Here is a 57,671-nt window from a genome sequence, read left to right on the forward strand (position 1 = left end):
CCGAGCGGAACGAACGGCTCTTCAATTGTTGATTCAGCGATTGATCGTGGCTGCCGGCGGTATTGAGCAGATCGGCAGTTTCAAAGTGCTGGTGCCTTTTGGGGGTGGTAACGACAGCGCCTACACTCTGGCGTTTCTGCGCGCCGCTCAGTTGAGCATTGCGTGTCGTTCACCCCAGTCTTTCAATCTGAGAATCGCTAACATGCGTCATGCCGGGATGACCCCGGCGGTAATGGACAACATTCATCGCTGCTACTCGGCGCTGTTTCTGCACGATGACCCGCGCGTAGAGCTGCTGGTGGTCGATCACCAATACGTTCAGCTCTTCGAGCGCGACTTACCGTTCTCGCAAGTGGGCCGAGATCAGAACCGTTCCGACATGCTGCTCAGCGGCCACTTGACCGCTGGCGATGGGCAGATGACGTTCTGCAACAGTTGTTACCTGGGCATGGCCGAATTCCTGGGTCGCGCAGCATGCTGGAACGATGGCGTGGACGCAGTGCTCAATGGCGAGTCGCTCAAGGAGCAGACGCACTACGCCAACTGGATCACGCACTTTGCTTTGCGCACCGGTCAGCCCGACGTTGACTGGAAACAACAAACGTTCAGCAGCAGGCTGAAAACCAGTGACAACATCAGTCGCGCCTATTACCGCCAGCTATACGGCGAGGATCTGCAAACCGCCAGTTTCATGGCCCGTCCGCTGGGTTATCCGCAAAAGGCTATCGTGCCTGCCGTGCTGTCAGTCACCGACCTGATCGACTGCCGGGTAGAAGATCACTGGGCCATGCTGACGGAATTTTTGGGCTTCAGGTACGACGACCTGGCGTTCAGCTTCAGTGAGGCCGAATGCGCCAATCCGCTGCTGATGGCCCACATGCGCGGCCTCAGGGCCCAATTTCTGGAGGAGCGCGAATATGCCCATGGCATCAGCGAATACCTGGCGCTTGCCAAGACGCTGATGCGCCGCAAGCGAATGCCGCGCCGCTTGATTGATCAGGCGATAGCAGCTTACGACGATGAGGAAAAACTGGAAGCGCGCCGGGCATTGGCGACGCATTTTGCGCAAGACGCCTATGGTTTGAGCGAGGCCCAGTTGGTGTGTCTGCTGTTCGCGCCTTTTGTCGATGCGGGGGCCGGGCTTGAGGCATTTCTGCGTCGCTGCCACCCCGGCATGCTGGTGGCGCTGGCTGATCTGCATAAGGCGCTCTCCGGAGGGGTTGCCCCTGAGCAGGTGGTGCAATGGCTGGTCGAAATCAGCGGTTTGAGCCTCAAGGGCCTGCAGAACCTGTATGCCAGGCAGCGTGATGTCCTCAGCAACCAGTTCTCGATCCTCTCGGCGCAGGGGGGCGATGATCCGCACTTGCCCGCGAACCTGTCGCTGGATGCCGAGGCCGGGCAGTGCGTCAGCAAAGCCACTTGCGGACGCTGAACATGCCCGGTTGCCGCCGATTCATCGCGCGGCATCGCCACTTATGTTCTCCGATGGACCTTGCGCCGCGCGCATCAAGGGGTAGACCTGCATGAATAACAACAAGACCGATTTTGCCTACCAGGCCGTGTACCGCTACCTGCTGCGACTGATCAATGAAATTCAAGGCAGTGTGGCGGTACGCCTGCCATCGTTGAGGCTGTTGGCCCGACGCCTGCGGGTGTCGATCTCGACCGTGCAAAACGCCTATTCATTACTTGAAAAGGAAGGCCGGATCTGTTCAGTGCCAAAGTCGGGCTATTACGCTTTGCCCAACCCCTGCCACGATGCGGTGTGCGAGGGCAAGGACCTGCTGAGCCGCTACCACGCCAGTGCGCGGCGTCCCGACATGTTCGTCTTTGGCGCCGATGAGCCGACGTTGCTGCAGTCCCTCGATGGGCCACTGCTCAGCCTGGAACGCGAGCTAATGCGCCAATATCCTTGCCAGCCGGACCCACGTTTTCAGCCGTTTGGCGACCTGGAACTGCGGGCCGCGCTGGCCGCGCGCTACACCTCCTCGACCGAGCATTGCTGGCATCCGGACAACGTTTTCGTGGGGCCGGACAAGACCGGCATTCTGAAAACCGTGATTCAAGGCTTGCAGTTGGCTGGCCGCGCCGTGCTGGTGGAATCGCCCTGCGGCTTCAGCATTTTGCGCACGTTGCAGTCGTTCAACATCAAGGTCGTCGAGATCACTGCCAACGAAGCAGGCCAGATTGATCCGGACAGGTTGCAGGAGGTGCTGCAACGGGAGGAGATCGAGCTGGCCATTTTTTCGTCTCAACTGGACCCGGTGCTCGGCCAGGTCCAGCCGTTCGCCCACCGTCAGGCCCTGGCCGAGATACTCAATCGACAGGGCGTCTGGGTGCTGGAAAACGACAGCCACAGCGAGCTGTGTTTTGAGCCGGGGGAGGGACGATTGCGTGATCTGATTGACCCGCAGCGGCTACTGATCATCGGGACCTTCGATCGTCTGATGGGCCTGGAAGCGCCATTCGGGTATTTGCTCAGCCGGCATTCACGAGATATGTGGCATCAGCAGTTCCTCCTGCGCTCTTTCCGTCTGCCGTTGATTCGCCAGAAGGCCATCGCGCGGCTGTGCAGCAGCGGGCAGTTCGACAGCCATTTGCAGCTGCTGCGCAGCGCGCTTGCGCTTCGAATGGACACCTTGAGTGCCAAGGTCGAGCTTTTCCTGGGTGAAGAGGTGCGGTTCAAGAAGCCACAGGGCGGCGCAACGATCTGGCTGCAAAGCGTACAGCGGGTGGACATGGCGCGGGTGTTCGAGCGCTTGCTGGAGCAGCGGATTGTGATCGCGCCGGGTGAGCTGTTCAGCGTACGCGGTTTGCATCAGCAGCATCTGCGCATCAGTGGCACGGCGGACTGGACGCAGGACATCGAGTCGATGCTGGTCATTATCAAGAATGCGTTGGTGCGCGAGCGTCTGCCGCAGGCCTGACCGAGGGCCGCTGATCCTGTTTTGTTTGCAGGAAGGGGCGTGCAGCTGTTATCTGTACGTCCGTCCAGTACCTACAGCTTGCGGCCCATTCGTTTCGTGATTCCCATCGTCCCCATAGAAGAAGAGCCCCCCGTCGCAGACGCAAGTCCTGTGGCGCAGGCTCACGCGTCGGCTGAGCTTCCCAGAACCTATGTGGTCGCGGTGCGGGCGTTGTGCGAGTTCACGGCCAAGGTCGGCGATCTCGACCTGCGCTTCACGCCGTCGCCCACTGCCCAGGAAGGCATTGCCGGGCATCGAACCGTTGCCGCCAGGCGCGGGCCGGACTATCAGGCCGAAGTGCCGCTGTCTGGGGAGTATCACGCGTTGACCGTGCGGGGCAGGGCGGACGGCTACGACGCCACGCTCAATCAGCTCGAAGAAGTGAAAACCTATCGTGGCGACCTCGCGAAGATGCCAGCCAACCATCGGCAGCTGCATTGGGCACAGGCGAAAATCTATGGCTGGCTGATCTGTCAGCAACGTGGGCTGGCCGAAGTGAATGTGGCGCTGGTGTATTTCAACATCATCAACGAGCAGGAAACGCTGGTCCGCGAGCGCTTCAGCGCAGCGGAGCTACAGGGCTTTTTCGAGCAGCAATGCGCGGTCTTTCTCAAGTGGGCGCAACAGGAAATGGCCCACCGTGATGACCGCGACCACGTGCTTAAAAGCCTGAAATTCCCCCACGCCGGTTTCCGCACCGGGCAGCGTACGCTGGCGGAAACGGTGTTCAAGGCGGTCAGCACCGGGCGATGCCTGATGGCTCAGGCGCCGACCGGGATTGGCAAAACCATCGGCACTGTGTTCCCGATGCTCAAAGCGGCGCCGACGCAGAAACTCGATAAAGTGTTCTTTCTCACCGCCAAGACGCCGGGCCGCAAACTGGCGCTGGACGCCCTGAGCGTGATCGGCAAAAGCGCGCCGCAGTTGACCTTGCGCGTGCTGGAATTGGTCGCGCGGGACAAGGCTTGCGAGCATCTGGACAAAGCCTGCAACGGCGATTCATGCCCGTTGGCCAAGGGCTTCTATGATCGGCTGCCCGCTGCGCGCAGTGAGGCACTGGTCAGTCCGTGGCTGGATCAGGCCGGTTTGCGCGAGGTCGCGTTGCGGCATCAGGTGTGTCCGTATTACCTGAGCCAGGAGCTGGCGCGCTGGGTGGACGTGGTCATTGGCGATTACAACTACTACTTCGATCTGAGTGCCTTGTTGTTCGGCCTGAGCCAGTTCAACCAGTGGCGCGTTGCGGTGCTGGTGGACGAGGCGCACAACATGGTTGAGCGCACGCGCTCGATGTACAGCGCGACCCTGGATCAGCACAGCCTCAATACCGTGCGCCAACACGCGCCCGAGCCGCTGAAAAAACCGCTGCAACGGCTCAGCCGCGAATGGAACGCGCTGCACAAGGAACAGGTCGCGCCGTATCAGGCCTATCCCGGTCTGCCAGCCAGATTTCTGTTGGCCCTCAGCCAATGCGTGACGTTATTCGGCGACTATTTCAACGAGCACCCGCACACTGCCAACGGCGAGTTGCAGGGCTTCTATTTCGAGGCGATTCAGTTCGGCAAGATCGCTGAGGTGTTCGACGAGCACTTCATTTTCGACATCAGCAAGCGCGAGTTCGGCAGCAAGCCGGCGCTGTCCCGGCTTTGCCTGCGCAACGTGGTGCCCGCCGGTTTTGTGCGTCCACGCCTGACCGCAGCGCGCAGCACCGTGATGTTTTCGGCAACCCTCAATCCCCGGCGCTATTACACCGATTTGCTTGGGCTGCCGGACAACACTGCCTGGGTCGACGTTGAATCGCCGTTTACCCGTGCGCAGTTGGATGTGCACATCGTCAGCCGGATTTCCACGCGTTTCATCCATCGTCAGGCATCGCTGGCGCCGATTGTCGAGCTGATGGCCGAACAGTTTGCCGCACGGCCGGGCAACTATCTGGCGTTCTTCAGCAGCTTCGATTACTTGCAGCAAGTGGCCGAACTGATGCAGCGCAGTCATCCGGATTTACCCATCTGGCAGCAATCGCGAGGCATGGCCGAAGCCGATCGCCAGGGGTTTCTCGACCGTTTCACCCAGAGCAGCCAGGGCATTGGCTTTGCGGTACTCGGCGGCGCGTTCGGTGAGGGCATCGACCTGCCGGGTGCGCGTTTGATCGGCGCGTTTATCGCGACCCTGGGGCTGGCGCAGATCAACCCAATCAACGAGCAACTGAAACAGCGCATGAATCAGCTGTTCGGCAACGGCTACGACTACACCTATCTGTACCCCGGCATGCAGAAAGTGGTGCAGGCGGCGGGCAGGGTAATACGCGGGCAAACGGATCAAGGCGTGGTGATGCTGATCGATGACCGATTTGCCGAGCGCAAGGTGCAACAGTTGCTGCCGACCTGGTGGGCGCTCTGATCGACGTCCCCAAGCCTTTGTCTCATGACGGTTCAACGGTTTACGGATCGATACGCGAGTGGGGTGGTCCAACTGCCAGTAAATTGCCGTCCCGTAGGCCTTTTCCGATATATTCTGTAGGTGCTTTCCATCAGCGCCGAGTGATTTTTCCTTTTTCCTCCATGGAGGTTTCGCATGAGTATCAGTCCATTCGCAGGCAAACTGGCGCCTGCAGAATTGCTGGTCGATATTCCTCGTCTGGTTACGGCCTACTACACCGGCCAACCGGATGCTTCGGTCGCGACCCAGCGTGTGGCGTTCGGTACTTCCGGCCACCGTGGCAGCTCCTTCGAACTCAGCTTTAACGAGTGGCACGTCTTGGCGATCAGTCAGGCGATCTGTCTGTATCGCCAGTCCAAGGGCATCGACGGCCCGCTGTTTCTCGGTGCCGACACTCACGCTCTCTCGACACCGGCCAGCGCCACAGCGCTTGAAGTGCTGGCGGCCAATGGCGTGCAGGTGATGATTTCCCAGGACGACGAGTTCACCCCCACGCCTGCGGTGTCCCACGCCATCATCTGCTACAACAAGGGCCGCACGTCCGGGCTGGCGGACGGGATCGTCATCACGCCGTCGCACAACCCGCCGGAAAGTGGCGGCTTCAAGTACAACCCACCCAACGGCGGCCCGGCAGACTCCGACGTCACCAAGTGGATCGAATCAAAGGCCAACGAACTGCTGGCTGAGAAAGTGCGGGGCGTGACCCGCGTCAGTTTCGAAAAGGCGCAGCGCGCCGACACCACCCATCGCCACGACTACCTGAACACCTACGTAGCTGACCTTAAAAACGTCATCGACATGGATGCCATTCGCGGCGCTAACCTGCGCCTGGGCGTTGACCCGTTGGGCGGCGCTGGCGTGCGCTACTGGTCAGCGATTGGCGAGCATTACGGCCTCAACCTTGAAGTGGTGAACAAGTTCGTCGATCCGACCTTCCGCTTCATGAGCGTGGACTGGGACGGCAAGATTCGCATGGACCCGTCGTCCAACTTCGCCATGCAGGGGCTGATCGGCCTCAAGGACCGTTTTCAGGTTGCGTTCGCCTGCGACCCGGATCACGACCGTCACGGCATCGTCACCCCGACCGGTGGACTGCTGGCGCCGAACAATTATCTGGCGGTGTCGATCGATTACCTGTTCCAGAACCGCCCTGACTGGCGCGCTGATGCCGCCGTCGGCAAGACCGTGGTCAGCAGCGGCATGATTGATCGGGTGACTCAGCGTCTGGGTCGTCAGCTGTATGAAGTGCCGGTGGGCTTCAAGTATTTCGCCCAAGGGCTGTTCGAAGGCACGCTGGGTTTCGGTGGGGAAGAAAGCGCGGGTGCGTCGTTCCTGCGTCGCGACGGTACGGTCTGGACCACCGACAAGGATGGTCTGATCCCGGCCTTGCTGGCCGCTGAAATCCGCGCGCGCAAAGGGCGTGATCCGAGCGAAATTTATGAGGCGCTGACCGAAGAGCTCGGCAAGCCGTATTCCACCCGTGTCGAGGCCAAAGCGAATCCAGAGCAAAAAGCGCTTTTGGGCAAGCTGTCGCCGGAGCAGGTGAAATCCACTGAATTGGCGGGCGAAGCGATCCTGAGCATTCTCAGCAAGGCGCCGGGCAATGATCAGGCCATTGGCGGGTTGAAAGTCTCGACCGAAAACGGCTGGTTCGCCGCGCGTCCATCGGGCACCGAGGACATCTACAAGATTTACGCCGAAAGCTTCATTGGCGAAGACCACCTCAAGCGTTTGGTCCAAGAGGCGCAGGTGTTGGTAGACACGGCAATCGCACCACGCTGACACGATGCAACCCCCTGTAGGAGCGAATTTATTCGCGAGGCGGCAATCCTGTAATACCTAGTGGCCGTCTCGCCAACAAGTTGGCTCCTACAGAAATGGAAAACCCCGCTTGCTTCACGCAGGCGGGGTTTTTATTTGCAGCTGGGTTACATCAGGCCACATCCATCAAAACGATCTCGCTGTCTTCGATGGCGGTCACTCGCAATGTGCGTTCATCTTCTACCGCGATCCCGTCTCGTGCTTCTGCACGCAGGCCGTTGACTTCGATGATCCCGGTGGCCGGCACCAGATACGCCCGGCGACCTGCCTGCAGCACGTACTCGGCTGTTTCACCGGCTTTGAGGTTGGCGGCAACCAGTCGAGCGTTGGCGCGAATCCGCAGGTCGATGTCATCGTCAGCCTTGCCGCTGGCCAGTGTCACGAAGCCTTCGCGATTGCCTTTCGGGAACGGTTTGGCGCCCCAGGAAGGCGGCAGGCCCACTTCGTCCGGCATGACCCAGATCTGGAAGATGCGGGTTTCCTTGGACTCCAGGTTGTATTCACTGTGGGCTACGCCGGTGCCAGCGCTCATCACTTGCACGTCACCCGCTTCGGTACGGCCACGGTTGCCCAGGCTGTCTTCATGGGTGATTGCACCTTCACGCACGTAAGTGATGATTTCCATGTCCCGATGAGGATGGCGCGGGAAGCCCGTACCGGCTTGAATCACGTCGTCGTTCCAGACCCGCAGTTGGCCCCAGTTCATGCGCTTTGGGTCGTAGTACTCGGCGAACGAAAAGTGGTGATGGGCGTTCAGCCAGCCGTGATTTGCGCCGCCCAGGGTGTTGAAGGGTCTCAGTTGCAGCATGATCGTTACCTCCAGAGCAGGGCCGGGCTGTAAACCCGCGCCGCTGAGTGATGACTTGATGTCGATGGGAGAATGATCTATCAAATTAATATCGATAAAAAGCGTAACTTTTGCTTAATTCCAATCAGTTTATTAGATGATTTCGTGTTGGAGCGAGGCTTGCCCGCGAAGCTGACGACGCGCAGTGTCAGGCGAAAACTAAGTCTCAGCTTCGCGCAGTGTCAGGTAAAACCTGAGTCTCAGCTTCGCGAGCAAGCTCGGCTCCAACAGGGCATCGCTCCAACTGGCAGCGAAGCGACTTACCGAATTACCTGCACTTGATCGGCTAACCCCATGACCAGCAAGCATTTCGCTGGAGCTTGGGCCCGAATCAGCGGACCATAGTCGCCTATTAAGTTCACCCGCTGATATCTGGAGCCCGCGTGCCGCACGATCTTTCTGCCGAGCCCATCCACGAATTGCCCCCCGAACTCTCCACCCCTGAACGCCTGCCGTTTTTCAAACGTCTGTTGGCGCGCCTGCATGGCCGAAGCTTGTCGCGGTTGCAGGCGCAGCACGTGCCGTCGTGGCATCAAGGCCACGCCGACGGCTACCTCAACGGCCACATGGAAGGCATGAACGAGGGCTACGCCGAAGGCCATCTCGATGGCATCGAACAAGGCCGTCAGGTGTTGGTGATCCGTGACACGCGCCCTCAGGATCATCGCGGCCCGAAAACTGACGATCATCTGTTCGATGACTGGCGCCTGCCGCTGACCACCGAACTGAAGAAGCGCATCAAAGCCGACATCGCACTGAACCTGCCCGCTCATTCCCAACCGACCGCCGCGCAGTGGAAAATGATCTTCAGCGACACGCCGTCAACCTACGTGATTGCTGGTGCCGGTGCGGGCAAATCCACTTCCCTGGTGTTGCGCGTGCTGTTGCTTCACCACTACCTGGGTTTCGAGCTGAACTCGATGACGGTGGTGACCTTCACTCGTGAGTCGCGCAAGGATTTCATCAACAAGCTGATCGAAGTCATGGAGCTGTGGGGGCACAACCTCAGCCTGCGCGAAGCGCGGGATGTGGTCCGAACCTTCCACTCGCGCATCCTGCCACTGGTGCGCAGCCTGCCAGGTTTCGAGCAGTTGCAAGCGTTCGAAAACCTCAGTAATCAGTCCGGGAACCTGCTGGAAGACGGCGCCGACAGCAACCCGTTCGACCTGCGCATCAACGACGCCCAGCGTCAGCATATGAACCTGTGCTATCGCGATCTGTATGCGGCCAACGAGCGCTTTCGTGAAGTCATTGCGCCGCTGTACCGCCACGCCCTGCAACTCAAGGAGCTGGACCGCGATCACCCCGATGTGCAAAAGCGCATCACCGTCATGGGTCTATCCTCCAAACGCGATGAAGAGCTGTGCGACGTGGTCGAGGACCTTTGGATTCGCGCCGGAGCCTGGCCGATCAAGGGTGTCGAACCCATGCGCCAGGTGGTGGAAATCAGCGGGCTGGCTTTTCATGTTCACGGCTACTCTGCGGAACTGGATGCCTGGATCGTATTGGGTTTCGATCCCAGTGAAGACCAGCATCTGCGCCGTCCGGACGCCAAGCTGCCGGTCTGGGCCGAGTGGGTGATCAAGCGCACCCTGTTTCAGGCTTTCTGTCGCAAGCCACTGATCTGGATCGAAAACTATCAGGCGTCCAAGGGCTTTCTGCAGTCATTGTCAGGCGCTGCTGTGGCGGGGCCGGGTTTCGATTACAAGGTCAAGGGCGAACTAAGCGCGGCGCCGCTGCTCGATTGTTTTGTCGCCGCCGCCAGCTTCATCGAAAACCTGGGTCTGGATGTGCCGCAGGCGGTTTCGCAGATGAGCTTCTCGGAGCAGGACCCGGATCGCTTCTTCTTTGAAGCCCTGAGCCTGTTCTGGAAAGCCTTTGAAGACCATCTGTTGGGCCAGTCACCGCCGGTGATGACCTACAACCGCATGTTCTCGCTGTTCGGCGAACACTCGCCGGAAAACCTCAAGCTGGTCAGCGACGAAGGCTTGCGGCCGTTGGCGCATTTAATGATCGATGAGTTTCAGGACGTCTCGCCGCAGATCGTGTCGTGGATTCGCGCCAGCCTGCGGGAGATCCGCAGCCGTGGCCCGGCGATGCACGTCGGCCGCGGTGCGCAGCGATCTTCACTGCTGTGCGTGGGAGATGACTGGCAGTCGATTTACGGCTGGCGCGGCAGCTCGCCCAAGTACTTCATGGAGTTTGCCAAGGAGTTCTCTTCGCCATCGACCACCAAGGTCATGCTCAGCGAGAATTTCCGTAGCCACCAGCACATCATCGACGCCGCCGAACACATCGTGCGCGCGGCCCCGGCAATCTCTGGCAAAAAGGCGAGGGCGAGCGGGGCAGAGCAGGAACTGCTGCCAGTGCAGGTGCTGGACCGCGATGATGACCAGTTGGTCGCAAAATTGATCGAGCATTACAACGACGGTGATTCAGTGTTGTTGCTATACCGCAAGGGCAGCGACAAGGCGAAGTTGCCCGACGCGTTGCAGACGCTGGTCAACGCCGATTACGGGCTGCCCGTGGCTTCGCGGCGTTTCAAGCAACTCACCTACCACAGCTCCAAAGGCCTGCAGGCCGATGCGGTATTTTTGCTGGGCGATTGCCTTCATCTGACGCAATCGCCGTACAAGAATCAGGTGTATCTGCTGGCCGGTTTAGGCAAAGAGGGCGATCTGGAAGCGTTCGACAACGCGCAGAAAGACGAAGTGTTACGCCTGGCCTACGTCGCGATTACACGCGCGGTGCGGCACTGCTATTGGTACATCGACGCCAACGGCAAGGACGACGCCAACGTGCCGCGAGCTTCGGCGCGAATTGCCGGGGATAAAGTGTTTTTCGAAGATCAGCGCGGGGCGATGGTGGAGCAGGAGCCGCAGCAAGCGTAATGATTTCTGTAGGAGCGAATTTATTCGCGAGGCGCATCACCCTTACCGGTGCGTCGTTCCTCTCGCCAACAAGTTGGCTCCTACAGAATTTGCGTCGGTGTAATCACGCCTGATTGAGGAAAACCATGTGCGGGGCGGCGAACGTCTCCAGCTCAAGCTCGATGGCCTCGATGATGCGCTCCACGTCCATGGCGTTCATCACGGTGGCGCACGGAATGCCGGCAATCGCGATCACTGTCTCGCCACTGGCGCGGTCGAACAGGCGTGCCACCATGCTGCTGGGTGCATCCATGTTGGCTTCGAAGCCCACCGGATGGAAATGCCAGCGCATCAGCTGGCAGGCGTTGGGGAACGTGACTTTATTCATGTGGCCTCCCTCGTTCATTCAACCAACTGATACGACCCAGGGCAGGAAAACCAGATCTGCCACCCATCATCGAACACGTCTGCAACGCCATTGCCAGAGCAGGACGTGGGTTTCTTCGAACAGCGCTTATTGGCAGGTGGGTGGACAGTTCTTTCAGTGAGTAAAAGTAGCACCGACTTCTTACCGTCAGGAGAAAAATTTCCTACAAAGCCAGCATTTTTTCGATTTGTTGATGCAGATCATATTTCTTATTCCACGAGGCTTGCGAATTGTGCAATCGCTGGCCCGGATACAGATAAGGCACGGGGCCACTGTCGATGAGCTTCTCACTGAGCACTCCGCAGAAGATAACGAGCACAGGTGAAAAATGAGTGAAAAGACTGGAAGTTTCATTTGAAATTTAACAATTGATGCGCGCAAACGTTTTCGAGACAAAATTCGGGTCGGGTAAACGTCTGTTTTAAATTATTTAAGGCAGCGGCCTGAATGTATTTAGATATCCAGCCGATAGAGCAGTCAGGTGACAGGAAGTTAGTGCAGTTTGAAACCGACCCTGACGCCTGCCGTTGCTGAACTGCGCATAAACCGCCTGATCAATGACGCCGAAGCATGGAAGCAATAACCCGAATTTCATTGAGAATGTATCTATGTCGATAAGAAGCATTAACATCGCGCCACGCGCGTTTCTGGGGTTTGCATTCATCGCCTTACTGGTTGTGGGGCTGGGGGTTTTTTCGCTTAACCGACTGGCAGTGATACGCCAGGCCACCACCGATATGGAAACCAACATGCTGCCCAGCGTCGGGTATCTGGGGAATATGCTGGAAAACACCTTGCGCCTGCGGATCACCTCGTTCCGGACCCTGGTTAATCGTGACCCCGCTAGCCTGCGCGAAACCGAGACCCGCATCGCAGACCTGATCGGCAAACTCCAGGACGCCAGAAAAAGTTATGCCGCCACTCCGATGGATGGGGATGAAGCGAATCTTTTCAAACAGTTCGATGTCACGCTGGCAACCTTTCTTGAAGTGCAAAGCCAAGTGCTAGAGCTGTCGCGGCAAGATAAAAGCGAAGACATGCGCAGTCTGATCAATACCCGCATGAAAGATGCGACCGACTTGATGGGCGTGCAAATCAATCAATTGATCAACATCAACAAGCAAGCCGGGACGGATGCGTCGGTGATTTCAAAAGAGCAATACGACAGCGCAATTATCGGCGTGATCGGCGTCGCAGTATTCGCCGTATTACTGACCGTCTTACTTGCCTGGCTTTTAACTAAAAGCATCGTCAACCCTCTGTCTAGAGCGGTGCGTGCTGCCCAGGATATCGCTGAAGGCAATCTGACCCGGCCAATAGCCGTCGATGGCAACGATGAACCGGCTCGCCTGCTTGAAGCGTTGGTGGCGATGCAGAAAAACCTGCGCCAGACCATCGAGTTGATCTCCGGCTCTTCCACTCAGCTGGCCTCTGCCGCTGAAGAACTCAGCGCCGTCACCGAGGAATCTTCACGGGGCTTGCAGCAACAGAACGACGAAATCGAACAAGCGGCGACGGCGGTCAACGAAATGACCGCTGCGGTGGAAGAGGTGGCGCGCAACGCGGTGTCGACCTCCGAGGCGTCGAAACAATCCAACGATACCGCTCGCCAAGGCCGTGATCGGGTGGTGGATACGGTCAAGTCAATCCAGTCCATGGCCACCGAAATTCAGGCCACGTCCGGGCTGGTTCAGGGCCTGGCCGAGCAGGGCCGGGACATCGGCAAGGTGCTGGACGTCATCCGCTCCATCGCCGAACAAACTAACCTGTTGGCGTTGAACGCTGCCATTGAGGCAGCGCGTGCGGGTGAAGCGGGGCGTGGTTTCGCGGTAGTGGCCGATGAGGTGCGTGCTTTGGCCCACCGCACGGCGCAATCGACGACGGAGATCGAGCAAATGGTCGCCGGCATCCAGACCCGCACCGGTGAAGCCGTGCAGTCGATGGTCAAGAATACGGACCGCACCCAAAGCACGCTGGGCCTGGCCAATGCGGCAGGCGATGCGCTGGAGCTGATCACCGAAGCGATTTCGCAGATCAACGAGCGCAATCTGGTCATCGCCAGCGCCTCGGAAGAACAGGCGCAGGTCTCGCGGGAGGTGGATCGCAATCTGGTGAACATTCGTGATCTGGCCACTCAGTCAGCTGCGGGTGCAAACCAGACCAGCGCAGCCAGCCATGAGTTGTCACGTCTGGCAGTTGACCTGAACACACTGGTGACGCGTTTTGTGATCTAGCAGTCAGAAGGCGGTCAGCACAACCACATTGCAGCCTTCGGCAACCGGTACCTGTGGGAGCGGACCTGTCCGCGACTACTGAGCGTCGGGCGCCAGATACGTACCGGTTGTGATGACCCCTTCGCGGACGGGGCCGCTCCCACAAGTTTGCTTCTGCGCCCAGAAACCTGATCGCGAGCAAGCACCCTCCCACAGGGATGCGACCGTCATACGATCGGTGACGTCGCTTCTGCCGAAGGCTGCGATGCAAGAAGGATCACTTCTGCGCTACATCTTCCTTGGCGGCCTGAGGCCAACCGCCGCCCAGGGCTCGGAAAGTCGACACCGCTGCACGGGCATCGTTGGCGTGCAATTGCGCCAACTGATCCCGAGAAGTCAGCAGCAAGCGGTCTTCGTCCAACACTTCAATCAGGCTGATCGCGCCGCCCTTGTATGCATCCTGAGCCGCGTCGCGCGCCACCTGGTGAGCGGCGACTTCCTGCTCCACATCGCTGCGCTGCAGCTCAAGCTGCGTCAGGGTCACGATGGCGTTTTCAACATCTTCGGTGGCCTTCAGCATCGACTGCCGATAGTCCGCAAGTGCTTCGGCATTGGCGCCTTTGGCCTGCGCCACTTCGTCATCCACCCGACCGAAATCGAACAGCCGCCAGTGCAGGCCGATGATTGCCTGTGGCTGGAACGCGGCCGACGACAGCAGTTGCCCGCTGTGTACGGTGTCAAAACCCAATAACCCAGCCAGCGAAACCTTCGGGTAGTACTCAGAAATCGCCTGACCGATGCGCGCATTGGACGCTGCCAGTTTGCGTTCGGCGGCAATCACGTCCGGGCGACGACGCAGCAGGCTGGCAGGGCCTTCGGTGTCGGTAATGGTCGGCACGCTGTATTGCTGCGCACTGGCTGTCAGTTCTTGGGCGTATGTACCGGGCTGCACGCCCATCAGCACATCAAGGCGGTTGAGTTGGGTCGACAGCTCGGTGCGCAGCGGCGGCAAGGTCGCGCGGGCCTGTAGTACCAACGCCTGTGCCTGAGCCTGTTCGCGATTGGTTGCCAGGCCGCTGCCGAGCCGGTCCTTGACCAGATCCAGCAGGTTGCTTTCGGTCTTCACTTGTTCTTCGGCCACGCTGATCCGTTGCTGCGCGCCACGCACCCGGAAATACGCATCGGCCGCTTCTGAGGCCACCGAAATACGCACGCCGGTATGGCTGGCTTCAGCCGCTTGCGCTTCGGCAATGGCTGCTTCTTCGCCGCGTTTCAGGCCGCCCGCCAGATCGGTTTCCCAGCTGGCACCGACGCCCACCGTTTCCAGGGTCTGATTGCGCTTGTAGCCGGGGAACGCGCTGCCGACCTGGCCCATCGGGCTTTCGGTGGATTGGCGCTGGCGCACCACTTGCGCATCGAGGCTGCCTTGGGGCAAGCGCTCGGCGCCGGCCTGGCTGGCGACCGCGCGGGCCTGCTCGACACGGGCCATGGACTTGGCCAGATCCAGGTTCTGATCCAGTACGCGCTGCACAATGCGGGTCAATTCGGGATCAGCAAAACCGGTCCACCAAGTATCCAGCGGCGGCGCCGGGGTTTCGCCGACGCGCTGCTGCAGCAGCGACTGATTGTCGTAGGTGGAGGTCAGCGGATTGGCCGGCTGCTGATAATCCGGGCCAACCGCACAACCCGGCAGCAGCGGGGCAAGCGCCACGAACAGCGCGCTGAGGGCGAAACGGCGGGTTTGCTGCAAGCGCGACGCCAGGCTGTTCATGGTGCGGTGCTCCAATGTTTGAGTGATGTTCATGGCGTTCTCAATGGGCGTCGGCTGAAGGCGCGGCGGGCGGCACGACCTTGCGCATCAGCGGCACCATCGCGGTGGCGACGATGAAGCAGACCATGATCGCCAGGAACGCATCGGCGTAGGTCTGGGTCTGCGCTTCGCGGTAGGTCAGCAGCCACAGCTGATGCAGCGCCGAGTGAGTGGCGTCGGCCGCGTTCTGGCCCAGGCCCATGAAGCTGCCGGTGACCTGATCGATCCAGCCATTCATGGACTCGTTGGTGGTGTTCAGGTGCTCAGCCATGCGGGTGAAGTGCAGGTTGGTGCGGTCGTTGAGGATCGTGGCGCAGGCCGCGATGCCGATGGCGCCGCCCAGGTTGCGCATCAGGTTGAACAGCCCTGACGCCTGCTTGAGGCGCGACATGGCCAGCCCGCCGAGGGTCAACGTCACGGTCGGTGGCACGGCCATTTGCTGGGCAAAGCCGCGAATGGCCTGGGGCAGCAGCAATTCCTTGCCGCCCCAGTCATGGGTGATGGGCGAGAAATCCCACATCGACAAGGCGAACAACGACAGGCCGAACATCATGATCCAGCGCAGATCGACGCGGTTGGCCAGAAAGCCGTAGACCGGAATCGCCGCCAGTTGAAACACCCCGGTGGAGAAAATCGCGATGCCAATGTCCAGCGCGCTGTAACCGCGCACTCGGCCCAGGAACAGCGGCGTCAGGTAGATCGTGCCAAACAGGCCGATGCCGGTGACGAATGAGAAGAAACAGCCCAACGCAAAGTTGCGATCGCTCAAGGCGCGCAAGTCGACCACCGGGTTCTTGACCAACAAGGTGCGGCTGATGAAGGCCAGCCCGGCGAGACCCGACACCCACGCGGTGGTCAGAATGGTCTGGTCACTGAACCAGTTCCAGCGCGGACCTTCTTCTAGCGTGTATTCCAGACAGCCGAGGAACAGCGCCATGAACAGCATGCTCAGGTAATCCGCGCCCTTGAGCAGCTTCAGATCCATGGAATCGATGTTCACCAGCATCGGCACAGCGATGGCGACAAATGCACCGGGCAACAGGTTGATGTAGAACAGCCAGTGCCACGACGAAACGTCGGTGATCCAGCCGCCGATCACCGGGCCCAGAGTAGGCGCCAGCGACGCGATGGCGCCGATGGTGGAAGCCGCGATCACGCGCTGTTTGCCGGTAAAGAACATGAACGCCGAGGTGAACACCATCGGGATCATCGAGCCGCCGAGAAAACCTTGCAGCGCACGGAAGGCGATCATGCTCTGGATGTTCCAGGCCAGGCCGCACAACAGGCTGGCAATGGTGAAACCCACCGCCGAGGCGCAGAACAGCCAGCGCGTCGAAAACACTCGAGACAACCAGCCCGACAGCGGGATCACCACGATCTCAGCGATCAGGTAACTGGTCTGAACCCACGCGGTTTCGTCCTGGCCTGCGGATAGCCCGCCGCCGATGTCGCGCAGTGACGCGGAAACGATCTGGATGTCGAGCAGGGCGATGAACATGCCGACGCACATGGTGGCGAAGGCCAAAACCTTAGCGGCGGTGGGCATCGATGCGGCGTCGATGTGCCCTTTGGGTCTGGCAGGTTGCGCCGCCGACGCTGCAGTCGTGCCGCTCATGGCGCGGTCTTCCCGGCGACGGCGACAGGCTGGGTTTTCTGCTCGGGAGATGTGTTGTCATCCTGGACTTTGGCGTTGGTGTCCACTTCGGCGATCACCGACAGGCCCGGACGCAAATTGCCCAGCACGCCGTCATCGTGATCCAGCCACACGCGCACCGGCACGCGCTGCACGATCTTGGTGAAGTTGCCGGTGGCGTTTTCTGGCGGCAACACGCTGAACTGCGAACCTGTGGCGGGGGCCAGGCTGTTCAAGTGGCCATGGAATACGCGGCCCGGCAGTACGTCGGCGCGAACGCTGACCGGCTGACCTGGCAGCATATGTTCCAGCTGGTCTTCCTTGAAGTTGGCATCGACCCACAAGCCGCTGGCGGGCACCACTGACAGCAGTTGCGTGCCGGCTGCGGCGTACGCACCCACACGGGCGCGACGGTTGCCGATTACACCGTCCACTGGAGCGCGGAGTTCGGTGTAACCGACGTTGAGCTGTGCCATGTCGCGTTCGGCCTTGGCCTGCATCAACGCGGCGCGGGCCTGTTGTTTTTGCGTTGAAATCACATCCAGTTGACGCTGCGCGGCCAGCATCGAGGCCTGGGCCTTTTCACCGTTGGCTCGCGCAGTCTTGAACGTGGCGTCGGCTCGCTGGAAGCTTTCAATCGACACGGCGGCGCGACTGGACAACGCTTGATAGCGCACCTGATCGTCCCGGGAGCGCACGGTTTCGGCGTTGGCGGCATCGATCCCCGCCTTGGTCTGACCGATGACTGCGTGTTGCAACTGTTCAGTGGCGTCGAGATTGGCCAGCAACGCTTCTTCAGCGGCGACAGCGCCTTGGGCCTTGTTTAGCGCAGCGACGTAATCGCGGTCGTCGATCTTGACCAGCAAGTCGCCGGCGTGAACGAACTGGTTGTCGATCACTTTCAGCTCGGTGATGTAGCCCGGCACTTTCGGCCCGATCACTGTCACATCGCCGCCCACATAAGCGTCGTCGGTGGATTCGAGAAAGCGGCCAACGGTCCACCAGTGAATGCCGAACAGCACGGCGGCCATCAGGGTGGCGATGATCAGCAACAGCAAGATCAGGCGTTTGACGCGCGATGGTTTTTTCTCGGGCTGAGCGACAGGCGTTGCCGGCTCGGTGGCGGTGATGGGGCTGTTCATCGCGGGTTACCTTTTGCTGTGCTGTGAGGTGGATTGGGCGTCGGGGAGGGCGTCGCGGTAGGCCTGACGACGGCTGCGCCCGGCCTCTATGCGCCAGGCTGAAATCGAGTCAGCGGCGCCGGTGTAACGCAGGCTGTGGTCGAACAGGTTGATGCGCTTGCCGGTGTGGGCGTCGGCGACCACCAGGTCCACCGGCTGCTGGGTGCTGTTGTCGATCAGCTCGATATTCGTGCCCAAGGGCGAAAAGTGCTTGTTGCCCCACTTCATCATCGTCAGCACTACAGGACGAAAGTCCCGGCCGCGCTCGGTGAGCACGTAATCGAAGCGCGGCGGCTTATCGGTGTAGGGCCGGCGCTCCACCAGACCGGACTCGATCAGATCGTTCAAGCGGCGGGAAAGGGTATTCGGTGCGATGCCCAGGCTCTTCTGGAATTCGTCGAAACGGCTGAGCCCGTAAGACAGATCGCGCAGGATCAAAATGTTCCACCAGTCGCCCACATGCTCGAGGCTCTGAGCGATCGGGCAGGGCATGTTTTCAAAGCTCGTCTTCTTCATGACCACGTCTCCAGCGCAAGATGCTGCTGTCAGATTATGGTTGTAATATACGCATATGACTTCCATCATGTAATCCGCTCGAACGGTAAAGGACTGATGCGGATTTGGTAACAAACGGAAAGTGATGACGCAGAGCGGCAAGGGATTCATTACCACGGAGGGTGTGAACGATCAGAACGCCTGTGAACACGGTTTAGTTGATGTATCGAGGCGCCTGATTCCGGGGCCGCTTCGCAGCCCATCGTCGGCAAGCCGGACTCCTACGCCCTCCGGGCAGAATCGGATTTGCGCCGCCGCACGCATCTTGCTTCTGGGCGGAGCCCGTAGGAGCGCAGCTTGCTCGCGATCTGGCGCGTAGCGGCAGTCAGGCCTGTGCACACGGTTTAGCTGATACATCGAGGCGCCTGATTCCGGGGCCGCTTCGCAGCCCATCGTCGGCAAGCCGGACTCCTACGCCCTCCGGGCAGAATCGGATTTGCGCCGCCGCACGCATCTTGCTTCTGGGCGGAGCCCGTAGGAGCGCAGCTTGCTCGCGATCTGGCGCGTAGCGGCAGTCAGGCCTGTGCACACGGTTTAGCTGATACATCGAGGCGCCTGATTCCGGGGGCGCTTCGCAGCCCATCGTCGGCAAGCCGGACTCCTACGCCCTTCGGGCAGAAGCGATTGGGCGGTCACGCATGAATCGCCTGGGATGATCGCGTCACCCGCCCCGTGGTAGCGTCACTTCCAGAAACGCACCGCACATTCGGAAATCAGCCGGAGCACGCCACCCATGAGCATCACCCCTTACGCCACTACCGCCCCTGGCCGCGATGAGGTCAACGCGTTGTCCGGTGCCAGCGTCATCGAGTTCGGCACTGATTGGTGCGGCCACTGCAAGGCCGCTCAACCTTTGATCGCCACGGTCTTTGCCGATTTCCCAGGTGTGCGTCATCTGAAAATCGAAGACGGCAGCGGACGCCCGTTAGGCCGTTCGTTTCGGGTGAAACTGTGGCCAACGCTGATCTTTTTTCGTGACGGGGTAGAGATTGCGCGCCTGGTCAGGCCGACGGATGTAAGCCTGATCGAAGAGGCCTTCGAAGCGCTGGTTCAGGAGGGGTAAGTCGCAATCGGGCGTCGATGCTTCCACTCTGAGGATTTCGCGGGCAAGCGCGGTCCTACAGAATTGTGTCTGCGTCGCTGATTTCGCGTCGTGCCAAACCCCTGTAGGAGCTTCCGAGGCACGAGGGCTGCGAGACGCCATTTTGGGCGCTGAATATTTCGCAGCCGGACGATCTTTTCGCAGCCTCGCGCTGCTCGTCAGCTCCGACAAGGGATTGGGGCGTCTTCGCAAAGGGGGTTAAGCCAAGGAGAATTAACCACCGGTCATGTTCATGAACCGCACGACCTGCACGTCATCGTTGATCTCGAAGTTGTGCTGATAGGGCTTGAGCTTCATAGCCTCGATGATGGCTTTTTCAAGCTTTTCCGGGTGGCCGGGGTTGGCGCGTAACACGGCCTTGAGGTCCATCGAGTGTTCGTTGCCAAGGCACAGCAGCAAACGACCTTCGACGGTCACGCGTACCCGGTTGCACGTGGCGCAGAAGTTATGACTGTGGGGCGAGATGAAGCCGATACGGATGTCCGGCGCTTCGGCCACCCGCCAATACCGGGAAGGGCCCTGAGTCGACTCGGTCGAGTTGATCAGCGTGTAGCGCTCGGCGATCCGCTCGCGCACCTTGTCGCTTGAGAAAAACGACTCGGCGCGGCTGTGCTCACTGATCACACCCAGCGGCATCTCTTCGATAAAGGTGATATCCAGCTTGCGCTCGATGGCGAAGGCCACAAGGTCGTTGATCTCATGATCGTTACGACCCTGCATCACCACACAGTTGAGTTTGGTGTGAACGAAACCCGCCGCGTTGGCCGCATCGATACCGGCGATGACCTTGGCCAGATCACCCGTACGGGTCAGCTCTTTGAAACGCGCCGAATCAAGGCTGTCCAGACTGATGTTCAGACGATTGAGGCCTGCGTCGAACAGCGGCTGGGCGAGTTTATCGAGTTGAGAGCCGTTAGTGGTCATGCACAGTTCACGCAGACCGGGGAGGGCGGCGATGCGTTTGCACAAACCGACGATGCCCGCGCGAACCAGCGGCTCGCCGCCCGTCAGACGGATCTTTTTGGTCCCCAGGGCGACGAAGCGCTCGGCCACCTGCTCGATCTCTTCCAGAGAAAGGATCTGCTGGCGCGGCAGAAAGGTCATCTCTTCGGCCATGCAGTAAACGCAACGGAAATCGCAGCGATCGGTGACGGAAATCCGTACGTAATCGACTTTGCGTGCAAACCCGTCCAGTAATACTCGTTCTGACATTTAGTGCTCTCGATAACCTATCGGCAGCCAGGCCATGTCGCTAGACACCGCTGCCCAAAAGCTCACATTTTTTGAGTTTCGCGAGCGTTTTCCACTGCCACGCTGCTGTTGGAAACCGTGGACTGCAAGACGTTCGAATAAGATACGTAATACGCCAAACCGACGAAAATTGCACCGCCCACTGCGTTTCCCAGGAACACCGCAACGAAGTTTTCGACAAACTGAGTCCAGCTCAGGGCGTCGGCGAAGATCGCGGCCGGGATAATAAACATATTGGCCACCACGTGCTGAAAGCCGATGGCGACAAAAGCCATTATCGGAAACCACATGCCGAGAATCTTCCCTGCGACGTCCTTGCTGGCGTAAGAAAGCCAGACCGCCAGGCACACCAGCCAATTGCATCCGATCCCCGAAATAAACGCCTGACCGAAGTCTGCGTTGACCTTTGCGGTCGCAATCGCCAGCGTTTTGGCGAGAAACACCCCTTCAGTCAACCCCAGCACATGGCCAAAGAAGTACGCCACGAACAGAGCGCCAAGCAGGTTGGCAAACGTCACCAGCAGCCAGTTGCGCGCCACTGCGCCGAGGGTAATGCGCCCGGCGAACATCGCCGTGGGCAGGCTCATCATGTTGCCGGTGAGCAATTCACCACCCGCCAGAATCACCAGAATCAAGCCAATTGGGAACACTGCCGCACCCAGCAGGTTACCCAGCGACGCCCAAGGGCCAGGGATCATGGTGCTGACGTGGATATCCAGCAAAAAGCCCAGGGCGATGAAAGCCCCGGCGAGAAATCCCAGCACCATCACCGACAGCGTCGGCAAGTGGGATTTCTTGACTCCAGCCTCAATGGTGATGTCGGCGATCTGTTGCGGCGTATTGATAGACATGGGACGGGGCTCTTACACATGGGCCAGCGCCGCGAAGCTAGGTCGGGCGTTTCGCAAATTAGGGTTAGGCAAGAGTCCGGTCTCGGTGCGCGCTTGTGATTGCACAAGGCGGCATGTCCCTGGGAAAGAGTGTCACGAAGTAAAAGCGTCGGTGCGGCAAAGCGATGCCTGACCCATGAGGGCGGGATCAGTTGCTAAGCAAGCTACCGATCCAGTGGCAGAGCGTCCAATCGCTAGTTCTGATGAAGTGATCGACTGGGTCGATGAAGGGCGGAGAGACTAATTGGCGGAGGTCACAGAACTTATCCGGAAAAAACCGCTCCTTAAAGAGACCAAAGGCCGCACCCCTTGCCCAAAACTGGATTGCAACCCGTGCTGGCCTTCTTGCATCATGTGGTCCGGGCGCGATGACATCGCTGTTTGCCTTCTATGGTTCCAGTCGATTTTGCCTGTTTCCGAACGCTGTTTAATGACTGCACTTATCGCGAACCCTTCGTACATGACCGAAATTCCCGCCCCGTTACCCATCGATGAAGCGCGTCGCATCCAGGCGTTGGAGAGGCTGGCGATTCTTGACAGCCTTCCGGAGCAGTCCTTTGACGACATCGTCGAGCTGGCGACCAATGTGTGTGACGCGCCCATCGGCCTTGTGTCACTGGTGGACAACGAGCGCCAGTGGTTCAAGGCCTGCATCGGCTTACCGGCCAAGGAAACTCATCGGGATCTGGCATTTTGTGCGTACGCGATTCTTGAGCCGGACGCGCTGCTGGTGATCGAAGATGCCACCCAGGATTTACGCTTCAGCAGCAATCCCTTGGTGCTGGGTGAACCCTTTATTCGTTTTTACGCGGGCGCGCCGATCGTCACCCTCGATGGCCACGCGCTGGGCACGGTGTGCGTCATCGACAGCAAACCGCGCACATTGAATCAGGCGCAACGTGCTGCTTTGCAAGCCTTGGCTCGGCAGACTGCGGCGCTGTTGCAGTTGCGTGAACTCAGTGCCCATCGCGACCAGCAGGCTCGACATCTTAGCCAGCAAGTGATTGCGGCACTGGCTGACGACAGCTGCGCCCACGGCCGATTGCGGCAGAACCAGCGCGTAGCGTCGATCGGTCAGCTCACCAGCGGCATCGCCCACGATTTCAATAATCTGCTGCAGGCCATCAGTTCCAGCTTTCAATTCGTCGATCGCAAGGCCCAGCAGCCTGAGGTGGTCAAGCGCTGGGCGCAGGTTGGCCTGCAGGCCGTAGACAAAGGCGCTGCGCTGATCAGTCGGTTGTTGGCATTCTCCCGGGAGACGCAACCCACGCTGCAAGCGCTCAATATCTGCGAACAGTTGGCGAGCATCGAAATGATGCTGGGACGGGTGCTGGGGCCGGACATCGAGCTGGAGTTCAACCTGGCCCGGTTGCCGGTCAGCGTGCTGTGCGACGCGACGCAGCTGGAATCGGCGGTGTTCAACATGCTCATCAACGCCCGCGATGCGATGCAGGGCAGTGGCAGAATCGAGGTTAAAACCCGCTTTATCGATCTGAGCGAAAGCGCGGGTAACGGGGAGTATGTCGAGCTGTCAGTCACCGACAACGGTCCGGGAATCCCTGAGTCGGTGCGCGAGCAGGTTTTCCAACCCTTTTTCACTACCAAGAAAATCGGCGAGGGTACTGGGCTGGGTTTGTCTCAGGTCTATGGTTTTGCCATTCAGACCGGGGGATCAGCGTCAGTTTCATGTGGCGAGACTTATGGAACTTGCGTGCGGTTGCTGCTCAAAGTCAGTGATCGCGCCCACGACATCAACTTGCAGATCCAGACAGCGGCGACCCCTGAATCGGTGACGCATCGGGCCAAGGTGTTGCTGGTCGATGATGATGAGGCGCTGCGCGAGACCTTGGCTCAACTGTTGATCGACGTCGGTTATGACGTGCACCCGGTCGGCAGCGGGTTTGCGGCCGTGCAGGCGCTTGAACACACACGGCCCGACATCGTCATCACCGATTGCCTGATGCGCGATCTTGGCGGGGCTGTTTTGGGCCAGGTGCTCAAGCAGATTCGGCCCGGACTGCCGGTGCTGTTCATGTCCGGGGGAGCTGATCGCAGTTCGCTGATCTGCGACACGGTGCGCGACGAATTGCTGGTGCAAAAACCGGTCAGCCTCGACAACCTTCTGGGCAAGATCCAGGAGCAGTTGCCGCTTCACACCCGCGCAGATCGCCGGGCGTAAGCGGGACGGCACTCAGTCTTCGCGGTTCACCGCGTTGCTGCGCTCGTAGCGCTCCAGCAACGGCTGAATACTCACCCCGTGCAGCAAGATGCTGAGCGCCACCACTGACAGTGTCAGGCCGATGGTGGTTTGCACGGCAGATTCGGGCAACCCATGGGCGAGCGCGTAGCACAGGTAATACAACGTGCCGATGCCACGAATGCCGAACCAGCTGACCAAGGCCTTCTGCGGCACATTGAGCAACCGGCGGCTGACCAGCAGCCAGACGCTGACCGGGCGAATGATGCAGAAAAGCGCCAAACCCAGCCCGATCGCCCGCCAATCCCAATACAGCGAAAGCGCCGCGCCCAGCAGGGTGATCAACAGCACTTCCATCGAACGCTCCACCAGACCGCCAAATGCGAGCATGTCGCCCATCATGACGCCGGCCGCCAGCTGAGTGTCGCTCAGTTCATCGGTGGTGGCGGTGGCTGTCTCCGGATCGCTGTGCATGTGGCCCAACACCGGCTTGGCCACATGTTCGGAGGGCAGTTCCGACTGTGTCACCTGGGCCTCGGCCTGACGCAAACCCAGACCTGCGGCAAACACTGAGAGAAAGCCAAACGCCCCCAGCCCTTCAGCGATCACGTAGGCCATGGCGATCAGCGCCAGGGCCAGGAAGTCGTTGGGCGAGGAGGTGCTGTCGGCATTCTTGATGCGCAGGTAAATCATCAGGTGTCCGACGCCACGCCCCAGTCCGTAGCCCAGCAATAGGCCAACAGGCACGCCCCAGACGATGGTTCTGAGCAGCCAGCCCTGCACCCAGTCGAAATTGCTGCCCTGCATGCCGAGGAACGCCAGGGCAAAGATGACGAAGGGGAAGGCCGTGCCGTCGTTCATCCCGGCCTCGCCCGACAGGCCGAATCTGACCCGGTCGAAATCCTGCGCGTTGTTGACCTGCACCAGACCCGCCAGTACAGGGTCTGTGGGCGACAGCATGGCGCCGAGCAATAAAGAGATGCCCCAGGAAATCCCCAGCAAGTAATGCGCAGCCAGGCAGGTTCCCAATATCGTCAGCAGCATGACTGGCCCGGCCAGTAAATACGCAGCGGACCAGGCTTTGCCACTGAACGGCAGGCGCAGTTTGATCCCGGTGTTGAACAGCGAAAACAGCACAGCGACTTCGGTCAGGCGTTCAAGCCATTCGTAGGCGGTGCGGATGTCCAGCTGCATCAGGTCCAGCCCCAACGGGCCGATGGCAACGCCAAACGCCAGGCACACCGCCGAAGTGGTCACTGGCAGCCAACGCAGATAAGAGGACGTCAGTGCCAGCAGCATCAACAAGACGCCGAGCACAGTCATGCAAAGAATAAAACTCATCCGGCCTCGATATACGTAGGGAGCGTGTGTGAGTGTGTGACTGTTCGAGGGCCGGATAGTTGAAACAATCTGTTTCAACAAGATTTGCATCGGTGCGAAAGCGCTCAGCAGCGCCGGGGCTGCGCTTTAGGGAGGGCGCCGGATCGAGATGCCCCCCACGCCGGAGAACCAGAGTGGGAGCGGACCTGTCCGCGAAGGCTATGTTACAGCCACAGAAGATGTATCGGCTGTCCCGGCCCCTTCGCGGACAGGTCCGCTCCCACGGGACAGCCCCAAGGTCTGTCTACCGCTCTATCGTCCGGCTCCAGCGTGCGTTCCATTCCGGGCGGATCTGGTTGACTTGATCCCAATCAATGGTCACCGCGGTTTCCAGGTATTTATTCATTGCGTCCACTTGGCCCTTGGTTTTCTCAGTGGTCGGGGTTTTCGGATTCGACGGGATCTGATCACCCTGTTCCAGCGCAGGTGCCTGGGCTTCAGGCGTCAGCAGAAAGGCGGCAAGTTTCTGCGCCAGTTCCGGTTGGTCGTTGTTGGCGATCGTGCATTCGGCCACGTTCAACACCACCGCGCCTTCTTTGGGCGGCGCGTACTCGACTGGCACGCCCTTGAGCTTCAGCGCGGTGACTTGGGTGGGCGTCAGCGGGAACAACGCCGCTTCGCCTGTCTGCACCATTTCCGAAATCTTCGCCGAGCTTGCGATGTACTCCAGCACGTTCGGGCCCACGGTTTTCGGCCATGCCTTGAAGCCCGGCTCGACGTCCTTCTCGCTGCCGCCTTGCAACCGGTTGAACATCAAGAAACCGTGCAGGCCGAAAGTGGAGGAGGCCAGCGACTGGAACACCAGCTTTTCCTTATAGCGCGGGTCCGCCATGTCGGCCCAGGACGTCGGCGCGCTCCAGCCATTTTCCTTGAACATCTTGGTGTTGTACGCAAGGCCCGTCACCCCAAGGCTCACGGCAACGGCTTCATCCTTGATTTTGCCTTTGTCCGGGATGTCCGCCAGCGCCGCGCTCGGCTGCAGCTTGCCGCACAGGCCCATGGAGATCGCGCGGTACATGATGCCGTCGTCGAGGAACATCACGTGCATCTGCGGGTTGTCTTTGCTGGCCTGAACCTTCGCCAGAATGTCGGACGAGGTGCCCGGCACGATGACCACTTTGACGTTGTTGGCCTTTTCGAACGCGGGCAAGACTTGATCGGCATACAAGCGTTCCATGGTTCCGCCGTTCATGCCCAGGTACAGCGTCGGTTCAGCGTGAGCCGGCATCGAAGCGAGCAAGGTCGCCAGTGGCAAGCAGGACAAACCGCTGAGTGCAAAGCGTTTCAGGTTGTTCATGGGTGCGACCTTCCTCTGTGCAGTGGGATGACGATATCGGCGCCAAGGGTGGCGGCGACGGCGGACGGGACAGCTTGAAATCGACGGATGGAAAACGCATCGAGGGAAATGCTCGGTGCGCCGGTGCAGACAATCTCGGCAAGTGCTTCTCCGGCGGCCGGGCCGATCTGAAAGCCAGACCCTGCGAAGCCAAAACCGTGCAACAAACCAGGCTGGGTCGCACTGGCGCCCAGTACGGGTTCGCGGTCCGGCAGATAACCTTCGGTGCCGCTCCAAGTGCGAATCGCCTGGGCACCGGTCAACGGTGGATAGAGTTCAGCGGCGTTGCGCAAGATCTCCATGATCGCGGCATGGCCCGGTCGTGCTCGTGCCGAGTCCAGTGGAAAACCCTGGCCGCCCCCGAGCACGCAATTGCCCCGAGCCACCTGGCGGGCATAAATACCGCCGCCTTCAACGCCAGTGCTGACGTCCATGAACATCGGCAGCGGCTCGGTGACCAGCATTGCCGGATGGCCTGAACGCATCGGCACCGGTTCGCCGAATTGCTCAGCCAGATGTGCCGCCCAGGCCCCGGCGCAGTTGAGCAACCAGTGACTGCGAAAACGCTGGCCGCCGGCGGTGCGTACGTTGAACGCTTGGCCATCATGGCTGACGTCAATGACGTGGGCTTGCTCGAACGCCTGCGCGCCCAGACGCTGAGCCGCCCGCGTGAACGCCGGGGAAACCAGCCGCGGGTTGGCGTGGCCGTCGTCGGCGCACAGTGATGCGCCCACCGCGACGTCTCCCGCCCACGCAAACCGCGCGCGCAATTGCGCCCGATCCAGCAACTGCAGGTTCAGCCCAAAACCCCGAGTGGCCTCGGCATATGCCGCCAGCGCCTGCATATCCTTGTCGCTGCGCGCCAGTTTCAGATGCCCAGAGCGCAGGTATTCGCCATCAATGCCGATCAACTGCTGCAAATTGGCCCAGATGCCGTGGGCCCGTTGCGACAGCGGCAACTGCGACAACGGTCGGCCCTGACGTCGCACGCCGCCATAGTTCACACCGCTGGAATGGGAGCCAAAAAAATCCCGCTCCAGCAAGGCAACCCGCTGGCCTTTTTGCGCGAGAAACAGCGCAGCGGACGCGCCGACGATCCCGCCGCCAATGACCAGTGCATCCACTTCGACTGGCGCGCTCATTGCTGGATCTCCAGACCGAACGGCAGCGGTTTGATGGGTGCCTGGCCGCGTAACCGGCCAATGCTCGACACCTCACGACCGCTGGCCTGAGCGATGATTTCGCTGGCCGCCAGCCCACACATCCGGCCCTGACAGCGGCCCATGCCGACGCGACACATGGCCTTGACCCGGTTGATTTCCCAATGGCCTTGGGCGACGGTCTGGCGAATATCGCCGGCGCTGACTTCCTCGCAGCGGCAGATGGTCACGCTGTCCGTTGTTTGCGCGGCCCAGTCTTCCGGGAACGGAAAGGCCGTTTCCAGTCCGTGGCGAAAGCGTTCGACAGCAGCCAGTTTGTTTTTCAGTGCCGCGATGCGCGCGGCATCGATGGGGTGACCGACGTCGGCCAACAACGTCAATGCAGCCAGCTCGCCAGCCATTTCTGCGGCGTCGGCGCCCATGATTCCCGCGCCGTCACCGGCCAGATAAACGCCCTCGACCGTGCTGCGTCCGTCGCTGTCGCGAGTGGGCAACCAGGCGCGGTTCAGCGCGCTCCAACTGAATGCGCAACCGAGCAAATCGGCCAATTGGGTTTCGCTGCGCAGCGCATGAGCGAAGGCCACGGCGTCGCAATCCAGTGAGTGAATGTGCTCGCCCTTGCGCCAGCTGACCGAGCCCACCCGCTGCTCGCCCTCGATGCGCTCAAGTCGCACGCCCTGATGCACCGGTATGCCGTGGGCGGTCAGCCAACTGCGGTAATACACGCCTTTGGCCAATGTCAGCGGTTGGCGAATCAGCGCGGGCAGCGCCCGGCTTTGCGCGGAAAAAGGTGAGCTGTCGAGGACCGCCAGCACCTTGGCACCGGCTTTGGCGTACTGATAGGCGACCAAATATAACAACGGCCCGCTGCCGGCAAACACCACTCGCTCGCCAATGGCGCAACCCTGAAATTTCAGGGCGATCTGCGCCGCACCGAGGCTGTAGACCCCAGGCAATGTCCAGCCTGGCACCGGCAGAATGCGGTCCGTCGCGCCGGTCGCTACGATCAATTGTCGATAGGCGAGTTGGTCGGCCACGCCCTCGGTCAAGGTGTCCAGCACCTGGTTTTCGGCGTTCCACACCAGAGTCTGCGGGCGGTAGTCGATGTCATCGGCCAAACGGTCCAGCGTCGAATGCAGGGCAATTGCCTTGCCGGCTTCTAAGCCATACAGGTGTTTGGGCGAGCGCTGGAAATTCTCCGGCTGACGACGATAGATCTGCCCGCCGCCGCGCAGGCTTTCGTCGATCAGGCACGGCTGCAAGCCATAGGCGACCAAGGTTTGCGCGGCGCGAATGCCCGCAGGGCCGGCGCCGATGATCACGATGTCTGAACGTTTCATGACCGACGCCCCGGTTCGCGGCTGACCACCTGGCCGGCTTCAAGCAGCGTCGAACAGGCCCGCACACGGCGGCCGTCGTCGAGTCTGACCCAGCAATCCTGACACGCGCCCATCAGGCAAAAACCGGCGCGGGGTTCGGCGCTGAAATCACTCCCACGCAAGTAATCGCTGGCGGTCAATACTGCAGTCAGTAGCGTGTCCCCCTGCAAACCAGTGGCGGGTTGACCGTCGAGGATGAAGGGCAGGGACGCACGGTTTGTTTCTGCCAGTCGTTTCAGCAAGGCCATGGCGCTCTCTCTGTCAGCCGGGGTGCGGTTGTTTGCGGCATCAGTGTTTGCCGACCAGTACACGGTCCAGGCCGTAAACCCGGTCGAGGATGATCATGGCGGCGGCGGTCAACGCGATGACCAGCGCTGACACGGCAGCCATCATCGGGTCGATTGATTCGGTGGCGTAGACGTACATGCGCACGGGCAGCGTCTGGGTCGAGGGCGAGGTGACGAAAATCGACAGCGTCACCTCATCGAAGCTGTTGATGAACGCCAGCAGCCAGCCTCCGGCCACCCCCGGGAGAATCATCGGCAAAGTGATCAGGCGAAACAGCGTGAAACGGCTGGCGCCCAGGGACTCAGCCGCGTGCTCAGCGCTGCGATCGATGCCGATGGCAGCCGCCAACACAAGGCGCAGCACATAGGGCGTGATGATCACGACGTGGGCGAAGGTCAGCCAGACAAAGCTGCCATTGACGCCCATCAGCGCAAACAGACGCAGCATCGCCACGCCCAGCACCAAGTGCGGAATGATGATCGGCGACAGAAACAGACCGTTGAGAAACCCGCGTCCGGGGAACTGATAACGGGTGATGGCGAGGGCAGCGGGCACCGCGATCAAAGTGGCCAAGGTGGCTGCAACCACTGCCAGCATCAGGCTGTTATAGAAGGAATCGATAAAGTCTGCGCGCTCGAACACCGCCTTGAACCAGCGCAGCGAAAACCCCGACCACGGCAGGCTCAGGGTGTTTTCCGGGGTGAAAGCCACCAGGCACACCACCACCAGAGGCGCCAGCATGAACACCACAACGAGGGCATGAAACGACAGGGCCAGAGAGCCGTTCTTGGACATCGATCATTCCCCCAGGGATTTTTTGTAGCGGCCTTCGACCATGCGGTTCCACGACAACATGATCAGCAGGTTCACCAGCAGCAGCGCCACCGCGATGGTCGCGCCCATGGGCCAGTTGAGTTCCGAGAGGTATTGGTCGTACACCACGGTGGCGACCATTTTCAGGCGGCGACCGCCCAGCAGGCCGGGGATCGCAAACGAGCTCGCCGACAAACCGAACACGATCAGCGTGCCCGACAGCACGCCGGGCATGACCTGCGGCAGCACCACCAGGCGCATCACCTTGGCCTGGGTCGCCCCCAACGACAGCGCGGCCTGTTCGGCGGACGGGTCCAGTTTCTGCAACGAGGTCCACACCGGGATGATCATGAACGGCAGCATCACGTGGACCAGCGCCAGAATCACGGCGAACGGGGTATAGAGCATCTTGATCGGCGTGCCGCCCAGCGCAGCAATCGCCTGATTGATCAACCCATCGGCGCCCAGCAACAGGCTCCAGCCAAAGGCGCGGACCACCACCGATATCAACAGCGGCGTGAGGATCAGAATCAGAAAAATCGAGCGCCAGGGTGCGCCCATGCGGCTGAGAATGTAGGCCTCGGGTACGCCGATGACGACGCACAACAGCGTGACCAGCGCGCTGATCCAGAAGGTGCGAAAGAAGATTTCATAAAAGTACGAATCGGTGAGCAGGTTGATGTATTGGGCGAAGGTCCAAGCATCGCTTTTGACCCCGACGCTGTAGTCGAAGACGTTGAACGACAGCACCAGGGTCAGCACCAGCGGCAGCACCAGCAGGCCAAGAAACAAAATCAACGCAGGGGCCGACAACAGATAGCCGCGCCCGGTGTCACGAAACACGCTGGGCGCATTCATGGATGCACCTCGTCTGCGGTCAAAACGCGCAACAACTCCGATGTCCAGGTCAGCCCCACGGCGGTGCCTTCACTCAGTGGAGCATCGCCGTCGTTGCGGCGCACCACGGTCAGCTCGCCGATGGCGGTGTCGATGCGGTACAGCCATTGGCTGCCGAGAAAATAGCGGGTGAGGATGCGGCCTTGCAGGCGTCCGCTGCCGGCGCCCACCAGGTCGATTTTTTCCGGACGCAGGCTGAGGATCACCGCGCCGTTGCCGGGCTGTTCACGTACTTGCGGCGCTCCGCTGGCATCCAGTTCGCCTTGCAGCAGGTTGGCCTTGCCGACGAAGCCGGAAATGAACTGGGTGCGGGGGTGTTCGTAGAGTTTGTAAGGCTCGTCGATCTGGGTGATGCGACCGGCTTGCATGACCACTACCCGGTCGCTGATCGACAGCGCTTCGGCTTGATCGTGGGTGACCATGAGCGTGGTGATGCCGACCTCGCGCTGAATCCGGCGAATCTCGAACTGCATTTCTTCGCGCAGGTTGGCGTCCAGGTTCGACAGCGGTTCATCCAGTAGCAGCACCGGTGGCTCGATCACCAGTGCGCGGGCCAGCGCCACCCGCTGGCGTTGCCCGCCCGACAGTCCACGGGGGTAGCGGTCAGCGTGTGGCGTCAGGCGGACCAGATCCAGTACCCGGTCAACTCGGGTCTTGATGGCGGCTGCCGGCACTTTGCGCATGCGCAGGCCAAAGGCAACGTTGTCGCGCACGCTCATGTGGGGGAACAGCGCGTAGGACTGAAACACCACGCCCAAGCCGCGACTGGCAGGTTTGGCGTGGGTGATGTCGCGGCCATCGAGCAGGATGCGACCGGCGCTGACATCGACAAAGCCAGCGATCATTTGCAGGGTGGTGGTTTTGCCGCAGCCTGATGGGCCGAGCAGGGACACGAATTCGCCTTTCTCCACGGCAAGGTCCGTGGCGACTACCGCGTCAACGGCGCCGTAGCGTTTGCCGAGTGCTTGAAGCTGTAGAAATGCCATCGCTGCGTTCCACCTGTTTTTCGAGCACGCCGGGGGCGTACGTTTTTTATGGGCAGATGCGAAGAGAACCGTGCGTGACGCTGTGGACGGTGGCGCTCGATCGATGTCGGCTGCCGGTGTTATTCAAATCGCCCTGTGGACTGATCCTAGGACGAAGACTAGGATGCGCTCAACGAAGAATTTCACTGAATGAGTATTTTCTTTCATTAAATCCATTGAGTGAATTAAGACGAGATTTATGAAGATATGAATTCCACTGATCGGAATGAGTTGGGTGATCCTGCTGCCAAAGAGACCGGCGTGGGTGCGGTCTCCCGGTTGTTCGCGGTGCTGCGTTGTCTGGGCGACAGCGCAGAGGGCGGTGAGCGCGTGACGCAGTTGGCGCAGCGTGTCGGCCTGTCGCAGCCGACCACTCATAGGCTGCTGCGCAGTCTCGTGGACGAGGGCATGGTGGAACAGGACGCCAGCAGCAAGCGTTATCGACTGAGCCTGGATTTCTTCGCCCTGGCGGCGCGTGCAGGCAATACCGGCAATCTGCGTGAAATCGTGCGGCCCAGTTTGCTGCGCTTGTCAGCGTCACTGGGTGACTCGTTGTTCTTGCTGGCGCGCAGTGGTTTTGACGCCATTTGCCTCGATCGTAGCGAAGGGCCGTACCCGATTCGTACCTTCACCGGCGATATCGGTGGCCGGGTTGCCCTGGGCGTGGGGCAGGGCAGTCTGGCGATTCTGGCCTTTCTCCCCGAGGACGAGCGCGACACCGTGATCAGCTACAACCTGCCACGGTTGCGGGACGTCCATCTATATGACGAGGTGCTGCTGCGCTCTGAAATCGACAACGTTCGGCGACTGGGCTACGCCGCCCGCAACACCGGTGTGCTGCCGGGGATGGCCGGGCTTGCCGTGCCCATCCTCGACCGCGAAGGGCGCGCCGTCGCGGCTTTGAGCGTGGCGACCATCAGCGACCGCCTCAACGCCGACCGCCTGCCCACGGTGGTCGAACTGCTCAAACGCGAAGCCATGGCCATCGGGCAAAAAATCAATCCGTTCGACCCGTTGCTGCGAAGACCTTCCCAGGTGTTTGGGCAGCCGGGATAAATGGGCGAGGGATTGTGCGTTTGCTGAAGGTTGGTCGGATGACACCGGACCTGTAGGAGCTGCCGAGCAACGCGAGGCTGCGAAGCGGTGAGTCAGGGATACCGAAATCGCAGCCTTCGGCAGCTCCTACAGGGGTTGTGTGTTTGCCGAAAATTGGCAGCAAGGCTCCGAATCTGTGGGAGCGAGCACTCTGCGACCGACCGTCGGCTTTGATGGCCTCCCATTAAAGAAGCGAACACAAAGGTCGATGAATGCTGAGTAACCCACTGTTGCGAAACGTTTTCCGGCAGGGGCACAGGGAAGTGGCACGTGTTCAATCCTCCGGGCCAGCCCCGGAGACAGCGGTCCTTCCCGGCGAGATTCCTGTATGTCCAAATCCCTTAAATTCCAGATTCTGGCGATGCTCAGCGCAAGTCTGGTGCTGGTCCTGTTGATCGCGCTGGCGTGCTTTCATTTCCTGTCGAGCAACGTGCAAGCCTACCGCGGGCTGCTGGAGGGGCCATTACAAGGCTCCCAGTTGATCGATCAGGCCAATCTGCAATTCAAAGTGCAGGTCCAGGAATGGAAAAACGTGCTGCTGCGCGGCAAGCAACCCGCCGACCGTGACAAGTTCTGGGGGCAGTTCGAAGAGCAGGAACGTCAGGTGCAGGCGACACTTGCCCGCCTGGGGGATGTGCAAGGTATCGATCAGGCGTTGAAGTCTCGGATCGACCGTCTCAAAGATGAACACCGCGCGCTCGGCACCGCCTACCGCAAGGGTCGCGATGCGTTCGTTGCCGCCAACGCCGATCCGGTGGCTGGCGATCAGGCGGTCAAAGGCGTAGACCGCGCCGCCAGCGAGCAGATGACCGAACTGGTGACTGAACTGCGTAAGCAGAGCGACCAACAATCACTGTCGATCAGCGCGGCGGCGGATCAGACCATTCTGCTGGGTACGCTGGTCATGCTGGCGTCCGCACTGCTGGTGGGTGTGATCACCCTGTGGCTGGTCAACCGCAACATCGTCGGTCCGATTCGGATGCTGATCGATTATGTCGCGCAATTGAGCGAGGGCAAATTCAGCGAGCGCGTCAGCATCAAACGTCAGGATGAGCTGGGCCGTCTGGCCGTGGCCGCCAATACGTTGCGCGATTTCCTGGCCGATACCTTCACTCGCCTCAAACGCAGCACCACTGATCTGGACAGCGCCGGTGGCGAACTCAAAGCCATTGCCGCTTTGATGGCGCAGGGCACGCTGGAACAGTTCGAGCGTACCGATCAGGTCGCAACGGCCATGAATGAAATGTCGGCCACCGCTCAGGAAGTCGCCCGCCACGCAGCTGAAGCCTCGCAAGCGGCTGACGAAGCGGACCGCTGTTCTCAGGAAGGCGACAAAGTGATGGGCGCCACCATCACCGCGATCAACCACATGCGCACTGAAATCAGCAACACCGCCGACGTCATTCGCCGTCTGGAAGCCGACAGCGGCCGCATCGGCAAAGTGCTGGAAGTGATTCGCGGGATTGCCGAACAGACCAATCTGCTGGCGTTGAACGCAGCCATCGAAGCGGCGCGGGCAGGGGACGCCGGGCGAGGCTTTGCGGTCGTGGCTGATGAAGTCCGCACCTTGGCGCAACGCACCGCCGCGTCTACCGCCGAGATCAATCAGATCATTCACTCGGTGCAAACCGGGGCCACCGATGCAGCGCTGGCCATCGAAAGCGGCCAGTCGCGCAGCCAGGAAAGCGTCGATCAAGTCGCGTTGGCCGGCAGTTCGTTGCAGCGCATCACGGCAGCGGTTGAATCGATTCGCGACATGAACCGGCAGATTGCAACGGCAGCGGAAGAACAAACGTCGGTGGCCGAAGACATCTCGCGCAACCTCACGGAAATCACCGCCATTGCCACCACCAATCAGGACAACGTTAAGCGCACCCAAGTGGCCAGCGGCGATTTGCACCAATTGTCGGTGGGCCTTAATGATGTGATATCGCGATTGAGCGCATAACGGTCCGTAAAGGCCAGGATCGGCTGTATCAAGTGTCAGGTCACATCACGGAACCACCGTGGGAGCGGACCTGTCCGCGAAAGCTCTTCATCAGGCACTGAAGATGCGTCGGACGTGCCGACCTCTTTGCGGTAAGCGCGTCCTCCCGGTTCGGCATCAAGCGTAACGGTCTGTACTGCCCGAATAATCTCTGGCTGTATCGACAGCAATTCCCGCCAATCCCTTAGCGTGATCGAGACCAATACTGATCACGCCAACCCGGGACTGCCCTCATGCACATCGCCATTCTCACGTTCGATGGCTTCAACGAACTCGACTCCCTGATCGCCTACGGCATGCTCAATCGCCTGGCGATGCGCGGCGATCGTGACTGGAAAGTCAGCATCGCCAGCCCGACCGCCCGCGTGACGTCCATGAATGGCTTGACCCTCGATTCGCACATCGGCCTTGAAGAGGCGAACCAGGCCGACGCTGTGTTGTTCGGCAGCGGCATGAAAACCCGAGAAGTTGCTGAAAACCTGGCGGTGATGAGCCAGATCCGCCTCGATCCTGAGCGGCAACTGATCGGCGCGCAGTGCTCAGGCACCTTCTTGCTGGCCAGGCTCGGTCTGCTTGGATCACTGCCAGCCTGCACGGATCTGACCAGCAAACCGTGGGTGCAGGCGGCGGGTGTTGAGGTCGTCAATCAGCCCTTCATCTCCAGCGGTAACGTCGCGACCGCAGGCGGGTGTCTGTCGGCGCAGTACCTGTGTGCCTGGGTTATTGCGCGGTTGAAAGGCGAGGACGACGCCCGCGAAGTGCTGCACTACTTCGCGCCGGTGGGGGAAAAGGACGAATACGTAGAGCGCGGGATGCGGCATGTGCAGCTTGCTTCATTTCTGTAGGAGCCAACGTGTTGGCGAGGCGGGGTATCAGATACTACGCCTCGCGAACGAGTTCGCTCCTACAGGGATTGCGTGAAGACCAACGCTTTTAGCCCGCCCTGCGGTTCGATATCAGCAAACTCCGGCGGGTTGTCCAGGCGCTGCACGAACCGCAGACTCGGCGCCTCGCGGGTGACGCCTTCGATGAGGAAGTCCGCGCCCATGGCCGGGTCGTTCATGCAGGCCAGGACGGTGCCGGTATCAGTCAACAGTTCCGGCAGTTTGCGCAGCACGCGCTGGTAATCTTTGGTCAGCAGGAAGCTGCCTTTCTGAAACGACGGCGGGTCGATGATCACCAGATCATACGGCCCGGTGCTCTTCACTTTGCCCCAGGATTTGAACAGCTCATGGCCCAGGAAACTGACCTTGCTCAGGTCATGGCCATTGAGCCGATGATTGTCGCGGCCCCGGCTCAAGGCTGCGCGGGACATGTCCAGATTGACCACTGAATCGGCGCCACCTTCTATTGCCGCCACCGAGAACCCGCAGGTGTACGCGAACAGGTTCAGCACCCGTTTGCCCTGCGAATTGGCCCGTACCCAGTCACGCCCATAGCGCATGTCCAGAAACAGCCCGGTGTTCTGCTTTTTGCCGAAATCCACGAGGTAGCGCAGACGTCCTTCGGTCAGCGTCCATTCATCCAGATGCTCGCCCATTAGCCATTCGGTGGTGCTGTCCGGCAGATACCGATGCTGCAACAGCAGCATGTGCGCGCCGGATGATTTCCAGGGTGCGGACTGTATGATCTGCATCAGCAGCTCGTTCAACGCCTGCAACTCGGATTGCGCAGGCTCCTTGAACAGCGACACCAGCACCACGCCCTGCATCCAGTCGACGGTCAACTGCTCCAGGCCAGGCCAGCAACGACCCCGGCCATGGAACACGCGGCGGGTTTCTGCGGGCGGATTTGCAAGGGCGGTCAACATATGATGCTGCAGGACAGCGAGGGCTTCAGAGTTCATTCGGCAGGATCGGCAAAGGGAATGGGCGGCATTTTAAACGCATTTACGAGCTCGGCGTCTGCGGTCATCATTTGCCCAACTGTTGGCTGACGAATAAAGAAGACCCGAATGCCCCACGACCTGATCCTGCGCGACGCCCGCGATGACGACATGCCTGCCGTGCAGGTGATTTACGCCCACCATGTGATCCATGGCACGGCGAGCTTTGAACTCGATCCGCCGCCGCTTGCCGAAATGCTACGTCGGCGTGCCGATATCCTGGCCAATCATTTGCCGTACCTCGTGGCCGAGCGCGCAGGAGAGGTGGTCGGTTACGGTTACGCCACCCTGTATCGGCCGCGTCCAGCCTATCGCTCCAGCGTTGAGGATTCGGTTTACGTACGTGAAGGGCTAGGCGGGCTGGGCATTGGTCAAACGCTTTTGCAACTGATCATCGAACGATGCGAGGCGGGAGGGCGTCGGCAGATGATCGCGATCATTGGCGACAGTCAAAACGCAGCGTCCATCAGGCTGCACCAGCGGATGGGATTCCGCCGGGTCGGGGTATTTGAGTCGGTCGGCTTCAAGCATGGTCGCTGGCTGGACACAGTGCTGATGCAGCGTGAACTGGGTGAGGGCTCATCAAGCACTCCTGGCGCAGCGTCCCCGTCTGATCGGGCGCCTTAACCCGTGACGGCGGCCGCTGTAGATTGATCATCGGTTTTGGCGCGCGTCAGGGTTTCCGGCACCGCCAGCCACAGCAGCACGAACGCGACCGCCGCAATCGCCGCCAGGGTCAGGAACGCCGCGCTGTAGCCCGCCTGCTGGATGACCAGCCCGGCCAACCCGTTGCTCAACGCCGCGCCCAGCCCGAACACGGTCGATATCGCGCCAAGGCTGACATTAAAACGCCCGGTGCCAGCGGTCAGGTCCTTCACCACCAGCGGCAGCAATGCGCCAAACGCCCCGGCGCCGATGCCGTCCAGCAACTGCACCGACACCAGCCACCACGGGTTATCCGACAGCACATACAGCACGCCCCGTAACGGCAGAATGATGAAACCCGCCAGCAGCAATGGTTTGCGCCCCCAGTCATCGGCCTTCGCGCCCACCAGCCAGGCAACCGGCACCATGACCAACTGGGCGGCGACGATGCAGGCTGAGGTCAGCGGTGTCGCGAGGCTCATGTCGATCTGCGACAGCTTCTGACTGACCAGCGTCAGCATCGCCGCGTTCGCCAGATGAAACAGCCCGCAGCACACGGCGAATACCAACAATGGCCTGTTGGTCAGCAGCACTTTCACGCCCGAGGGTTGTTCACCCGACTCTTTATGCGCCGGATCAAAACCCCGCGCGACCTCATGGTCGATGGCATCGGCGGACACAAAACTCACCGCCACGACACTCGCCACCGCCATGAATGCCATCAGGTAGAACACCGCCACCGGACCGAACATCCAGGAAAACACGCCAGCCAACAGGGCCGCAACGGCATTGCCTGCGTGGTTCCAGGTTTCGTTGCGGCCGGTCCTGCGAGTGAAGGCTTTGGGGCCGGTGATACCCAATGAAATGGCTGCGATCGCGGGGGCGAACACCGAGCCTGCGATGGCGCTGATGGCCTGGGTGATCGCGACCCAGCTGAACGAGTGGATAAAGGGCAGCACCAGACAGCCACCGGTGACCAGCAGCGCGGCAACGGCGACGATGAGCCGCTTGCTTTTCGAACGATCAATCAGCGCGCCGGCCGGCGTTTGGGTCACCAGGGCGGCAATCCCCGCCAGCGTCATGACCAGGCCAATGCTTGCCGGGTCCCATTTGTGAACCGCCAACAAGTAAATCGCCAAGTAGGGCCCCAATCCGTCGCGCACGTCGGCGAGGAAAAAGTTGAGACCGTCCAGGGAGAGGTTGTTGCGCTTATCTGCATATTTATTTTGTGTATTCAAGGCCGGTCTCGCCCCAGTAAAGGCGGTGCCACCGTGTGTGGCATGCTCTGATAGCAATGACCTGCGCCACAGCCCTTTAGTTGCGGGCGGTTGCGGCGATTTTTCTGAACACTGTTGCAAACTTGGCAAGGGACTTTATCGCGCATGCATTTGAATCGAGGTCGCGGCAGGCATAAGCTCCGGCCATCGATATTTGCCCGACGCCTGGCGTCCGCCATTTTTCCGGATTTTTCTTTTCAGGAACTGCCATGTCCAGCCTGTTTCCCGCTTCCCGTCCACGTCGCCTGCGCAGCAACGAAAACTTCCGCGCGCTGTTTCAGGAATCCGAATTCACCCTCAACGATCTGGTGCTGCCGATCTTCGTCGAAGAAGAAATCGACGACTTCGTGCCGATCAAGAGCATGCCCGGTGTGCAGCGCATCCCCGAGTCGAAACTGGCCCAGGAAATCGAGCGTTATGCCAAGGCGGGCATCAAGTCGGTGATGACGTTTGGTGTGTCCCACCATCTTGACGCCGACGGCAGCGACACCTGGAAGGAAAACGGGCTGGTGTCGCGGATCTCGCGGACCATCAAAAGCGCCGTGCCAGAAATGATCGTGATGTCCGACACCTGTTTTTGTGAGTACACCGATCATGGTCATTGCGGCGTGATGCACCGTGATCACGTCGATAACGATGCGACGATTGAAAACCTCGGCAAACAAGCGGTCATGGCTGCGCGTGCCGGTGCCGATGTGATTGCCCCGTCGGCAGCGATGGACGGGCAGGTCAAGGCGATTCGTGCGGCGCTGGACGCAGCGGGTTTTACCCACACGCCGATCATGGCGTACTCCACCAAGTTCGCTTCGGCGTTGTACGGGCCGTTCCGTGAAGCGGGCGGCAGCGCGTTGAAGGGTGATCGCAAGACCTACCAGATGAATCCGATGAACCGCCGCGAAGCGCTGCGTGAGTCGCTGATGGACGAGGCCGAAGGTGCCGATGCGTTGATGGTCAAGCCAGCTGGCGCTTACCTGGACATCATCCGCGACATCCGCGAAGCCTCGACTTTGCCGTTGGCGGCGTACCAGGTCAGTGGCGAGTACGCGATGATCAAGTTCGGCGCACAAGCGGGCGCCATCGACGAACACCGCGTGGTCCGCGAAAGCCTCGGTGCCATCAAACGCGCCGGTGCAGATTTGATCTTCACCTACTTCGCGATGGATCTGGCGCTGAGCGGGATTTGATAGAGATGGCTTGATCAGCAAGCCCGGACGTGCGCACGACTGTTGGAGCGAGGCTTGCCCGCGAAGATGAGCTCGCGGTGTATCAGACACACCGCATCGCGGCCTCGCGCTGCTCGTCCGCTCCTACAGGAGATATGTGTTTGCCGGAGGGCACGGGATCCGTGGGAGCGGACCTGTCCGCGAAAGGGCCGGTACATCCGAAGCATCTGTTTCGCCTGACGAATAGCCTCCGCGGACAGGTCCGCTCCCACAGGTTTTTGCATTCGGCGCGCGATTTCAGGCCGACGCCGCACCCCGCCAACAGCTGTAAGGGCTGCATATCCGCCGCAGTTGTGCAGGTCGCTACCCAACTGTAGGAGCTGCCGAGCCGCCGAAGGCTGCGATCGCGGTAGGTCAGGCACACCGCATCGCGGCCTCGCGTCGCTCGTTGAACTCCTACAGGGGATTTGTGTTTGTCGCAGGTTTGCCGGAAGACGTCGGACCCGTGGGAGCGGACCTGTCCGCGAAAGGGGCGGTACATCCGACGCATCTGTTTCGCCTGACGAATAGCCTTCGCGGACAGGTCCGCTCCCACAGGTTTTTGCATTAGGCATGCGATCAGCGTGGATCTAAGGCCAACGCCACACCCTGAGCCAAGCGCTTACCCTGTAGGAGCTGCCGAGCAACGCGAGGCTGCGATTGCAATATTGCTGACACACCGCATCGCGGCCTCGCGCTGCTCGTCAGCTCCTACAGTGGATTTGTGTTTGTCGCAGGTTTGCCGGAAGACGTCGGACCCGTGGGAGCGGACCTGTCCGCGAAAGGGGCGGTACATCCGACGCATCTGTTTCGCCTGACGAATAGCCTTCGCGGACAGGTCCGCTCCCACAGGTTTTTGCATTAGGCATGCGATCAGCGTGGATCTAAGGCCAACGCCACACCCTGAGCCAAGCGCTTACCCTGTAGGAGCTGCCGAGCAACGCGAGGCTGCGATTGCAATATTGCTGACACACCGCATCGCGGCCTCGCGCTGCTCGTCAGCTCCTACAGGGGATGTGTGTTTGCCGTAGATGTGTGGGGGGCAGCGAACCGTGGGTGTGATCAATCCTCCAGCACTTCCCTGTAATACGCCTTCAACGTCTCGATGAACTCCTCGGCCAGCTTCGTTCGTGCCTGAGCCGTCGGCCAGATCACGTAGGTGGGGAACAGGATGTCCGGTCGGAACGGGCGAATCACCACGTCCAGGTGTTGATAATCCCGGGCCACAAACGGGTGGGCGAGGGTGACGCCCATGCCCAGCGCCACCATCTCGCAGTTGATCGCGGCGTATTGCGCTTCGACCGCCATGATCCGCTCGACCCCCGCCTGCTCGAACAAGCCGTCCACCAAAGACCGCGTCCCATCCCCATGGCACAGCGAGACAAACGCCTCACCCTCAAGATCGGTAAACGTGATTTCAGATCGCTCGGCCAACGTGTGCGAGCCTGGCAACACGCACACCGCCGGCACCTGCGCCAGCAACTCGATCTGCTGACTGCTGACATCCCCCGGATGCACGACGATGCCAATGTCACAGAATTGCGATTTGACCCACTGCTCCACCGTGGGAGACGAATTCACATGCAGCGACACGGTCAGTTCCGGGCGTGAGTCCGTGAAGGTTTTCAGCACTCTGGGAATCACGCTAAGACCCATCGACGGCACCGCCGCCACCCGTAAACGCCCGGTGCCCAGATTGCGAATGTTCTTGGCCGACAGCTTGAGGCTGTCCAGCCCCACATACGCACGCTCGACCTCCTGAAAGAACGCCTGGCCTTCCTGCGTCGGGATCAGCCGCACGCCCGCGCGCTTGAAAAGACTTAACCCCGTGCTCAGTTCCAGTTGCGAAATCAGCCGGCTGACATTGGGTTGCGAGGTGTACAGCACCTCGGCTGCGGCGGTCATCGAGCCCAGTCTCATGACGCTGCGAAAGGCTTCGATCTGTCTCAAATTCATCACGATCCTCCATATCAAATATGAATAACTAACCGATATATCCGTATTTGACCATATGGATCATCGGTAGCAATACTCGATTCCAGAAACCCATAGCGCACATGAAGATGCGCCACCCGGAACGGATACTCCGGGCGCATGCACCGTGCATGCAAAGCCTCGGTTCACACCGAAGCGACTGACGCATTGTTCGATCTGCCCCACGCACTTCGGAGATAGTCTGTGAATAGCCTCAACTCGCCCTCAGCCCCACAGCCGTTTAGCCGCATCGCCGCCGTCGTCGCCATGACCCTCGCAGGTTTAGGCAGCGCCAGCGCATTCGCCGACACCACCCTGTACGTCGCAGGCGTCGGTGGCTCCACCGAGCAGATGTACAAGACCAAAGTCATCCCCGCCTTCGAAAAGCTGCACAACGTCAAAGTCATCTACGTCGCCGGCAATTCCACCGAAACCCTGGCCAAGCTGCAGGCGCAAAAGGGCCGGCAGCAGATCAACGTCGCGATGATGGACGACGGCCCTATGTATCAGGCGTTGCAGATGGGGCTGTGCGAAAAGCTCAGCGATGCGCCGGTCTACAAAGACCTCTATCCCTTGGCCCGGCTCAGCCCCGAAGCCACGGGCATCGGCGTGGTCGCCACCGGCATCGGCTACAACGAGGACGCGTTCAAGAAGCGCGGTTGGGCGCCACCCGATTCCTGGGAAAACCTCACCGACCCCAAATACAAGCAACTGCTCGGCATGCCGCCGGTGACCAACACCTACGGCCTGCACAGCCTGGTGGAAATGGCCCGCTTGCGTGGCGGTGGCGAGAAGAACATCGACCCCGGCTTCAAGGCGCTCAAAGACGAAATCGGTCCTAACGTGCTGGCTTGGGTTTCCGCGCCCGGTGAGATGGACGGCATGATGCAGAACGGCGACGTGGTCATGGCGGTGTATGGCAGCGGTCGCGCCGTGGCGTTGCAGAGCACCGGTTTTCCGCTGAAATTCATCTATCCGAAAGAGGGCGGCATCGCGCTACAGATCGCGGCCTGCGGTGTCACGCCGAACGCTCAGTCCGAGCTGTCGCAAGCCTTCATTCAGTACGTGCTTTCGCCCGAAGTGCAGACCATTCAGGCCAAAGAGAACGGCTTTGCTCCGGTCAACCAGACCGTCAAGCTGGAACCGGACATCGCCGCCCGCATGCCTTATGGGCCAGAGAAGGTCAACGCGCTGATCAAGGTGGATTGGGACACGATCAACCAGCAGCGCAGCGAGTGGACGACGCGCTGGAATCGCACGGTCGAGCGCTAGAGCCGGCGTTGATGGACAACGCTTCCCGACACCTTTCTGGAGACGCAGGCCCCGCGCCTGCGTGGCAAGCCCATGGCATTTCTCACACTCGAAGGCCTCGTCAAGACCTACGGCAGTTTCCGGGCCATTGACGGTTTGAACCTTGAAGTCCAGCACGGCGAATTCATCGCCTTGCTCGGTCCGTCCGGTTGCGGCAAAACCACCACCTTGCAGTCCATAGCAGGCTTCGTGCAGCCCACTGAAGGGCGCATCGTCCTCGATGGCCGCGACATTACTCATGTGCGCCCGGAGCAGCGGGGGCTGGGCATCGTCTTTCAAAGCTATGCGCTGTTTCCGCACATGACCGTGGCGCAGAACATCAGCTTCGGCCTGGAAATGCGCGGCGTGCCAAAGGCCGAACGTGGCAAGCGGGTCATCGAGGCGCTGGATTTGGTGCGTCTTAAGGGCTTGGGTGATCGCTACCCCAAAGCGCTGTCCGGCGGGCAGCGTCAGCGCGTGGCGATTGCTCGCGCCCTGGCGATCCGCCCCAACTTGCTGCTGCTCGACGAACCGATGTCCAACCTCGACGCCAAGCTTCGCGAAGAGATGCACATCGAGCTGCGGGCGATTCAGCGCGACCTGGGCATCACCACCATTCTGGTGACTCACGATCAGGTCGAAGCCATGACCATGAGCGACCGCATTGCCGTGATGCAGAAGGGCCGCATCGTGCAGATTGATACGCCGTTCGAAGCCTACGAGCGTCCGCATTCGCCGTTCGCTTCAGCGTTCCTGGGCAAGACCAATGCCTTCGCCGGCGCTGTGCAGTTACGCAACGACCGCTGCTGTTATGTGCAGGTCAAGGACACGACGTTGCACGTGCCCCATGAAGACCGATCGCTGGGCAATGACGTCAACGTCTATATCCGTCCGGAAAAAATCCGCCTGACCGCCGTCGGCGCAGGTCGCCTGACTGGCCGGGTGCGCCTGCGGGTGTTCCTCGGCAATCTGTGGCTCATCGCGGTGGACAGCCATCTGGGGCTGGTGCACATGACCCAGCCGAATCTGGGCACGCCGCCGCCGGATGAAGGCAGCGATGTCGGCCTGGATTGGTCCGACGATGATTTGCGCCTGCTGGATCGGGAGATCGCCCATGGCCAGGTATGACGCCGAACACGTCGGTGCTGCGCCATGGTTGCTCAGTGGTCCGGCATTGCTGGTCTTCATCGCACTGTTGCTGGCGCCTTTGCTGCTGACGGCCGTCTTGTCCCTGAATCTGTTCAGCGACAGCGGAGTCGTGGTGCCCGGTTACAGCCTGGGCAACTACGTCGAGGTGTTCAAGGACGGTTATTTCCACGAGATCTTCCTGCGCACTGGCGGCATGGCACTGGCAGTCACAGTGCTCTGCGTGCTGCTGGGCGTGCCGGAGACCATCATCATTGCGCGCATGGCGCCGCGTTGGCGCTCCTTGTTTTTGCTAGTGGTGCTCGGTCCGCTGTTGATCTCGGTGGTGGTCCGCACCCTGGGCTGGGCGATTTTGCTGGGCAACAACGGGCTGATCAACGATGCGCTGCAAGCCCTCGGCATCACCGATCAACCGGTGAAAATGTTGTTCACTCAGGTCGGGGTGATCATCGCGCTGACCCACGTGCTGGTGCCGTTCATGGTCATCGCGGTGTGGGCGACGTTGCAGCGCCTTGACCTGCAAGTGGAGTGGGCGGGGCTGTCCCTGGGTGCATCGCGCTTGACGGTGTTTCGCCGGATCATCCTGCCGCAGATCATGCCGGGCATTCTCTCGGGTTCGATCATTGTCTTTGCCCTCGCAGCCTCGGCTTTTGCCACGCCAGCGATCATCGGCGGCCGGCGTCTGAAGGTGGTGGCGACCGCCGCCTACGACGAGTTCCTCGGCACGCTCAATTGGCCGCTCGGCGCGGCCATCGCGATGCTGTTGCTGGTGGCGAACCTGATCATCATTCTGGGTTGCAGCAAGCTGGCCGAGCGCCGCTTCAAGCAAGTCTTCGAGTAGACGGCCATGCACAAGAACGGATTTTTCTCGCAGCTGTATCACGCCTGTTTCGTGGCGTTCATCGTCGCGCCGTTGCTGGTGGTCATGGCGATGGCGTTCACCAACAAAGGCTACTTGTCGCTCCCTACAGACGGCCTGTCGTTGCGCTGGTTTCGTGCGTTGCTGGACAACCAGGAAATGCTCGATGCGTTCACGTTGTCGATCAAATTGGGGCTGGCCTCGGCCACCATTGCTGCGTTGCTGGCGATCCCGGCGGCGTTGGCGATCAGTCGCTACGAGTTCCCCGGACGCGGCGCGCTGACCGGGTTTCTGCTGTCGCCGCTGATGATTCCGTCGGTGGTGCTGGGGATCGCGTTTCTACGCTTCTTTTCTCTGGCGCAAATCGGCGGCTCGTTTTGGGCGCTCACGCTCACTCACGTCATTGTCGTGTTGCCCTATGCGCTACGCCTGACGCTGGCCTCGACCATTGGTCTTGAGCGCGACATCGAACAGGCGGCCTTATCACTCGGCGCCAGTCGCTGGACCGCGTTTTATCGGGTGGTGCTGCCGCGCATTCGAACCGGGGTCATCGGCGGCTGGATGCTGGCGTTCATTCAGAGCTTCGATGAGCTGACCATGACCGTATTCGTCGCCACGCCGGGCACCACCACGTTGCCGGTGGCGATGTACAACCAGATTTCCCAGACCATTGACCCGTTGATCACCGCCGTTTCGACGGTGCTCATCGTCGGCACCTTGCTGCTGATGCTGGTGCTCGATCGCATGGTGGGGCTGGACCGGGTACTGATCGGAGAGGGCAAATGAGCCAGGATTTAAATGTCACGCAGTCTGACGTCATCGTCATCGGTGGCGGGCTTGTCGGCACGGCCGTGGCCTACGGTTTGGCGCGTACAGGCGCCGACACCGTAGTGCTCGATCAGGGTGACGACGCCTTTCGTGCGTCACGAGGCAATTTCGGGTTGGTCTGGGTGCAGGGCAAAGGTCACGACCTGCCGGACTATTCACGCTGGACGCGCTCTTCGGCGCAGCGCTGGCCAGCTCTGGCTCAAGCGCTGCTGGAAGACAGCGGCGTCGATGTGCAGCTCAAGCAGCCGGGCGGTTTTCACATGTGCTTCAGCGATGAAGAACTGCTGGAACGCCAGTCGCGTTTGCAAACCCTGCAGGACGCGCTGGGCGACTACCCGTTTCAGATGTTCGACGCCGCAGAGCTGAAAGCGCGTCTGCCGCTGATAGGGCCGGCAGTGATCGGCGCCAGCTACACGCCGCAGGACGGCCACGTCAATCCGCTGAAACTGCTGCGCGCTTTGCACACCTCGGCCCAGGCCAAAGGTGCACGTCTGTTCGGTGGCGTGCAGGTCGATCGCATCGACTGCGCACCGGGTGAGTTTCGCGTGAGCGCCGGTAATCGCCGATTTATTGCGCCGCGCATCGTGCTGGCGGCAGGGTTGGGCAATCCGGGCCTGGCCAAGCAGGTCGGTCTTCATGCGCCGGTTGCGCCCAATCGCGGGCAAGTGCTGATCAGCGAACGTGTCCGGCCATTTCTCGAATACCCGACCATCAACGTCCGCCAGACCGATGAAGGCACGGTGCAGTTGGGCGATTCGATGGAGGAGGTGGGTTTTGATGACGGCACCTCCACCGAAGTGCTGGCGGCCATCGCCAAACGCGGGGTCTCGACGTTTCCACTGCTGCGCGATGTGCGCCTGATTCGTGCCTGGGGCGCATTGCGGGTCATGAGCCCGGACGGTTTTCCGATCTATCAGCAATCCGACGCTCATCCCGGCGCCTTCGTTGTGACTTGCCACAGCGGCGTCACCTTGGCCGCCGCTCACGCGTTGCGCATCGCGCCGTGGGTCATGGGCGGCGCGCAACCCGACGAGCTGGGCGTGTTTGCCGGCGAGCGTTTTTTAACTGACAAGGTGTTTTCCCATGCGCACTGATCCGCTGTTTCAACCGGTCGCCAGCGAAGTCAGATCGACGCGGACCGTGAGCCTGACCTTCAACGAACAACCCCTGACGGTGCCAGCTGGCATCAGCGTGGCCGCTGCGCTGCTGATGTCCGGCGTCAGTCGTTTTCGCGCCACGCCGGTCAGCGAATCGCCCCGGGCGCCGTATTGCATGATGGGCGTGTGCTTCGAGTGCCTTGTGGAAATCGACGGCGTGCCCAATCGCCAGAGCTGCCTGATCGAAGCCGCCGACGGCATGCGCATTCACTCCCAGGAAGGCGCCCGGGACCTGGTGTTTCAACCGGTCAATGTCCTCGACATGGAGGTGCAGTCATGAACCTTGAAACCGTTGATGTGGTGGTGATTGGCGCGGGTGCAGCGGGCATGAGCGCCGCGGTTGAGCTGGCACGGATGGGCCTGCAGGTGGTGTTGCTGGACGAGCAGGGCAGCCCCGGCGGGCAGATTTATCGCGGCATCACCCTGGCGCCGTTGTCGCGCCGGGACATGCTTGGGCCGGATTACGCCCATGGCAACCAACTGGCTCAGGCGTTGGCGTCGTCCAGCGTGCGTTATGAAAAGGGCGCGGCGGTGTGGCAAGTGACCCGTGATCATCAGGTGAGTTATCTGCGCGAAGGCCGTTTGCACACCTTGCAGGCCAAGGCCGTATTACTCGCCACCGGCGCCATGGAGCGTCCGTTTCCGATTGCTGGCTGGACTTTGCCCGGCGTGATGAGCGCAGGCGCCGCGCAGATTTTGCTGAAAAGCTCAGGGCTGGCACCGAACGAGCCAGTGGTGCTGGCCGGCTGCGGGCCGCTGCTGTACCTGCTCGGTTGGCAGTACCTGCGTGCGGGTGTGCCGATCAAGGCGTTGGTCGATACCACCCGGCCCGAAGATTACTGGCGCGCCCGGCGTCACCTGTTTGCTGCGCTGCGTGCCTGGCCTTACCTGCGCAAGGGGCTGGAATTGATGCGCAGTTTGCGCAGTGCCGGCATCGCTCACTACACCGGCGCCGAGCATCTGGCGGTGGAGGGGGAAGAGGCCGCCACTGCGCTGACGTTCACGGCCGCCGGAAAAACTCATCGGGTTGCCACGCGCTGCGTGTTGCTGCATCAGGGCGTGGTGCCTAACATTCAGTTCAGCCAGTCATTGCGCGCACGCCATGAGTGGGATCTGGATCAGCTGTGTTTCAGTCCGGTGGTCGATTCTTGGGGCGAGCTGGATGTGCCCGGCGTTTACGTCGCAGGTGATGGCGCCGGGATCGGCGGTGCGCTGGCGGCAGCGGTGCAAGGGCAACTGGCTGCGCTGGGCATCGGTTCACGGTTGGGTTCGATCAGCAACGCGCAGCGTGATCAGCAGGCCGAGCCGTTGCGAGTCAGACTTGAAAGCAACCTGCGTATCCGGCCGTTTCTCGACGCGCTGTATCAGCCCAAGGAAGAGAACCGAATACCTGCTGACGAGGTGATGGTCTGTCGCTGCGAAGAGGTGACGGCGGGGGACTTGCGCGGGTTTGTCGCGCTGGGTTGCGCCGGGCCGAATCAGGCCAAGTCGTTCGGGCGCTGCGGCATGGGGCCGTGTCAGGGGCGGATGTGCGGCCTGACCGTGACCGAAGTGATTGCCAAGGCGCGGGGTGTGTCGGCCTCGGAGGTGGGTTACTACCGCATTCGTCCGCCGATCAAACCGATTACCTTGGGAGAGCTGGCCGGTGAGTGATTCGCGCCAGCGCCAGGGCGATGTGCTGGTGATCGGCGGCGGGATTCATGGCCTGAGCACGGCTTTTCATCTGGCCCAACGCGGGGTCAGGGTGACGGTGCTCGAGGCGGATTACTGCGGGCGTCATGCCTCGGGCGTTAACGCTGGGGGTGTGCGCACGTTAGGCCGGCACACGCCGGAAATTCCGCTGGCGCTTTCATCGCGCACGCTTTGGCATGAACTGCAAAGCGTGCTGGGCGATGACGGCGGATTCGTGCCCAGCGGGCAGTTGAAACTGGCGGAAAACCTGGCCGAGCTTGAAGAGTGTCGGCAGCGCGTGGAGCAGCTTCAGGCACTGGGTTTCCACCACGAAGTGCTGATCGAGCAGCAGCAGGTTTTCGACATCATTCCTACCGTCGCCCGGCATGTGGTCGGCGGTATCTGGGTCAAGGACGATGGTTTTGCCGTGCCTTATAAAACCGTGACAGCGTTTCGTCTGGCCGCGCAGAAGCTCGGGGTGCTGGTGCATGAAACCACCGCTGCCCAGCGTATCGAGCAGATCGGCAGCCAGTGGCGCGTGACCACTGCGCGCGGGGTTTTTGCGGCCGAGCATCTTGTGGTGACGGCGGGCGCCTGGGCTGGGGAACTGGCGGCTCAGGTCGGCGAGTCAGTGCCGGTGCATCCCGAGGGATTGATGCTGATGGTCACCCACCGAGTCGCGCCATTTTGCGCGCCGGTGTTGGGCGCGACCGGGCGCTCGCTCTCGTTCAAACAGTTCGCCAATGGCACGGTGGTGATTGGCGGAAAACTGATCGGCTCGCTGGATTTTCCGGCGCGCCATGGCGAAGTAGACATGACCCGGCTGGGCACCAGTGCCCGCACGGTCACTGACTTGTTCCCTCATTTGAAAAACCTCGGCGTCAACCGTGTGTGGGCGGGTGTCGAGGCCTTTACCGCTGACGATTTGCCGGTGATTGGTGCCAGTCGCAAGGCCAGCAATTTGAGCTATTCATTTGGTTTTTGCGGCAGCGGTTTTCAGATGGGCCCCGGTACCGGCAAGCGTTTGGCGCAACAGATACTCGGCGAGCATTCGGATATTTCCCTTGATGCGTTCGCCATCGACCGATTCGAGAAAGCCGCGCTGTTGACGCCACTGTCTTCACTTAAATCCGCTTCAACCATCCCGCACCATTGAGGAGTTCACATGCTGGAAATCACCCGTATCGAAACCAATCAGCGCATGAGCCGTGTCGTTCAGTGCAACGGTTTCACCTTTCTTGGCGGCCAGACCGCCACAGACCGCACTCTGGACATCAAGGGCCAGACCGCGCAGGTGCTGGAGAAGATCGACAACTTCCTGGCCAAAGCCGGCCTGGACAAGACACGCATCCTGACCGCGCAAGTCTGGCTGTCGGACATCAATGCCAACTTCGCCGGTATGAACGAAGTGTGGGACGCCTGGGCGCCAGAGGGGCATGCGCCGGCGCGCGCGACGGTTGAATCGAAACTGGCTGCGCCGGATTTGTTGGTGGAAATCACCGTCGTCGCGGCGGGTTGATTGTCCTTGATCGTCCCCACGCTCCGCGTGGGAACGAGCACATCACGAATCCTGTTGGAGCGAGGCTTGCCCGCGAAGCTGGCGCCGCTGCCCCTAAGCCGAGCCAAATCCAAAAGCCATGTCAGGCGTGGTTTGCTCTCGTTTAATTTCCGTTCTATCAGAAAGACCGAGTCGTTAGCTTCGCGGGCAAGCCTCGCTCCAACGGCCTGCGGCCAAAATCAGAAGCGGATTTTATGATCGTTCCGACGCCCCTTGGTGATGCAGCCCTCGACGCTCCGCGTCTTAGCCCGATCATTGCCAATCTTTCGATGCCGCGGTCAGCATTTCGTGTATCAACACCCCAAACCGCTGCGACAGCACGCTCTGCGGGCGATCGGCGGGCAGCAGCAGGTAGGTGGAAAACCTGATCTTCGGTCGGAACGGCCGCGTCTCGATGCCGGTGTGCAGGTATTCCAGCGCTACCATGGGGCTGACGATACTCACTCCCAGACCCAACGCCACCAGCGAACACACGGTCGCGGCATAGGGTGTTTCCAGGTTCAGTTTGCGATGGCCTTTGTCGTCCGGGAACACCCGGTCCACGCGGCTGCGGGTGCCGTCGCTCTGGGACAGGGAAATAAACTCTTCGCCTTTCAAATCCTCCGGTCCCACCGTCGTCAAACCGCCCAGCCGGTGCCCCTTGGGAAACACACAAACCCCCGGCACGTCGCAGATCACTTGGGTTTTCACGCCAGGCACGTCTTCGGCGACATACGACGCCAGCCCCAGATCACAAAACTGCGAAGCCGCCCAGTGCGCCACCATCGGTGAATCACTGGTGTGAATCGAAATCGCCACGTCCGGGTTTTCCTGGCGAAAGCGTTGAATCACCCGAGGCAACACGGTCAGCGACAGTGAAGGCACGGCCGCGATACGCAAACGCCCGGTGCCCCCACGGCGAATGTTCTGCGCCGACTGCTCAATGCTCTGCAGGCCAATGAATGCACGCTCGACATCGGCGAACAGCGCTGCGCCCTCATCAGTGGGCAATAGGCGCCCGCCGACCCGCTCGAACAATCTGAAACCACTGGTGCGCTCCAGCTGTGCAATCAGGCGGCTGATGTTCGGTTGTGAGGTGTGCAGGGACTCGGCAGCAGCTGTCATCGAGCCGCTCAACATCACGGCGCGGAAGGCTTCGACTTGTTTGAAGTTCATGGCAGACCATATCAATTCGGTATGGATCACCACTGTATTGTCATTTGTTGGCATGAGCCAGAGGCTTTATAACTGATTGCAAGATCGACATCACCGCGCAGACGGATGCGATCGCCGCAAGCCCTCAAGTACTGATAACACCGCGTCATCTCTTTTCAGCTCTGCCCTTGAATTCACTGCATCAAGCCAGGCCCCGTGCCGTTTGATGCCGCTATGTAACCAGGAGGCATTATGTCGTTTTCTTTCAAAACCATTGGCAATGCGTTGGCCGTTTCGTGCCTGTCCCTGGCGGGTGTGACGCAAGCGCTTGCCGCTGACCTGCCTGCTGTTCCCGATGAAATCAAAGAGGCCGGCCAACTGCGCGCCGGTGTCCGTTGCGACCAGCCGCCTTACGGGTTTCAGGACGGCAGCGGCGAGTTCGCGGGCGTCGAAGTGGAGATGTCCAGACAGATCGCGCTCTGGGCATTGGGCTCCAAAGACAAAGTGACCTTCACCTGCGTCACCGCTGAAAACCGCGTGCCGCAGTTGCTCGGGCGCAAGGTCGATTTCCTGATAGCGACCCTCGGCGTCACCCCTGAACGCCAGCGCGTGATCGACTTCACCACGCCCTATCGTTGGGGCGCGAGCGACGTGGTGGTGAAGAAAGACAGCCCGATCAAGAGCATCAAGGACCTCAACGGCAAGACCCTCGCCACGCTCAAGGGCTCGGTGCAGGCCAAATGGTTTGAAGACCACATGCCCGAGGTCAAGACCCTGCGCATGAACAGCGCCGCCGATGCGTTGCAGACCTTCCGTCAGGGCCGCGCCGATGCTTACACCCACGACGCCGCAACGCTGGTGGTCGTGGCTGACAACGACAAGGACGCGCGCCTGCTCAACGAGCCGTTCCAGATTTCCGACGCTGCTATAGGCGTGCGCAAAAACGAGGAAAAGTGGCGCGATTATCTGAGCGCTGCCGTTGCCCGCATGCACGAAGAAAAGCTCTACCGCGTCTGGGTTCAACAATATGTGCCGGCCAATATTCAGAGCTACTACCTGAGCGTCTTCGAGCAGGCCAAACCTGCTGAAGCCTTGTGACCGGTTGCTGCTGATGGATTTCGACGTCAACTACCTGCTGGCTCAATGGCCGGCACTGCTCGACGGCGTATTGATGACGCTACGGGTGTCGCTGCTGGCCATTGCGTTCTCGCTGTTGATCGGTGTGTTGGGCGGCGCGGCGCGGGTGATGAAGGTGCCGGTGCTGTCGCAGATCGTGGTGCTGTACGTGGAGCTGATACGCAATACCCCGATTCTGGTGCAGCTATTTTTCATCTTCTACGGCTTGCCGGCGATTGGTCTGGAGCTTTCGTTGTTCTGGTCCGGGGTGTTCTGTCTCTCGCTATGGGCCGGGGCGTACCAGGTGGAAAACGTGCGCGGCGGTCTGGCGACGGTCGAGCACGGCATGCGTGAGGCGAGCATGGCCCTGAGCCTGAAACCTGCGCATTACTTCTGTCTGGTGGCCTTGCCGATCGCGGTCAGGACCAGCTTGCCGGCGATGCTCAATACAGCGATTTCGCTGTTGAAGAACTCCTCGTACTTGCAGGCTATCGGTCTGGCGGAGCTGACGTTCGTGGCGGTGGACCGGATCGCCACGGATTTCCGTGCCATCGAGATGTTCAGCGCAATTTGCGTGATGTACCTGGTGTTGGTGGCGGTTCTGGCGCTGTTGACCGGGCGCCTCTCTGCGCACTTGCAACGACCTTTCCGGCAGTGAGGCCACTATGAATTTTCTCGTGGAAAACTGGGGTTTTGTCACCAAGGGTCTGTGGATGACCTTGCGCCTGGCGCTGGTGATTCTGCTGTTCACCACCCTCATTTCAGCGGTGTTCGGCGTGCTGGCGACGCTGAAGAATCGTGTGCTGTGGTGGACGATCCATGCCTACGTCGAGCTGTTTCGCTCGATCCCGCTGATCGTCAATGTGTTCTTCATCTTCTTTGGTGCGCCGATGCTGGGGCTGGACCTCAGCCCGTTTGCTGCTGTGACCACGGGGCTGACGCTATGGGGAAGCGCCAACGGCATCGAGATCGTGCGCGGCGGCCTGGAATCGGTCGCCCGCCATCAGTGGAAAAGCGCCTGGGCACTGGGGTTACGGCCTTGGCAGATCTATTTGCATGTGATCGCGCCGCAATCGATGCGCGCGATTCTTCCGGCGTACACCGGCCTGCTGACCATGCTGGTGCAGGCCACGTCCCTCGGGGCTCTGGTGGGTGTCGGTGAGTTTCTCAAAGTCGGCCAGATCATCATCGAACGCGCCACGGTCATGACCGGCGTCAGTCCGGCGTTTGCCGTCTACGGCGTGGTGCTGCTGGTTTATTTCGTCATTTGTTCGCTGCTGAGCTGGCTCAGCCGTTATCTCGAACGTCGCCTGGGTCGCCCAGTGACGCGCGCCACTATTTAAGGGGTTTCACCATGCAAGAATCCAAAGTCAGTCGGCGCCTGAAGGAAACCACCGCCCCGGAAGTGAACGAGTTCATCTACCGCCCACGGCTGGAAGGTTTCGCCGCAGGTTTCGACAACCTGGGTAACGTCAACAAAGCGCACATCGTCATGCTCGCCGAGCAGGGCTTGATTCGTGGCGAGCACGCGGCTGTGTTGGCCAAAGGCGTGCTGGACATGGAAGCCGCAGGGCCAGGTGTGGTGACGCTGGACCCGTCCCGCGAGGACGCCTATTTCAACTACGAAGCGCATTTGATCGAGCAGATCGGCACTGACATCGGTGGGCGCTTGCACACCGGTCGCAGCCGCAATGACATTCTGGCGACGCTTGACCGCCTGCGCTGCCGAGAAGTGCTGATGGACCTGATCGACGCCCTGATTCAAGTGCGGCAGACGGCAATCAACAACGCCGAAGTATTCGCCGATGTGGTGATGCCCGGTTACACCCATTTGCAACCGGCGCAGCCGATCACTTACGGCTATTACTTGTCGGCGGTGGAGCAGGCGTTGGAGCGTGATTGCAAGCGCCTGACCCAGACCTTGGAGTCGATGAATCAAAGCCCGCTGGGCGCCGCCGCTTTTGCCGGCACACCGTTCGACATTGATCGGGCGCGCACGGCTGAATTGCTCGGTTTCGATGGTTATCTGGACAACGCGCTGGACGCAGTCGGTTCGCGGGATTTCATTCTCGAAAGCCTCTCGCACCTGAGTTTGCTGTCGGTGTTCTGGAGCCGTGTGGCGCAGGATTATTTCATCTGGAGCACCCACGAATTCAGCCTCATCGATTTCCCGGACAGTGTGGCGGCGACGTCGAGCATCATGCCGCAGAAGAAAAACCCCACGGTGCTCGAATACCTCAAGGGCCGCAGCGGGCATATCGTCGGACTGTTGATGGGGGCGAGCATCACCATCAAGGGCAGCAACTTTTCTCACACCGGCGACGCCAATCGCGAAGGCACTCGGGGTTTCTGGGAAGCGGCGGAAGAAAGCCTGCGTTGTCTGAAACTGCTGGATCTGGTGCTGCGGACCGCCACGCCAAATGTAGAGCTGGCGGTGAAGCGCGCGGGTGAGGATTTCTCTACTGCCACGGGTCTGGCTGACTTGATCGTGCGTGAAGCGGATCTGTCGTTTCGCGAGGCGCATCACGTGGTCGGAGGCGTAGTACGCATGGCGATGGACGCGGGGATGTTCGCCCATCAGATCGACACCGCCATGGTGGATGTCTGCGCTATTGAACAACTGGGCCACGCGCTGAATCTTCCGGCGGCGATGGTCCGCGATTGCCTCGACCCAACTGCCAACGTGCAGGGGCGCAGTTCGGCGGGTGGCCCTTCATTGTCGTCGCTCAAGCCGAGTTTGCAGCGTGGCAACAACCGCATCGTCATCGAGCGTCAGGCCAATCAGGCGCGGCGTGATCGTCTGGCGGCGGCGCACGAACGCTTGCAGTCGGCGACCCGTGCCCAGGCTGGCCTATGAGTACGATGCTGACGGTGCGCGGGTTGCACAAACGCTTCGGTGAACATGAGGTGGTCAAGGGTGTGGACTTGGACGTCAGCGAAGGCGAGGTGGTGGTGATCATCGGGCCCAGCGGCTCCGGCAAATCGACGTTCATTCGCTGCCTCAACAGCCTGGAAGAACCGTCCGCCGGAAGCGTGGTGATCGCTGGCGGTGAATCGATCAAAGCCGGGGACCGTAAGGCGCTGGCGCGGCTGCGGGAGGAGGTGGGCATGGTGTTTCAGGATTACACCTTGTTCCCGCACATGAGCGTGCTGGCGAACATGACTCTGGCGCCGGTCAAGCTCGGACGTGCGACCAAAGCAGAAGCCCAGAGCAACGCGCTGACGTTGCTGGATCGGGTGGGGCTGCGGCACAAGGCTGAGGGCTACCCCTCGGAACTGTCGGGCGGCCAGCAGCAACGGGTCGCGATCGTGCGCGCGCTGGCGATGAAGCCTCGGTTGATGCTGTTCGATGAGCCGACGTCTGCGCTGGACCCGGAGACCGTGGGCGATGTGCTCAACGTCATGAAGGGCCTGGCGGCGGAGGGCATGACCATGATCGTGGTCACCCATGAAATGGGTTTCGCCCGGGAAGTGGCGGACCGCGTAGTGTTTTTCGACGGCGGCAAGATCGTCGAAATGGGCCCTCCCGCGCAGATATTTTCAGCCCCAAGAGAAGCGCGCACGCAGCAGTTTTTGCAGAGCGTTTTGCGGTGAATAACAGTTTGGCCAACCGCCGGAAATCTTGTTGGGGCGAGTGGGCGGCATTGCGACTTGCCCGCGAAGCTTTTGATTCTGGCCGCAGGCCGTGTCGATGGTTGCTGACGCCATGCAAAAAACCGTGGGAGCGGACCTGTCCGCGAAGAGGGCGGTACAGCCGACACAGGTATGGTGCCGGATCATCACTCTTCGCGGACAGGTCCGCTCCCACAGGTTTCATGCCCATGCTGATCGATCAACGACAAGGATTGCATTCACTGCAAAAATAATGAGCGTCCCCACGCGCTGCGTAGTAAGCCAACTCTGGACTCTGCGCGCCCACCGATTCCCTCGATCCGCCTCATGGTGTACAACGCTGGAATCTCGTCGAACTAACAGAACTTATCAGGTGGCTGCGTGCTCCTACATGGGCTGCAGTGGCACCCTTTCTGCATTCATTCGCCTATCTTTATTCAACCTGGAGGTCCCGGTGGACAGTGTTGATTTGAACGTGTTGAACAGCGTTCGCCAATGGCGCCATGAAGGCCATCGCGTGTGGCTGTACACCGTCATTCAAACCTGGGGCAGCGCCCCGCGTCCGCCGGGGGCGATGCTGGCGCTGCGTGATGACGGCGTGGTCAGCGGCTCGGTGTCCGGTGGCTGCATCGAAGACGACCTGATTACCCGCGTGCAGACCCAGCGCGAACAACAATCCCCGCCTGACCGCGTGCAACTGGTGACCTATGGCGTCACCAAGGACGAGGCCGCACGCTTCGGCTTGCCGTGCGGCGGCA

49 protein-coding genes and 1 pseudogene (2 of these 50 cut by a window edge) are annotated in these 57,671 nt (G+C 60.6%); 29 read left to right on the forward strand and 21 right to left on the reverse strand.

The window, feature by feature from the left end; all coding sequences use genetic code 11:
* The 4 genes from ACWKWM_RS02750 to pgm form a co-directional block, all read left to right on the forward strand.
* Positions 1–1,432: the 3' portion of a hypothetical protein gene (locus tag ACWKWM_RS02750; protein WP_483844644.1), read on the forward strand. It extends 74 nt beyond the left edge of the window; only the last 1,432 of its 1,506 coding nucleotides appear in the window; the start codon falls outside the window, past its left edge; the stop codon is at positions 1,430–1,432.
* Positions 1,433–1,523: 91 nt separating this feature from the next.
* Positions 1,524–2,927 (forward strand): aminotransferase class I/II-fold pyridoxal phosphate-dependent enzyme, encoded by a 1,404-nt coding sequence (locus tag ACWKWM_RS02755; protein WP_483844645.1) that lies wholly within the window; start codon positions 1,524–1,526, stop codon positions 2,925–2,927.
* Between the two features lie 150 nt (positions 2,928–3,077).
* Positions 3,078–5,363, forward strand: a complete 2,286-nt coding sequence (locus ACWKWM_RS02760) for a helicase C-terminal domain-containing protein (RefSeq protein ID WP_483844972.1) — start codon at positions 3,078–3,080, stop codon at positions 5,361–5,363.
* 174 nt (positions 5,364–5,537) lie between these two features.
* Positions 5,538–7,184, forward strand: a complete 1,647-nt coding sequence (gene pgm, locus ACWKWM_RS02765) for a phosphoglucomutase (alpha-D-glucose-1,6-bisphosphate-dependent) (RefSeq protein ID WP_483844646.1) — start codon at positions 5,538–5,540, stop codon at positions 7,182–7,184.
* Between the two features lie 151 nt (positions 7,185–7,335).
* Here pgm and ACWKWM_RS02770 read toward each other — a convergent pair whose 3' ends face one another.
* Positions 7,336–8,031: a pirin family protein gene (locus tag ACWKWM_RS02770; protein ID WP_483844647.1), complete on the reverse strand. Its 696-nt coding sequence runs from the start codon at positions 8,029–8,031 to the stop codon at positions 7,336–7,338.
* Between the two features lie 614 nt (positions 8,032–8,645).
* Between ACWKWM_RS02770 and ACWKWM_RS02775 the strand changes: the two genes are divergently transcribed.
* On the forward strand, positions 8,646–10,961 hold the full coding sequence (locus tag ACWKWM_RS02775; protein WP_483844973.1) for a UvrD-helicase domain-containing protein: 2,316 nt from the start codon (positions 8,646–8,648) through the stop codon (positions 10,959–10,961).
* Between the two features lie 103 nt (positions 10,962–11,064).
* Here the strand turns inward: ACWKWM_RS02775 and ACWKWM_RS02780 are convergent, their stop codons facing one another.
* A complete protein-coding gene (locus ACWKWM_RS02780) occupies positions 11,065–11,346 on the reverse strand; it encodes a DUF1652 domain-containing protein (RefSeq protein WP_483844648.1) in 282 nt (93 codons plus the stop codon).
* A gap of 629 nt (positions 11,347–11,975) precedes the next feature.
* Here ACWKWM_RS02780 and ACWKWM_RS02785 point away from each other — a divergent pair.
* Positions 11,976–12,746, forward strand: a pseudogene (locus tag ACWKWM_RS02785) (MCP four helix bundle domain-containing protein); the annotation flags it as partial.
* Positions 12,738–13,601 carry a methyl-accepting chemotaxis protein gene (locus ACWKWM_RS02790; protein WP_483844974.1) on the forward strand — a complete coding sequence of 288 codons (864 nt, stop codon included), beginning with the start codon at positions 12,738–12,740 and terminating at the stop codon, positions 13,599–13,601. The pseudogene ACWKWM_RS02785 and the gene ACWKWM_RS02790, both read left to right, overlap by 9 nt.
* A gap of 256 nt (positions 13,602–13,857) precedes the next feature.
* Here the strand turns inward: ACWKWM_RS02790 and ACWKWM_RS02795 are convergent, their stop codons facing one another.
* From ACWKWM_RS02795 to ACWKWM_RS02810, 4 genes are read right to left on the reverse strand one after another with little or no spacing between them, the layout of a single operon-like run.
* Entirely contained in the window at positions 13,858–15,384 is a 1,527-nt protein-coding gene (locus ACWKWM_RS02795) for an efflux transporter outer membrane subunit (RefSeq protein ID WP_483844649.1), read from the reverse strand.
* A gap of 7 nt (positions 15,385–15,391) precedes the next feature.
* Entirely contained in the window at positions 15,392–17,005 is a 1,614-nt protein-coding gene (locus ACWKWM_RS02800; protein WP_483844650.1) for a DHA2 family efflux MFS transporter permease subunit, read from the reverse strand.
* A complete protein-coding gene (locus tag ACWKWM_RS02805) occupies positions 17,002–18,165 on the reverse strand; it encodes an HlyD family secretion protein (RefSeq protein WP_483844651.1) in 1,164 nt (387 codons plus the stop codon). Before ACWKWM_RS02805 ends, ACWKWM_RS02800 begins: the two co-directional genes overlap by 4 nt.
* 6 nt (positions 18,166–18,171) lie before the next feature.
* Positions 18,172–18,720: a winged helix-turn-helix transcriptional regulator gene (locus tag ACWKWM_RS02810; protein WP_483844652.1), complete on the reverse strand. Its 549-nt coding sequence runs from the start codon at positions 18,718–18,720 to the stop codon at positions 18,172–18,174.
* A 772-nt stretch (positions 18,721–19,492) separates the two neighbouring features.
* Between ACWKWM_RS02810 and ACWKWM_RS02815 the strand changes: the two genes are divergently transcribed.
* Positions 19,493–19,822 (forward strand): thioredoxin family protein, encoded by a 330-nt coding sequence (locus ACWKWM_RS02815; protein WP_483844653.1) that lies wholly within the window; start codon positions 19,493–19,495, stop codon positions 19,820–19,822.
* 252 nt (positions 19,823–20,074) lie between these two features.
* Here the strand turns inward: ACWKWM_RS02815 and moaA are convergent, their stop codons facing one another.
* Both moaA and ACWKWM_RS02825 read right to left on the reverse strand, forming a co-directional pair.
* Complete coding sequence (moaA, locus tag ACWKWM_RS02820; RefSeq protein WP_483844654.1) at positions 20,075–21,073, reverse strand: GTP 3',8-cyclase MoaA; 999 nt, start codon at positions 21,071–21,073, stop codon at positions 20,075–20,077.
* A 62-nt stretch (positions 21,074–21,135) separates the two neighbouring features.
* Entirely contained in the window at positions 21,136–21,963 is an 828-nt protein-coding gene (locus ACWKWM_RS02825; protein WP_483844655.1) for a formate/nitrite transporter family protein, read from the reverse strand.
* A gap of 469 nt (positions 21,964–22,432) precedes the next feature.
* Here ACWKWM_RS02825 and ACWKWM_RS02830 point away from each other — a divergent pair, with 469 nt between their 5' ends.
* Positions 22,433–24,181 (forward strand): ATP-binding protein, encoded by a 1,749-nt coding sequence (locus tag ACWKWM_RS02830; RefSeq protein WP_483844656.1) that lies wholly within the window; start codon positions 22,433–22,435, stop codon positions 24,179–24,181.
* 12 nt (positions 24,182–24,193) lie between these two features.
* Here the strand turns inward: ACWKWM_RS02830 and ACWKWM_RS02835 are convergent, their stop codons facing one another.
* The 8 genes from ACWKWM_RS02835 to ACWKWM_RS02870 form a co-directional block, all read right to left on the reverse strand.
* Positions 24,194–25,540 (reverse strand): cation:proton antiporter, encoded by a 1,347-nt coding sequence (locus tag ACWKWM_RS02835; RefSeq protein WP_483844657.1) that lies wholly within the window; start codon positions 25,538–25,540, stop codon positions 24,194–24,196.
* 283 nt (positions 25,541–25,823) lie between these two features.
* Complete coding sequence (locus tag ACWKWM_RS02840; RefSeq protein WP_483844658.1) at positions 25,824–26,876, reverse strand: ABC transporter substrate-binding protein; 1,053 nt, start codon at positions 26,874–26,876, stop codon at positions 25,824–25,826.
* Positions 26,873–28,057 carry an NAD(P)/FAD-dependent oxidoreductase gene (locus tag ACWKWM_RS02845; RefSeq protein ID WP_483844659.1) on the reverse strand — a complete coding sequence of 395 codons (1,185 nt, stop codon included), beginning with the start codon at positions 28,055–28,057 and terminating at the stop codon, positions 26,873–26,875. The genes ACWKWM_RS02840 and ACWKWM_RS02845 overlap by 4 nt, the downstream gene beginning before the upstream one ends.
* Positions 28,054–29,415, reverse strand: a complete 1,362-nt coding sequence (locus tag ACWKWM_RS02850) for an FAD/NAD(P)-dependent oxidoreductase (RefSeq protein ID WP_483844660.1) — start codon at positions 29,413–29,415, stop codon at positions 28,054–28,056. The genes ACWKWM_RS02845 and ACWKWM_RS02850 overlap by 4 nt, the downstream gene beginning before the upstream one ends.
* A complete protein-coding gene (locus ACWKWM_RS02855) occupies positions 29,412–29,702 on the reverse strand; it encodes a (2Fe-2S)-binding protein (RefSeq protein WP_483844661.1) in 291 nt (96 codons plus the stop codon). Before ACWKWM_RS02855 ends, ACWKWM_RS02850 begins: the two co-directional genes overlap by 4 nt.
* Positions 29,703–29,742: 40 nt before the next feature.
* The gene (locus ACWKWM_RS02860) at positions 29,743–30,537 is read right to left on the reverse strand and encodes an ABC transporter permease (RefSeq protein WP_483844662.1); all 795 of its coding nucleotides are present in this window, start codon (positions 30,535–30,537) and stop codon (positions 29,743–29,745) included.
* A 3-nt stretch (positions 30,538–30,540) separates the two neighbouring features.
* A complete protein-coding gene (locus ACWKWM_RS02865; protein ID WP_483844663.1) occupies positions 30,541–31,413 on the reverse strand; it encodes an ABC transporter permease in 873 nt (290 codons plus the stop codon).
* The gene (locus tag ACWKWM_RS02870) at positions 31,410–32,438 is read right to left on the reverse strand and encodes an ABC transporter ATP-binding protein (protein ID WP_483844664.1); all 1,029 of its coding nucleotides are present in this window, start codon (positions 32,436–32,438) and stop codon (positions 31,410–31,412) included. The genes ACWKWM_RS02865 and ACWKWM_RS02870 overlap by 4 nt, the downstream gene beginning before the upstream one ends.
* A gap of 246 nt (positions 32,439–32,684) precedes the next feature.
* Between ACWKWM_RS02870 and ACWKWM_RS02875 the strand changes: the two genes are divergently transcribed.
* The 3 genes from ACWKWM_RS02875 to ACWKWM_RS02885 all read left to right on the forward strand — a co-directional run bounded on the left by ACWKWM_RS02875 (position 32,685) and on the right by ACWKWM_RS02885 (position 36,404).
* Positions 32,685–33,533 carry an IclR family transcriptional regulator gene (locus ACWKWM_RS02875; RefSeq protein ID WP_483844665.1) on the forward strand — a complete coding sequence of 283 codons (849 nt, stop codon included), beginning with the start codon at positions 32,685–32,687 and terminating at the stop codon, positions 33,531–33,533.
* Between the two features lie 367 nt (positions 33,534–33,900).
* Positions 33,901–35,520 (forward strand): methyl-accepting chemotaxis protein, encoded by a 1,620-nt coding sequence (locus tag ACWKWM_RS02880; RefSeq protein ID WP_483844666.1) that lies wholly within the window; start codon positions 33,901–33,903, stop codon positions 35,518–35,520.
* Between the two features lie 272 nt (positions 35,521–35,792).
* A complete protein-coding gene (locus ACWKWM_RS02885) occupies positions 35,793–36,404 on the forward strand; it encodes a DJ-1/PfpI family protein (RefSeq protein ID WP_483844667.1) in 612 nt (203 codons plus the stop codon).
* Positions 36,405–36,463: 59 nt separating this feature from the next.
* On the opposite strand, the gene ACWKWM_RS02890 is transcribed toward ACWKWM_RS02885, so the two are convergent.
* Positions 36,464–37,405 (reverse strand): class I SAM-dependent methyltransferase, encoded by a 942-nt coding sequence (locus ACWKWM_RS02890; RefSeq protein ID WP_483844668.1) that lies wholly within the window; start codon positions 37,403–37,405, stop codon positions 36,464–36,466.
* Positions 37,406–37,513: 108 nt separating this feature from the next.
* Between ACWKWM_RS02890 and ACWKWM_RS02895 the strand changes: the two genes are divergently transcribed.
* Positions 37,514–38,071 carry an N-acetyltransferase family protein gene (locus ACWKWM_RS02895; RefSeq protein ID WP_483844669.1) on the forward strand — a complete coding sequence of 186 codons (558 nt, stop codon included), beginning with the start codon at positions 37,514–37,516 and terminating at the stop codon, positions 38,069–38,071.
* Here ACWKWM_RS02895 and ACWKWM_RS02900 read toward each other — a convergent pair.
* Both ACWKWM_RS02900 and ACWKWM_RS02905 read right to left on the reverse strand, forming a co-directional pair.
* On the reverse strand, positions 38,068–39,327 hold the full coding sequence (locus ACWKWM_RS02900) for an MFS transporter (RefSeq protein ID WP_483844670.1): 1,260 nt from the start codon (positions 39,325–39,327) through the stop codon (positions 38,068–38,070). The genes ACWKWM_RS02895 and ACWKWM_RS02900 overlap by 4 nt on opposite strands.
* Before the next feature lie 76 nt (positions 39,328–39,403).
* On the reverse strand, positions 39,404–39,577 hold the full coding sequence (locus ACWKWM_RS02905; protein WP_483844671.1) for a hypothetical protein: 174 nt from the start codon (positions 39,575–39,577) through the stop codon (positions 39,404–39,406).
* Here ACWKWM_RS02905 and hemB point away from each other — a divergent pair.
* Complete coding sequence (gene hemB / locus ACWKWM_RS02910) at positions 39,576–40,550, forward strand: porphobilinogen synthase (protein WP_483844672.1); 975 nt, start codon at positions 39,576–39,578, stop codon at positions 40,548–40,550. The two genes, ACWKWM_RS02905 and hemB, sit on opposite strands and share 2 nt — an antisense overlap.
* Before the next feature lie 1,080 nt (positions 40,551–41,630).
* On the opposite strand, the gene ACWKWM_RS02915 is transcribed toward hemB, so the two are convergent.
* Positions 41,631–42,524 (reverse strand): LysR substrate-binding domain-containing protein, encoded by an 894-nt coding sequence (locus ACWKWM_RS02915; RefSeq protein WP_483844673.1) that lies wholly within the window; start codon positions 42,522–42,524, stop codon positions 41,631–41,633.
* A gap of 222 nt (positions 42,525–42,746) precedes the next feature.
* Here ACWKWM_RS02915 and ACWKWM_RS02920 point away from each other — a divergent pair, with 222 nt between their 5' ends.
* From ACWKWM_RS02920 to ACWKWM_RS02960, 9 genes are all read left to right on the forward strand, one after another.
* Positions 42,747–43,814 (forward strand): ABC transporter substrate-binding protein, encoded by a 1,068-nt coding sequence (locus tag ACWKWM_RS02920; RefSeq protein WP_483844674.1) that lies wholly within the window; start codon positions 42,747–42,749, stop codon positions 43,812–43,814.
* 72 nt (positions 43,815–43,886) lie between these two features.
* A complete protein-coding gene (locus ACWKWM_RS02925) occupies positions 43,887–44,960 on the forward strand; it encodes an ABC transporter ATP-binding protein (protein ID WP_483844675.1) in 1,074 nt (357 codons plus the stop codon).
* Complete coding sequence (locus ACWKWM_RS02930; protein ID WP_483844676.1) at positions 44,947–45,819, forward strand: ABC transporter permease; 873 nt, start codon at positions 44,947–44,949, stop codon at positions 45,817–45,819. Before ACWKWM_RS02925 ends, ACWKWM_RS02930 begins: the two co-directional genes overlap by 14 nt.
* A 6-nt stretch (positions 45,820–45,825) precedes the next feature.
* Positions 45,826–46,623: an ABC transporter permease gene (locus ACWKWM_RS02935; protein WP_483835843.1), complete on the forward strand. Its 798-nt coding sequence runs from the start codon at positions 45,826–45,828 to the stop codon at positions 46,621–46,623.
* Positions 46,620–47,759: an NAD(P)/FAD-dependent oxidoreductase gene (locus ACWKWM_RS02940; RefSeq protein WP_483844677.1), complete on the forward strand. Its 1,140-nt coding sequence runs from the start codon at positions 46,620–46,622 to the stop codon at positions 47,757–47,759. Before ACWKWM_RS02935 ends, ACWKWM_RS02940 begins: the two co-directional genes overlap by 4 nt.
* Positions 47,749–48,102, forward strand: a complete 354-nt coding sequence (locus ACWKWM_RS02945) for a (2Fe-2S)-binding protein (protein WP_483844678.1) — start codon at positions 47,749–47,751, stop codon at positions 48,100–48,102. The genes ACWKWM_RS02940 and ACWKWM_RS02945 overlap by 11 nt, the downstream gene beginning before the upstream one ends.
* On the forward strand, positions 48,099–49,475 hold the full coding sequence (locus tag ACWKWM_RS02950) for an FAD-dependent oxidoreductase (protein WP_483844679.1): 1,377 nt from the start codon (positions 48,099–48,101) through the stop codon (positions 49,473–49,475). The genes ACWKWM_RS02945 and ACWKWM_RS02950 overlap by 4 nt, the downstream gene beginning before the upstream one ends.
* Entirely contained in the window at positions 49,468–50,649 is a 1,182-nt protein-coding gene (locus ACWKWM_RS02955) for an NAD(P)/FAD-dependent oxidoreductase (protein ID WP_483844680.1), read from the forward strand. The genes ACWKWM_RS02950 and ACWKWM_RS02955 overlap by 8 nt, the downstream gene beginning before the upstream one ends.
* Positions 50,650–50,661: 12 nt before the next feature.
* Entirely contained in the window at positions 50,662–51,012 is a 351-nt protein-coding gene (locus tag ACWKWM_RS02960) for a RidA family protein (RefSeq protein ID WP_483844975.1), read from the forward strand.
* 291 nt (positions 51,013–51,303) lie between these two features.
* On the opposite strand, the gene ACWKWM_RS02965 is transcribed toward ACWKWM_RS02960, so the two are convergent.
* Complete coding sequence (locus ACWKWM_RS02965) at positions 51,304–52,206, reverse strand: LysR substrate-binding domain-containing protein (RefSeq protein WP_483844681.1); 903 nt, start codon at positions 52,204–52,206, stop codon at positions 51,304–51,306.
* Between the two features lie 231 nt (positions 52,207–52,437).
* On the opposite strand from ACWKWM_RS02965, the gene ACWKWM_RS02970 reads away from it, so the two are divergent.
* The 6 genes from ACWKWM_RS02970 to ACWKWM_RS02995 all read left to right on the forward strand — a co-directional run.
* The gene (locus ACWKWM_RS02970; protein WP_483844682.1) at positions 52,438–53,283 is read left to right on the forward strand and encodes a transporter substrate-binding domain-containing protein; all 846 of its coding nucleotides are present in this window, start codon (positions 52,438–52,440) and stop codon (positions 53,281–53,283) included.
* Between the two features lie 13 nt (positions 53,284–53,296).
* The gene (locus ACWKWM_RS02975) at positions 53,297–53,959 is read left to right on the forward strand and encodes an amino acid ABC transporter permease (protein ID WP_483844683.1); all 663 of its coding nucleotides are present in this window, start codon (positions 53,297–53,299) and stop codon (positions 53,957–53,959) included.
* 7 nt (positions 53,960–53,966) lie between these two features.
* On the forward strand, positions 53,967–54,644 hold the full coding sequence (locus ACWKWM_RS02980) for an amino acid ABC transporter permease (RefSeq protein ID WP_483835834.1): 678 nt from the start codon (positions 53,967–53,969) through the stop codon (positions 54,642–54,644).
* Between the two features lie 11 nt (positions 54,645–54,655).
* A complete protein-coding gene (gene argH, locus ACWKWM_RS02985) occupies positions 54,656–56,158 on the forward strand; it encodes an argininosuccinate lyase (RefSeq protein ID WP_483844684.1) in 1,503 nt (500 codons plus the stop codon).
* A complete protein-coding gene (locus ACWKWM_RS02990) occupies positions 56,155–56,895 on the forward strand; it encodes an amino acid ABC transporter ATP-binding protein (RefSeq protein WP_483844685.1) in 741 nt (246 codons plus the stop codon). Before argH ends, ACWKWM_RS02990 begins: the two co-directional genes overlap by 4 nt.
* Before the next feature lie 472 nt (positions 56,896–57,367).
* Positions 57,368–57,671: the 5' portion of an XdhC family protein gene (locus tag ACWKWM_RS02995; protein ID WP_483844686.1), read on the forward strand. Its footprint extends 689 nt past the window's final position; only the first 304 of its 993 coding nucleotides appear in the window; its start codon is at positions 57,368–57,370; its stop codon lies off the right edge, out of view.

This window comes from Pseudomonas rosaeacicularis (assembly GCF_057128745.1).

Excerpts from the sequence above, each read along its gene's own strand:
- ACWKWM_RS02790 (WP_483844974.1), top strand. The coding sequence starts at position 12,738 with ATGCAGAAAAACCTGCGCCAGACCATCGAGTTGATCTCCGGCTCTTCC.
- ACWKWM_RS02885 (WP_483844667.1), top strand. The coding sequence starts at position 35,793 with ATGCACATCGCCATTCTCACGTTCGATGGCTTCAACGAACTCGACTCC.
- ACWKWM_RS02905 (WP_483844671.1), bottom strand. The coding sequence starts at position 39,577 with ATGGCAGTTCCTGAAAAGAAAAATCCGGAAAAATGGCGGACGCCAGGC.
- ACWKWM_RS02815 (WP_483844653.1), top strand. The coding sequence starts at position 19,493 with ATGAGCATCACCCCTTACGCCACTACCGCCCCTGGCCGCGATGAGGTC.
- ACWKWM_RS02965 (WP_483844681.1), bottom strand. The coding sequence starts at position 52,206 with ATGAACTTCAAACAAGTCGAAGCCTTCCGCGCCGTGATGTTGAGCGGC.
- pgm (WP_483844646.1), top strand. The coding sequence starts at position 5,538 with ATGAGTATCAGTCCATTCGCAGGCAAACTGGCGCCTGCAGAATTGCTG.
- ACWKWM_RS02755 (WP_483844645.1), top strand. The coding sequence starts at position 1,524 with ATGAATAACAACAAGACCGATTTTGCCTACCAGGCCGTGTACCGCTAC.
- ACWKWM_RS02870 (WP_483844664.1), bottom strand. The coding sequence starts at position 32,438 with ATGGCATTTCTACAGCTTCAAGCACTCGGCAAACGCTACGGCGCCGTT.
- ACWKWM_RS02895 (WP_483844669.1), top strand. The coding sequence starts at position 37,514 with ATGCCCCACGACCTGATCCTGCGCGACGCCCGCGATGACGACATGCCT.
- moaA (WP_483844654.1), bottom strand. The coding sequence starts at position 21,073 with ATGTCAGAACGAGTATTACTGGACGGGTTTGCACGCAAAGTCGATTAC.
- ACWKWM_RS02915 (WP_483844673.1), bottom strand. The coding sequence starts at position 42,524 with ATGAATTTGAGACAGATCGAAGCCTTTCGCAGCGTCATGAGACTGGGC.
- ACWKWM_RS02825 (WP_483844655.1), bottom strand. The coding sequence starts at position 21,963 with ATGTCTATCAATACGCCGCAACAGATCGCCGACATCACCATTGAGGCT.
- ACWKWM_RS02945 (WP_483844678.1), top strand. The coding sequence starts at position 47,749 with ATGCGCACTGATCCGCTGTTTCAACCGGTCGCCAGCGAAGTCAGATCG.
- ACWKWM_RS02975 (WP_483844683.1), top strand. The coding sequence starts at position 53,297 with ATGGATTTCGACGTCAACTACCTGCTGGCTCAATGGCCGGCACTGCTC.
- ACWKWM_RS02770 (WP_483844647.1), bottom strand. The coding sequence starts at position 8,031 with ATGCTGCAACTGAGACCCTTCAACACCCTGGGCGGCGCAAATCACGGC.
- ACWKWM_RS02840 (WP_483844658.1), bottom strand. The coding sequence starts at position 26,876 with ATGAACAACCTGAAACGCTTTGCACTCAGCGGTTTGTCCTGCTTGCCA.
- ACWKWM_RS02865 (WP_483844663.1), bottom strand. The coding sequence starts at position 31,413 with ATGAATGCGCCCAGCGTGTTTCGTGACACCGGGCGCGGCTATCTGTTG.
- ACWKWM_RS02830 (WP_483844656.1), top strand. The coding sequence starts at position 22,433 with ATGACTGCACTTATCGCGAACCCTTCGTACATGACCGAAATTCCCGCC.
- ACWKWM_RS02935 (WP_483835843.1), top strand. The coding sequence starts at position 45,826 with ATGCACAAGAACGGATTTTTCTCGCAGCTGTATCACGCCTGTTTCGTG.
- ACWKWM_RS02850 (WP_483844660.1), bottom strand. The coding sequence starts at position 29,415 with ATGAAACGTTCAGACATCGTGATCATCGGCGCCGGCCCTGCGGGCATT.
- ACWKWM_RS02860 (WP_483844662.1), bottom strand. The coding sequence starts at position 30,537 with ATGTCCAAGAACGGCTCTCTGGCCCTGTCGTTTCATGCCCTCGTTGTG.
- hemB (WP_483844672.1), top strand. The coding sequence starts at position 39,576 with ATGTCCAGCCTGTTTCCCGCTTCCCGTCCACGTCGCCTGCGCAGCAAC.
- ACWKWM_RS02930 (WP_483844676.1), top strand. The coding sequence starts at position 44,947 with ATGGCCAGGTATGACGCCGAACACGTCGGTGCTGCGCCATGGTTGCTC.
- ACWKWM_RS02845 (WP_483844659.1), bottom strand. The coding sequence starts at position 28,057 with ATGAGCGCGCCAGTCGAAGTGGATGCACTGGTCATTGGCGGCGGGATC.
- ACWKWM_RS02775 (WP_483844973.1), top strand. The coding sequence starts at position 8,646 with ATGAACGAGGGCTACGCCGAAGGCCATCTCGATGGCATCGAACAAGGC.
- ACWKWM_RS02990 (WP_483844685.1), top strand. The coding sequence starts at position 56,155 with ATGAGTACGATGCTGACGGTGCGCGGGTTGCACAAACGCTTCGGTGAA.
- ACWKWM_RS02810 (WP_483844652.1), bottom strand. The coding sequence starts at position 18,720 with ATGAAGAAGACGAGCTTTGAAAACATGCCCTGCCCGATCGCTCAGAGC.
- ACWKWM_RS02805 (WP_483844651.1), bottom strand. The coding sequence starts at position 18,165 with ATGAACAGCCCCATCACCGCCACCGAGCCGGCAACGCCTGTCGCTCAG.
- ACWKWM_RS02950 (WP_483844679.1), top strand. The coding sequence starts at position 48,099 with ATGAACCTTGAAACCGTTGATGTGGTGGTGATTGGCGCGGGTGCAGCG.
- ACWKWM_RS02795 (WP_483844649.1), bottom strand. The coding sequence starts at position 15,384 with ATGAACATCACTCAAACATTGGAGCACCGCACCATGAACAGCCTGGCG.
- ACWKWM_RS02835 (WP_483844657.1), bottom strand. The coding sequence starts at position 25,540 with ATGAGTTTTATTCTTTGCATGACTGTGCTCGGCGTCTTGTTGATGCTG.
- ACWKWM_RS02855 (WP_483844661.1), bottom strand. The coding sequence starts at position 29,702 with ATGGCCTTGCTGAAACGACTGGCAGAAACAAACCGTGCGTCCCTGCCC.
- ACWKWM_RS02970 (WP_483844682.1), top strand. The coding sequence starts at position 52,438 with ATGTCGTTTTCTTTCAAAACCATTGGCAATGCGTTGGCCGTTTCGTGC.
- ACWKWM_RS02800 (WP_483844650.1), bottom strand. The coding sequence starts at position 17,005 with ATGAGCGGCACGACTGCAGCGTCGGCGGCGCAACCTGCCAGACCCAAA.
- ACWKWM_RS02890 (WP_483844668.1), bottom strand. The coding sequence starts at position 37,405 with ATGAACTCTGAAGCCCTCGCTGTCCTGCAGCATCATATGTTGACCGCC.
- ACWKWM_RS02780 (WP_483844648.1), bottom strand. The coding sequence starts at position 11,346 with ATGAACGAGGGAGGCCACATGAATAAAGTCACGTTCCCCAACGCCTGC.
- ACWKWM_RS02980 (WP_483835834.1), top strand. The coding sequence starts at position 53,967 with ATGAATTTTCTCGTGGAAAACTGGGGTTTTGTCACCAAGGGTCTGTGG.
- ACWKWM_RS02940 (WP_483844677.1), top strand. The coding sequence starts at position 46,620 with ATGAGCCAGGATTTAAATGTCACGCAGTCTGACGTCATCGTCATCGGT.
- ACWKWM_RS02880 (WP_483844666.1), top strand. The coding sequence starts at position 33,901 with ATGTCCAAATCCCTTAAATTCCAGATTCTGGCGATGCTCAGCGCAAGT.
- argH (WP_483844684.1), top strand. The coding sequence starts at position 54,656 with ATGCAAGAATCCAAAGTCAGTCGGCGCCTGAAGGAAACCACCGCCCCG.
- ACWKWM_RS02875 (WP_483844665.1), top strand. The coding sequence starts at position 32,685 with ATGAATTCCACTGATCGGAATGAGTTGGGTGATCCTGCTGCCAAAGAG.
- ACWKWM_RS02925 (WP_483844675.1), top strand. The coding sequence starts at position 43,887 with ATGGCATTTCTCACACTCGAAGGCCTCGTCAAGACCTACGGCAGTTTC.